This is a genomic window from Pilimelia terevasa (assembly GCF_014647915.1).
GTDB classification, from domain to species: domain Bacteria; phylum Actinomycetota; class Actinomycetes; order Mycobacteriales; family Micromonosporaceae; genus Pilimelia; species Pilimelia terevasa.
Map to the genome: position 1 here is coordinate 1 of NZ_BMQC01000016.1, position 55,518 is coordinate 55,518.

Consider the following 55,518-nt stretch of genomic DNA (forward strand, 5'->3'; position numbering starts at 1 on the left):
GCCGCGGGCGACCCGCACGACGTCGTCACGGAACTCTCGGGGGTAGGGCTTGGGCACGGTGGCATCCTTCCAGCCCGCCTCAACGGCAAGCCAGCTCAGGTGTCACCAGTTGGTGCAGCAGACCCTTCCGATGTCCCTGGGCAAGGGTTTCATGCTGTGCGGCTAGCGCCAGAACAACGGCAAAGCCGGTTCAGGGTCAAACATCTGAATGGCGGCACACCTGCCGTACGCCTCGAAGTAGTCGACGGCGGTGACCCTGCGCGCAGACGACCAGATCGGGATACGCGCGCGGTCGAAGTGGCTGACCTTTCAGGACTGGTAGTCCTCCGAGGTGGCCGGGCCGCACGCGCCGACGGTGCGGGAGCTCCGGTTGTCGTGCACCGGGTGGTCCTGCCGGTTGGTGAGCGCGGCCGGCAGCTCGGCTCCCGGACTGCTGGACATGGCCCCCCTCGACCGCGCGGCACCGCCGGGCGCGCACCCGCCCGAACGCCGCCGACTACCCCCGATGCGGCTAGGGAAACCCGACGAAGTCGGCGAAACCGACGCGGGGCGTCACGGCGTCAGGTGGGGCTGCAACCACGGCGCGACCCAGCCGCCCTCGGGCAGGCTGACCCGGTACAGGTCGCTCGCGTGGTCGGTGCACGCCCGCACGTCGGCCCGACCGGCCGGCGGCGTGAAGCCGGGCGGCAGCTCCGCCTCGGCGAGCGCGAAGGTACCCGGACGCCAGCAGTCAGGATTGACGCAGGGCGGGCGGGTCGGGGCGATAGTCGTCTCGGCCATGTCCACAGAATCCCCGCCCTCGGTTGCAGGAAACGCGAATTCGCCCGAATTCGCACGATACTCCGATCCACTCGTCGCCGAACGTCGTCCGGCCGGCGCCCGAATGCGGGGTCGTCGCGCCCGCAGTCCGTTTTCCGGCGCGGGCTACGGCAGCTCGACGAGCTGCTGGAGGGGCTCGGCGCCGGCCGCCGGGGTGGGGGCGGGGACCACCGTCGTGGCGGTGGGCACCACGCTCGCGGCGACCGTCGGCGCGGCGGTGGCCGTCCGGGTGGGGCTGGCCGAGGGCGCGGGCGGGAGCCGGGTGGGCAGGACGGCCGGCGCCATCCACTTCTGCCGGTCGACGACGGAGGCGTAGTTCCACTCGGTGTCGGTGTCGCTGTTGCGGCTGTTCACGCAGGAGTCCATGCGGATCTTCCAGTTCCAGTTGGCCTGGTTCCAGAAGAAGTTGGCGTCCACGCCGTTGCGGTGGTCGTTGGGGTGGGTCATGCAGCGGCCGGACGCGTCGAGGACCCGGTACATCGAGTAGGAGTTGCCGGTGTTGGCGTACACCGTGAACCGCTGGTCGGCCCGCGCGGACCGGGGGGTGCACGACTGCAGGGTCGGCATGTCGGTCGAGGACGGCGAGGTCAGGCAGTACGTGGCCCCCGAGCCGTTGACCGCCACCAGCGGCCCGGTCACCCCCGCGGTCCCGTCGGCCGGGGTCGGCACCCGCCAGAGCTGGGTCCAGCGGATGTCGTCCGGGTCGGGGTCCTGGACGCACTCCATGTTCGCCATGAAGCTGGAGTACCGGTCCAGGCAGCGGGACGGGTTGGCGAAGTTGACGACCTGCCGCAGGGTGCACGCGTACCCGGCCTCGTCCGTGCAGTCCGACCTGCGGGAGTAGGACCGGCCCGGGCCGGTCTTGGTGCTGAAGCTGAACGTCTGCCGGGTGTCGTAGGCGCTGCTGTGGCAGGAGGTGCCCAGCACCAGCCGGGAGCCGGGGTCGCCCGGGGAGTGGACGTTGAGGCAGAGGCCGGTGACGGCCGTCCCGGCGGCGTTGCCGAGCTCGAAGTTGGCGGTGCTGGTGTAGAACCACCGCTGCCGGGCCGTCGGCGGGCTGAGGCAGGGCTGCATCGTCGGGTCCTGGCCGGCCGCGGGGGTGGCCCCGGCGTCCAGGCACATCGGCTGGCTGGACAGCAGGGAGCCGACCGTGGCCAGCGTCAGGTCCTCCCGGTAGTACCAGAACTGCTTGTAGCCCGCGGTCTCGTGGTCGAGGCCGTCGCACACCTGGAAGCGGGGCCGGCTGTTGGCCGCGGGGCGCGACGCGCCCGCGTCCACGCACAGGTCGGTGCTGTTGGCGGCCGGCGACCACGCCCAGATCATCCGCGGCTGGATGGAGATGTCGTTGTGCGGGCCGTAGGTCGTGGTCGGGGCGGGGGCCGCGGTGGCGCTCGCGGTGGGGGTGGGGGCCGCCGCGGCGGCGGCGCTGACCCGCAGCGGGTAGACGCCGCGCAGCCGGCGGGTGGCCGCGGACCGGCCGGTGGTGGCGCCGACCGCGGTGAGCAGCGCGTAGCGGGGCACCCCGGGGCCGCCGCGCGCCGCCGCGCAGGACATCGCCGCCGCGCCGGCCGTGCCCGGCGCCACGGCGTAGTAGGCGATGGTGAGGGTGTAGGTCGACAGCGCCTCGGCGCCGCCGCTGCCCCGGACGTCGTCGCAGGGCAGGGCGCCGCGGGCCCCCGAGGTGGCGCTGCCGCTGTACGCCGACCGGATGCCGGCCACGCCCACGTCGAGGCCGGTCTGCGCCGCGTGCAGGGCGCGCATCCGCTGGAGCGACTCCTGGGTCGAGTCGACCTGGCCGATGACCACCGGCGCCAGGACCCCGGTCAGGGACACGCACACGAGCGTGAGCAGCATCGCCACCGGCATCGACCCGGCGTCGTCCGCGCCGGGCCGCCACCGGGGCGGACGGGGTCCCGTTGGTGGCCTCACCGCTGCATTGTCCGATCTTCCCGCCCACCCACGCGGGGTTACCGGCCGGTAGCGCGGTGCCCAGGGCGAACCGGCGCCGATAGTGGGAAGATGGAGGTCGTCCGCGCGCCGCGTCCGCCCCGGCCCCGGGGGTCGCCGGAGGCCGGCTTCTCCCTGGTGGAGCTGGTGGTGGCGCTGGGCGTGATCTCGTTGGTCGCCGCGTCCACGCTGAGCCTGTTCGTCTCCTCGCACGGCGTCACCGACAGCCAGGCCAACCGCCAGATCGCCACGCAACTGCTGACGCAGATGGTCGACCAGGCGCGGCAGACCGGCGGCACGGAGCTGGCCCGCCACGAGCCGGCGGCGGCGCCCACGACCGTCGGCAGCGTCGTGTACACCCGGGAGTGGGACGTCAGCGCCTGCGCGCAGGCCACCGTCGGCGGCTCCTGCACCGCGGCGGCCGGCGGTCCCGGCGTGGCGGTGCTCACCCGGGTGGTCGCCACCGTGCGCTGGACCGACCGCGGCCGCCCCCAGTCCGTCCAGACCGCCGCGCTGGTCAACGCGATGCCGGTCGACCCCACCTTCACCGGATGACCGGACGGCGCCCCCGACCGCCCGCACCGCCGGGCGCCGCGCCGCCCCGCCCCGCGCCCGCGGGGGACGCCGGGGTCACCCTGGTCGAGACCGTGGTCGCCATGAGCCTGCTGGCGGTCGTCCTGGCGATCGTCACCAGCGCGGTGGTCACGGCGCAGCGGGCGTACCGGCAGACCGCCGCGGTCGCCGAGTCCGAGTCCCAGGTGGCGACGGTCTTCCTGCGGCTGGACACCTCGCTGCGGTACGCGGCGGCCATGCAGCCGGAGACCGTCGAGGGCGGGCCGGGACTGCGGTACCTGGTCACCGCCGGCACCGCCCGCTGCCACCAGCTCTGGCTCGACGGCGACCGGCTGCGCACCCGGTCGTGGCGCCGGGGTCCGCGCGGCCGGCCGGCGCGGTGCTGGCCAGCGGCGTGCGCGCACCCGCCGGCGCGGCGCCGTTCGCCGTGACCGGCGCCGCGGCCGGCGATGCCGACGCGACCGCGAGCCCGGCGCGGCAGATCCGCGTCAACCTCGTGACCGCCGACGCCGGCCGGGAGCTGTCGGCGACCTTCACGGCCCCGAACGCCGTGGCCGGGCCGGAGAACTACGACCTCGGCGACTGCGACTGACCCACCCGATCGGGCGTCGTGCGCGGACGGGTGTCAGCACCGGCTCACGGCCGGCGGAGCACGAAGCCGTCCTCGACGCCGTTGGTGTCGCCGGCCACCAGGTTGGCGGCGACGGACACCACGGCGACGTGGCGGCTGTCGGCGCTGACCGACGGGCCGTAGCTGTACCCGTCCGCCGACGTCCCGCCGCCGAGGTCGGTGAGCCGCCGCGTCGTGCCCGCCCACACGTCGCGCAGGAACAGCTCCGGGTGGTCGACCGCGTCGCCCGGCACGAGGTTGCCGGCCAGCGAGGTGAACGCGACGTACCGCCCGCTGGCGCCGACGGCCAGGCCGTAGCTCTCGTGGTCCGCCTGCTGCCCCGCGCCGGACACGCTCACGCGCACCACGGCCGCCGTCCGGCGGTCGCGCAGGAACACGTCGTCCATCCCGTTGGTGTCCCCGCCCGGGGCCAGGTTCGTCGCCCGCGACCGCAGCCCGACGTACCGGCCGGTCGCGCTGAGCACCACCTCGGCGGTGCGGTCGTCGGCCTGCGCGCCGGCCGCCGACACGCTCAGGCGCCGGGTGGTGCCCGTGCGGCGGTCGCGGAGGAAGGCGTCCGCCGCGCCGTTGGTGTCCCCCAACACCAGGTCCGGGGCCTCGGAGACGAAGGCGACGTACCGGCCGTCGTCGCTGATCGCCGCGCCGGACGACGCCCCCGCGCCCTGCCCGCCGGAGCCGGAGACGCTCAGCCGCCGGGTCGTGCCGGTCCACCGGTCGCGGACGAAGACGTCCTCGGCACCGTTGGTGTCGCCGGACACCAGGTTGCCGGCCGCCGAGCTGAACGCGACATACCGGCCGTCGGCGCTGACCCGCCCGGTGGCCACGGCGCTCGCGCCGTCGCCCTGCGCGCCCGCGCCGGACACGCTGACCCGCGCGGTGGCGCCGGTGCGGCGGTCGTGGAGGAACACGTCGGCGACGCCGTTGGTGTCGCCCGGCACCAGGTTGGTCGCCTCGGAGGTGAACGCGACGTACCGCCCGTCCCGGCTCAGCGCCACGTTGCGGCTGGCGCCGTCGGCCTGGCCGCCGGTGCCGGAGACGCTGACCCGCCGGGTGGTGCCGGTGCGGCGGTCGCGGACGAAGGCGTCCTGGTGGCCGTTGGTGTCGCCCGGGACCAGGTTGGCGGCCTCCGCGGTGAACGCGACGAGGCGTCCGGTGCCCGCCAGCGCCACCTCGTCGGTGCGCCCGTCGGCCTGCGCCCCGGCGCCGGACACGCTCACCCGGGCGAAGCCGCCCGGGGCGGCCGCCGCCGCGGCCGGCAGCCCGACCGCGAGCACGGACGCCGCCGCGGCGGCCGGCAGTCTGCGCAGATTCAGCACGGCAGTCCCCGTTTCGCTGTGCTCCAGGGCCGGCGCGACGACGCACCGGCGTCGGATTCCGACTGTACGCCCGGCCGGAGCGCGGGGGGCGGCGTTGTCCCGCCGTCCTCCCGCCGGAGGACGGCGGCCGCCGACCGGCCCGTGACGTGGGCATCGATGGCTAGCATGGGTGGATCGTGATACCCCTGGATCCGTTCCTCGCGTCGCCCTGGGCGTACGTGCTGATCGCGGTGTCCATCGCCGGCTCGGCGGTGTTCCCGCCGCTGCCCAGCGAGGCGATGCTCGTCACCGCCATGGGCCTGGCCGCCGCCGGGGAGCTGCACCTGGCGGCGGTGTGCGCGACGTGCGCCGGCGGCGCGGTCCTCGGCGACAGCGCGGCCTACGCGCTGGGGCGCACCCTGACGGGCCGCCGGGGCGGCACCGGGCGGGCCGCGAGCGCCCTGCGGTGGCTGCGCGAGCGGCAGCCCTCGTGGGGGCCGGGGCTGATCGTCGGCGGGCGTTTCGTGCCCGGCGGCACCATGGCCGTCGGGATCTCGGCGGGTCTGCTGCGCTATCCGCTGCGCCGCTACCTGCCCTACTCCGCGCTCGGCGCGCTGGTATGGGCGGTCTACGGGGTGGGACTCGGCTTCCTGGGCCACGCCTTCTTCCCCGGACGGCCGTGGGCCGGCGTCGCCCTGGCCCTCGCCGTCAGCGCCTCGGTGGGCCTCACCGCCCATCTGGTGCACAAACGCCGCAAGTGCCGCGAGTCGAAACAGCCCTAAAAATAACTCTGCGTAATGGGCGGGCCACCCCCTGCGCGACCCCGCGGCCGACACCCCGCCGACCCCCTTCACATGGGGGACGACCTGGAGAAACAGCGCCGTGGCCGGTCTGTCCGGTCTGACGTCGCCCACCGCGCCGGTCCTCCACGGCGTCCGGTTAGCACCCCTTGCTGTCACCCTCTGTGATCTCTAGCGTCTTTCTCACGGCCTTCGGGTTGGCACCTGCCGCCCGCCGCAACGGGGCCGTACGGGACATCTGGGGGGCAGCATGTCGGCGACACACACCTGGCTGCTGGTGGTGGCGGGGCACGCCGTCATGCTGGCCTGGCCGGTGTTCACCGTCGCGCTGGCGAGCTTCGCGGCGCGGTACACCGCCGCCCGCAGCGTGCGCTCGCTGCCCGCCGCCGGTACCGCCGAGGCGCTGCCGACCGACTTCTGGATCGTCGTCCCCGCCCTCAACGAGCAGGTCGTCGTGGGTAACACCGTCGCCGCGGCGCTGTCGCTGGTCAGCCCGGTCGGCACCCTCTCCCGCGTCCTCGTCGTCGACGACGGGTCCGACGACAACACCCCGCACATCCTCGCCGGGATCAGCCACCCGCGGCTGCACGTGCTGCGGCGCGACCTGCCCGACGCCCGCCGGGGCAAGGGCGAGGCGCTCAACGCCGCGTACCGCTGGATCACCGCCCGCGCCGTCGCCGAGGGCGTCGACCCGGACCGAGTGGTCCTCGGCATCATCGACGGCGACGGCCAGGGCAGCCGCAACATCCTCATCGAGGTCAGCCGCAAGCTGCGCGACGCCCGCGTCGGCGCCGTCCAGTGCCAGGTGCGGATCAGGAACCGGCACGAGATGCTGGGCACCGTCCAGGACCTGGAGTTCGGCGCCATCGTCAGCGCCTTCCAGACCATGCGCGACCGGCTCGGGACCGTCGGGCTCGGCGGCAACGGCCAGTTCACCCGGCTCAGCGCGCTGCAGACCCTCGGCGACGCGCCGTGGTCCGCCTGCCTGGTCGAGGACCTGGAGCTGGGGCTGCGGCTGCACCTGTCCGGGCACAGCATCCGGTACACCTCGCGGGCCGCCGTGACCCAGCAGGCCGTCGTGGACGTGCGGCGCCTGGTCCGGCAGCGGACCCGCTGGGCCCAGGGCAACATCCAGTGCGCGCGGTACCTGGGCCGCCTGTGCACCGCCCGCCGCCTGTCGCCGGCCGCCCGGGCCGAGATGCTGCACTACCTGCTCTCGCCCTGGCTGAACGCCCTGATGATGCTCGTGATGCTGGTCCTCGCCGGGGCCGGGACGGTCGGCCTGTGCGTCGGCGAGCCCCTGCCGTACCTGCGCACGTGGGCGGACCTGGCCACGACCGCGGCCCTGTGGCTCGGCGCGACCTACCTGCCCGGCGTCATCTGGTCGCTCGTCCACCGGCGCCGGCTCGGCGACCAGCCGCTGTGGCTGCTGCTCTCGTCCGCCGCCGCCTACCCCGCCTTCCTGCTGATGTGCCTGGTCGCCACGTACCGGGCGGTGTTCCGCCAGGCCACCGGCCGCCAGACCTGGGCCAAGACCGAACGGCTCAGCGAAGACCCCGTGGCGGACGTTTTCACGTTCGCCGCCGCGCCCGCAACCGCACAGGCACCCGCAACGGCACCGGTCCCGGTGCCCGCCTGACCCGCTCCACCCTCCCTCCCCGACGAACCCCCGCCCGCACCCGCAGGCGAGAAAGGCACCCTCCGATGGCGCTTCCCGAGATCCACCTGATCGGCGGTACCCGCCCCGAGGCCGTCAAGCTCGCGCCGGTGGCCGCCGCGCTGCGGCAGGCGGGACTGCTCGACGCGGTCCTCGTCGGCAGTGGACAGCACCCCGCGATGGTCGGGCAGGCGCTGGCCGCGTTCGGCATGACCGCCGACGTCACCCTCAGCGTGCCGCGGACGACCGGCAGCCAGGCCGAGCTGCTGACCGCGCTGGTCCAGCAGCTCGACGCGCTGTTCGCGCAGCGGCCGCCGGCCGCCGTGGTGGTGCAGGGCGACACGACGACGAGCCTGGCCGGGGCGCTGGCGGCGTTCTGGCGGCGGATTCCCGTCGTCCACCTGGAGGCGGGCCTGCGCTCCGGCGACCTGGACTCCCCGTTCCCGGAGGAGGCCAACCGCCGGCTCGTCGCCCAGATCGCCGCGCTGCACCTGGCGCCGACGCCGCTGGCCGCGACCAACCTGCACGACGAGGGCACGCCCGCCGCGGACGTCCTGGTCACCGGCAACACCGTCGTGGACGCCACGCTCACCGTCGCCGGTCACCGCCGGCCGTTCGAGAACCCCGACGTCGCCGCCGCCCGGGCGGACGCCGACGGGCGCCGGCTGGTCCTGGTCACCGCGCACCGGCGGGAGTCCTGGGGCGCGCCGCTGGAGCGGATCCTCGCCGCGGTGCGGACGCTGGTGGCCCGGTACCCCGACATCGACGTGGTGTTCCCCAGCCACCCGAACCCCGCCGTCCGCGCCCAGGTCGACGCCGGCCTGGCCGGCACCGGCCGGGTCACGGTCACCGACCCGCTGTCCTACCCGGACCTGGCCCGCCTGCTGTCGGAGGCGTACCTGGTGCTCACCGACTCCGGCGGCATCCAGGAGGAGGCGCCGTCCTTCGGCGTCCCGGCGCTGGTCCTGCGGGACGTGACCGAGCGGGTCGAGTCCCTGCACGCCGGCTGCGCCCGGCTCGTCGGCGCCGACGAGGACCTCATCGTCAAGGAGGCCGCGGCGCTGCTCGACGACCGGGGCCGCCGCGACGCGATGACCGCCGGCGGCAACCCGTACGGCGACGGCCTGGCCGGCCACCGCACCGCGCAGGCGGTCGCCGCCCTGCTCGGCCTGACGACCCGCCCCGCCCCGATGCCTCAGCGCGCCGGGATTCCCACCCAACGCCGCGGCGTGTCGCGCCCGGTCTCCGCCCACACCACGAACGAGGGAGCCTTCGCGTGAGTCGCCGTCTACTGTTCAGCCGCCGTACCGCCTTCGTGGCCAACCTGGCCGTCGTGGCCCTCGCCAGCGCCGCGCTGGTCGTGCTGCCCGCGGCCCGCGGCCCGCTGGCCGACATGATCCACGCGCTCACCGAGCACGGCGAGGTCTCGCCGGTACCCGCACCGCCGACCCCGGGCCGGCTCCAGCCGGCGCAGCGGGTGATGGGGGCGCAGGCCAACCCCGCCACCCGGCGCGTCGCCGTGACCACGCCGACGGTCAAGACCGGCAAGGCCGCGCCGGGCGGCGGCACCGCCAAGACGCTCGTGCTGTACGACAGCACCGGGCCGTTCGGCTGGCTCGGCGAGGCGTACGCCACGCAGACGGCGAACCTGGCCTCGCACTTCGGCTCCTGGGCCGCCAGCCCGGTCGCCCACTACAAGGCCGGCGACCTGAACGCCTACACGGCCGTCATCTACGTCGGCTCGACCTACGACGAGCCGCTGCCGACCGCGTTCCTCGACGACGTGACCGCCACGACCAAGCCGGTCACCTGGATGTACGACAACATCTGGCAGCTCACCGCCCGCGACCCGAAGTTCGTGGAGTCGCACGGCTTCACCTACAAGTCCTTCGACCTGGCCGATGTCGCCCAGGTCCAGTACAAGGGGCGCACGCTCTCCCGCGACACGATCAACAAGTCCGGCATCATGGACCTGGCCGTCAGCGACCCCACGAAGTCGACGGTCCTGGCCTCGGCCGTGCGGCCCGACGGCAGCACCTTCCCGTGGGCGATCCGCTCCGGCAACCTGACCTACGTCGGCGAGATCCCGTTCGCCTACGTCTCCCACGACGACCGGTACCTGGCGTTCGCCGACCTGCTGTACGACGTCCTGGACCCCGACGCCGCCGAGCGGCACCGCGCGCTGGTGCGGATCGAGGACGTCGGCCCCGACGCCGACCCGGCGCAGCTACGGGCCATCACCGACTACCTGTACGCCCAGAAGGTGCCGTTCAGCGCCGCCGTCTACACCCGGTACCGCGACCCCAAGGGCGCCCACAACGGCGGCCGCGCGGAGGACTACACCCTGCTCCAGCGCCCGCAGGTCGTCTCGGCCCTGAAGTACATGCAGTCGCGCGGCGGCACCCTGGTCATGCACGGCTACACCCACCAGTTCAGCAACGTCGCCAACCCGTACGACGGCTCCAGCGGCAACGACTTCGAGTTCTACCGCGCCCACGTCGACGCCAACGACTCCGTCATCTACGACGGGCCGGTCTCCGGCGACTCGACGAGCTTCATCAACGGCCGGGTGCTGTCGGCGAAGCTGCTGTTCACCCTCAGCGGGCTGAAGCAGCCCACGATGTTCGAGTTCCCGCACTACGCCGGCAGCGTGGCCAACTACGCCGCGATCAACAGCGAGTTCGGCAAGCGGTACGAGCGGTCGCTGTACTTCCCCGGCTCGCTGACCGGAGCCAAGCCCGACTACACGCGGCCGGTGGGCCAGTTCTTCCCCTACACCGTCCGCGACGTCTACGGCTCGGTGGTCGTGCCGGAGAACATCGGCAACGTCGAGCCGCAGGCGTTCAACAACCACCCGGCCCGGCTGCCCTCGGACCTGATCGCCTCGGCGGACCGGAACCTGGTGATCCGCGACGGCGTGGCCAGCTTCTTCTACCACCCGTACCTCGGCCTCAGCCACCTCCAGGAGCTGGTGCCCGGGATCAAGGCCAAGGGGTACACGTTCGTCACCCCGGACACCATGGCCGCCGGCTGATCCCACGCCCCCGGGTGGGGGCAATCCGTCCCGGGACGCGGGAGGTCGGTGACCTCCCGCGTCCCCGCGGTCGTCGGCGGCCCCGGCGCGGCGGGGCTCAGGTCACGCAGAACTCGTTGCCCTCGGGGTCGACCAGCGTCACCCAGGCGAACGGCCCCTGCCGGCCCTCGTGCAGGCGCAGGGCCCCGCGGGCCACGAGGGCGTCGCACACCGCCGCCCGGCGCTCGGCGCCGACCCGCACGTCGAGGTGGAGCCGGTTCTTCACCGTCTTGGCCTCCGGGACCTCCTGGAACAGGACCCGCCGGTCCGGGAGGCCGGGGTGCCGGATCGCGGCGCCGACCTTCCAGACCAGGGCGCCGCGGTGGGTGGTGGTCTGGTCCTCGGTCGCGTGGCCCTCGGCCACCATGCGGCGGACGAAGTCCGCGTCCGTCGGCTCCACCTCCCAGCCGAGCGTCTCGGCCCACCAGTCGGCGAGCGCGTGCGGGCCCGCGGCGTCCACGGTCACCTGGAAGTCGTAGGTCGGGGTGTCGTCAGCCATGGCCCGACCCTACGGCGCCGCGGCGGCCCGGAGCTGGCGGATCCCCGGGCCGGCCGGCCTGTCGGCGGGCCCGCCTCAGTGGCGGCGCAGGACGACGACCGCGACGTCGTCGTCGACCGCGGTGGTGCACATCTCGGCGAGCACCCGGTCGCAGAACGCCTCGGGGTCCGCCTCGGCGCGCGCGGCGACCGCCGCCAGCCGGTCGAAACCCTCGTCGATCACGGCGTCCCGCCGCTCCACCAGCCCGTCGGTGTACAGCAGCAGGCCCGCGCCGGGCGGCAGCACGAACTCCGCGTCGGCGGGCCGCGGGGCGTCCACGCCGAGCAGCACCCCGCGCTGGACGACGTAGCGCGGCGGACCGTCGGCGGGCAGCAGCAGCGGCGGCATGTGGCCGGCGTTGGCCAGCCGGACCCGCCCGGTGGCCGGGTCGTACGTGAGCAGGCACAGGGTGGCCGTCTCTGCGGGCAGCAGCAGCCGCAGCAGGCGGTTCAGCCGGTCCAGTACGGCGCCCGGGGGGTGGCCGTCCACGGCGTAGGCGCGCAGCGCGTGCCGCACCTCCCCCATCACCGTGGCGGCGTGCAGGGAGTGGCCGGCCACGTCGCCGATCGCGGCGACCAACTGGTCCTCCACCATGGCCAGCTCGTAGAAGTCGCCGCCCACCTCGGTGTCGGAGTCCGCCGGCAGGTAGCGCACGGCCAGGTCCACGCCGGCCGGGCGGGGCAGACTGCGCGGCAGCAGGCTGCGCTGCAGGGTGATGGCGATGCGGTGCTCCTCGTCGTAGGAGCGCTGCGCCTCCGCCGCGGCCGCCACCGTCTGGGTGAGCTGCTGGAGTACCGAGCCGGGCGTGGCGGCCGCCGTGGGTACCAGGATGTGGGTGGCGGAGCGGTCCGCGCGCAGCCGGGCGCTGGCGGCGGTGAACGTGTCGCCCGCGGGCCACCCCAGCTCCGGCCACACGTCGGCCGGGTAGGTGGCGACCGTCAGCCCGGTCGGGCGGGTCGTCCGCGGCGGCGGCACCGGGGGGTGCTGCGGCGGCGCGCCGGGGCCGGCCACGCTGGCGGCCGTGCGCGCGCCGTCGGGCGACTCCACCACCGCCGCCGCCGGACTGCCGAAGATCAGCGCGGCGCCCTCGGCCGCCACGGTGACCAGCTCCGACACGCTGGCCGCGGCGGTCAGGTCGAGGGTCACCCGCGCGAGCGCGCCGAGCCGGTCGGCCAGCAGCTCGGCCCGGCGGCGGGCGCGGTAGTAGCGCAGGACCGAGTGGACGGAGGCGACCAGCTCGCCCGGGTCAATCGGCTCCACCAGGTAGCCGTCCGCGCCGCGGTTCAGGCCCTGGGTGCGGTCGGCGACGTCCACGGCGTGGGCGGAGACGTGGATCACCGGCGTGGGCGCCAGGGACGGGTCCGACTTGATCGCCTCGCAGACGGCGAAGCCGCTCATGTCGGGCAGCCGGACGTCGAGGATCACCACCTCGGGGACGTCCGCGCGGATGATCCGCAGCGCCTCGCCGCCGGTACCGGCCTCGGTCACCGCGAAGCCGGCCCGGCGCAGCCAGTTCACCAGCAGGTACCGCTTGGGCGGGCTGTCGTCGACGACCAGGATCCGCCCGCCGGCGCGGTCGCAGTCGCTCACGGCACGGCCGCGGCCGCGGCCGGTCGGCGCGGAAGCGCGACGGTGAAGGTGCTGCCCACCCCCGGCTCGCTGGCGACGCGGAGGGTGCCGCCGAGGATGCCGGTGAGCCGGCGGGCGTACGGCAGCCCCAGGCCCGTGCCGGTGACGCTCGCCTGGAGCTGCCCGCGCACCTGGTAGAAGTCCTCGAAGATCCTGTCGAGCTGCTCGGGTGCGATGCCGATGCCGGTGTCGGTGACGGTGAACTCCACGCACTGCGCGCCCTCGGCGCGGCAGCGGAGCCGGACCTCGCCGTGCTCGGTGAACTTCATGCCGTTGGTGAGCAGGTTGCGCAGCACCTGGGCGAGCAGGGCCTCGTCGCTGCGCAGGGTCACGTCGGCGGGCGCGTCCTCGATGACGAGCGCGACGCCGGGGCGCGGGCCGATCGCGTGCAGGGTGCCGCTGAGCTGGCGCAGTACCAGCGGCAGGTCGACGTCGTCCCAGGTCGGTTCGATGTGGCCGGCCTCGGCCTTGGCCAGGTCCAGCAGGTCGTTGACGAGCACGAGCAGGCCGCGGGCGGAGTCGTGGATCAGCGCCACCTGGGTGGCCTGGTCGGCGGTCACCGGGTCCGAGGACGGGTCGGCGAGCATCCGGGACAGTCCGATGACCGCGGTCAGCGGCGCCCGCAGCTCGTGGCTGATGTTGGCCAGGAACCGGCTCTTGGCCTCGCTGGCCGCGTGGAGCTGGGCGCTCTTGTCGTCGATCTCCGCGTACAGCGCCACGACGCCGCGGTTGGTCTCCTCCAGCTCCTCGGAGAGCTGCGCGTACAGCGCCAGCACCCCCTGGTTGGTCTCCTGGAGCTCGGCGTTGAGCCGGGTGAGGTCGTTGCGCTGCCGGCTGACCTCCTCCAGCGCGGCGATCAGCGACTGGTTCTGCGCCGCCAGCTCCTCCAGCGGAGTCGCCGGCACCAGCGCGGCGGCCTCGGCGCTGAGCCGGCTCAGCACGTCGGCCGGTAAGGCGCCGCCGGCCAGCCGGCGGGTCAGCCGCACCCGGGTCGCGCCGCCCTCGTCGGTGACCGCCAGGTCGTCGACCAGCCGGGCGGCGGCCTGCCGGGCCGGCGTACGGCCGGCCCCGTCGAGCCGGCCGCGGCTGTACAGGTCGACGACGAGCCGGGCCGGGTCCTCGGCCACCGCGAACACGACGTCCGCGCCGCCGACGCCGAGCACCTCGCGGCCCATCTCGCTGAGGGCGGTGGCGACCCGGACCTGGTCCTGCCCGTCCAGGCCCACCAGCGCGGCGACCTCCCGCCCGCACTGGCGCAGCACGAAGATGTCCCGCTCGACCCGCAGCACGCCGCGCAGGATCTCCGTCACGACAGCTCCGTCACGACGCCGCCGCCACCAGGACGCAGGCGTCGTCGCGGCGGACCCCGGCGTCGCGCAGGACCGTGGCGGCGACCACCGGCGGCGGGTGATCCAGCAGGCCGGGGTAGTCGTCGAGCTGCCAGCGGTCGCTGACGCCGTCGGAGTGCAGCAGCACCAGCGCGGCGGGCGGCAGCGGGTACCGGTACTCCCGCACCGTGCGGCGCTGGTGCCCGGCGATGCCCGGCAGGGAGACCATGCCGCGCCGGCCGCGGTCGTCCAGGACGGCCCCGGCGATGTTGCCCAGCCCGCTGTACCGGACCTCGCCGGCGGCCGGGTCGAGCTCGGCCACCGCCACCGCCGCGCCCCGGGTGCCCGACAGCGCGCGGTGCAGGCGTTCGACCAGGGCGGCCGGGGGTTCCACGGGCGCGGCGCGGAAGGCGGCCGTGGCCGCCTGCGCGGCGACCGCGGCCAGCGGGCCGTGCCCGAGCCCGTCGACGGCCAGGAGCTGGGTCCGCCCGTCGGCGTCCCGGACCGCGTAGCCGTCGCCGCACGGGGACTCCCAGTCCATCGCGCGCAGCACGCCGCAGCTCGCCGGCGGCGGCACGGGGACGTCGGGGGGCCAGACCTGCACGGCGACGACGGTTCCCCGTCCGGGCTCGGAGTACACGTCGTGGGTCGAGGACATCCGGGCGATCGCGCCCAGCCCCACCCCGAGCGTGCCCGCGGTGGAGTGGCCGTCGCGCGCGGAGACCCGCAGGTCGAGGATGCCGGGGCCGGAGTCGACGGCGAACAGCTCCACCCCGGCGTGCCGGCCGGCGCGCACGGGCCGCACCAGCAGGGTTCCCCCCACGGCGTGCTTGACCAGGTTGCTGGTCAGCTCGGCGGCGACCACCGCCACGTCGCCGACCCGGCCCGGCGGGAAGCCGAGCTGCCCGGCGAGCCGCTCGGCGGCGCGGCGGGCGCCGCCGCCGGCCCCGGCGCCGTCCACCCGGAACCAGAGGCCGTTCTCGGCGACCTCGTCCGTGGCCGGCGGGGCGGCCGTCACCGGGCCCACTTCACGATGCTGATCCGGGTACCCCGCCCCGGCGCCGTGTCGATCTCGAACTCGTCCACCAGCCGCCGGGCGCCGGACAGGCCGAGCCCGAGCCCCCCGCCGGTGGTGTACCCGTCGGTGAGCGCCAGCTCCAGGTCGCCGATCCCCGGGCCGTCGTCGGCCAGTTCGACGCGGACCCCGCTGCGGCGCTGCCGCACGACGCGGACCTGCACGCTGCCCCCGCCGCCGTACACCAGCGTGTTGCGGGCCAGCTCGCTCGCGGCGGTGACGACCTTGGTCTGGTCGACCAGGGACAGCTTCGCCGTCACGGCCGCGGTCCGCACCAACTGGCGGACCCGGACCACGTCCTGGTCCGAGACCACCGCCTGGGTCTGCGCCTCCTCCCCGGGGTCGCCGGTCACGGCGCGGCCGGGGCGGTGTCGTCCTCGGTGTCCAGCGGCGGGATCCAGTCGTCGTCGCGGGCCCGGGACAGGACCTCCAGGGCGCGCTCGACGTTCAGCGCGGTCTGGATGCCGTGCAGCGACAGCCCCAGCTCCACCAGCGTGATCGCCACCGCGGGCCGCATACCCACCACGACGGTCTCGGCGTCGAGCACCCGGGAGATGGCGGCGATGGTCGCCAGCATCCGGCCGACGAACGAGTCCACGATGTCCAGGGCGCTGATGTCGATGATCACACCGCGGGCGCCGGTGGCCACGATCCGCTCGGAGAGGTCCTCCTCGAGCTGGACCGTCGTCTTGTCCGCCAGGTCGACCTGGATCGACACCAGCAGCACGTCGCCCAGCTTGAGGACGGGGACGCGGTCCATCAGGCCACCGGCTCCGCGCGCCCGCCGGTGCGCGCGGCGGACCGGCGCAGCACGTGCCGCAGGGCGTCGGCCAGGGTCGCCTTCGTGGCGATGTCGCCGAACTCGATGCCGAGCGCGACGATCGTCTGGGCGATCTGCGGGCGGATGCCGGAGATGAGGCATTCGGCGCCCATCAGGCGGGCCGCGACGACCGTCTTCAGGATGTGCTGGGCGACCTGGGTGTCCACGGCGGGGACGCCGGTGATGTCGATGATCGCGTACGGCGAGCCGGTGTCCACCAGCGCCTGGAGCAGGCGCTCCATGACCACCTGGGCCCGCGCGGAGTCCAGCGTGCCGACCAGCGGTACCGCGACCACGCCCTCCCACAGCTTCACCACGGGGGTGGACAGCTCCAGCAACTGCTCGGCCTGGTCGGCGATCAGCTCCTCGCGCGCGGCGCTGTAGCTGCTGAACGTGAACAGCCCCAGCTCGTCGATGAACCGGTTGAACGACAGGAAGTCGCGCAGCTCCGCCGGGTCGGCCAGGTCGGCGCGGCCGGACAGCGCGTCCTTGAGGGTGAAGACGCTGACCGCCGTCTCGGTGGCGCTGAAGCCCTGTCGGGCGCGGCCCCGACTGAGGTCGGCCAGGACCGCGCGCAGCTCGCCGCCGGGGGCGGCGGACAGGTCCGTCATGCCCTCGTCCAGGGCGGCGACGAGGACGCCGTACAGCTCGGTGATCTGTCGGCGCAGCTCGCCCTCGCTGAGCCGGCCCGTCAGCGGCGCCCCGGCCTTGGCCACCCAGGTGGCCACCAGGTCCGCGCTGTCGGTGCGCAACCGGTCGGCCATGCGCCGACTCTCATCCGTGCTGAGCGCCATTCCCGCCTCCACGTTGGGACCTCTCGGAACGACCCCTGCCGCCCGCAGAACTGCACAGTACGGGCCGCTACCCGCCCGGGGTCGGGTGCCACCATACTTGTCATAGAGCAAATGAGCAGCCGGCCACCCTGCGCGACCGTACGGCAACGCCGCGGCCGGGAAATATCGGTCACCGGGTCGACCAGTGCCCGGGGCCGGCGCCCGGTCCGACGTGCGGCCGGCGCCGCGGGGCGGGGCGGCCCTCCGGCCGCCCCGCCCGTGATCATCCTCAGTTGGTGACGGCGACGGCCGCCGTCGTGGTGCCGCCCGTGGTCGACACCAGCGTGACCGTCCGCAGCGCCCCCGGCGCCGGGGTGGCCGTGCGGATCGCGAACGCGCCCGCCGCGTCCACCGACGCCGTGCCGATCACCCGGCCCGTGGCGTTGGGCCCGAGGACCGCCGTCACCCGCTGCCCGGCCACGAGGCTGCTGGTACCGCCGATCCGCCACTCGCCCCGGTTGCGGTACCGCGCCGTCACCCCGGTCAGGGCCTCCGCCTGCGGTGTCACCGTCACCTGGTCGGTGGCGGTGCCGCCCGGCCCGGTGGCCGTCAGCGCGAACACCAGCGGCGACCGGTCGACCGCGTAGGCCGGGTTCGGGCCGGGGGCGGCCGGCAGCGGGACCAGCGGCACCGTGAACGTCGGCCGGGCCGTGTCGGCGCCGGTCAGCGTCACCGCCGGACCGGACACCTGCCGCCAGCCCAGCGTGTCCACGTTGGCCGTGGCGCGGGCGTCCAGGGTGGCCGGCAGGCCGCGCCGGACCACCTGGTCCGGGCCCGCGTTGGCCGCCGTCGGCGGGACGGTCGCGCTGATCGCCACCGTGACCGGTACCGCGGCACTGGTCCCGCCCGGTCCGGCGACGGTCAGGGTGAACGTGTACCGGCCGCCCGCCGTCGGCGTGAACTGCGCCCTGGCGGTCGTGCCGCCGGTGAGCGCGGTGGCCGGGCCGTCAGTCTGCCGCCACGCGTACGACGTGATCTCCCCGCGCGAGCCCGAGCCGTCGAGGGTGATCCGCTGGCCGGCGACGCCGCCGGTCGGCGCGGTGGCCACGGCGGTCGGCGCGAGCGGGCTGAAGGCCGCGCCGCTGCCGACGATCGGCACCGTGGCGGTGCCCCCGGCCGAGGAGGTGACCGTCACCGCGGCCGGCGGCGCGGCGACGTCGGCGAAGGGGGCGCCGGTCAGCGGGCCGAACCCGGCGACCGTCAGGGTGGGCGGCGTGGCGTCGGTGTCGCTGGAGGTCGCCGCCACGGTCAGCGTCCGGGCGTCCGCGTCGTACGCGGCCCGGCTCACGCTGACCACGTCCACGAGCCGGCGGCTGCGGACGGCCACCGGGGTGTCGCCCGCGTTGGCGACCTGGACGGCCGCACCGGCGGGCAGCGGGCCGGTGACCGGGAAGCGGCCGTAGTACCGCGACCCCTGGCCGCGCAGGCCCGTGGTGTGCAGCCCGAGCGCCGGGTCGGCCTGGAGCTGGATGGCCTGGTTCGGCTCGGAGTGCGCGTACACCTCGACGACGCCGCTGCCGTTGGCGCCGACGCTGTACGTGGCCTGGTCGATCTCCACCCCGGAGTTGCGGGCGTACCGGCCCTGGACGCTGAACTCGTCGGTGCGGCCGAGCTGCGCGAGCACCGCGCCGGCCCCGTCGATCCGGTCGATCCGGACGAAGTTCGTCTGGTACGGGCTGCCGACCACGCGGTGCTCCACCCCGGGGTCGCCGGTGTACCCGGCCGGGGCCGCGGGCGCCACCGCCGGGTCCCAGCGCAGGAACGGCCCGATCCGGCTGGTCATGGCCAGGCCGAACGCGCCCGGCGTGGTGCCGATGTCCTCGGTCATGTTCACGCCGCGGTCGGTGGCGACGATCTCGTCCACGCCGTACGGGTGGGTGATCCGGTACCGCTCACCCGCGGGGGCGTCGAAGCGGATGCGGACCCGGCCGAAGACCATCTGGTCGCCGTCGCGGACCTCCTCGGCCGCCCACGCGCCCTCCAGGTCCATGCCGACGGTCGCCTCGACGCCGTTGGACAGCGTCAGCGCGGCGCCCGCGAGCTGGTAGAAGAACTCGCCCGGGAAGTTGTCCGGGTAGGACACCGGCACGTCCGGGTTCGGGATCTCGTCGGCCAGCGCCGGGCACAGCGGGTCCGCCAGGCTGACGCACGCCTCCAGCCGCAGGCCGGTGCTGTCGCGGTACCACGACGGGAAGCCGTGCTCGGCGACCGGGCCGACCTCGGTCAGGCTGCCCGCGCGCGGGGTGCCTGGGGTGACCGGCACGGCGGACACCGCCCCCGCGCTGCCGAGCAGGACGACCGCCGTGACGTACGCCGAGGCCGCGACCCGGCGCGACCGCGTGCGGCGCCGTCGCGTGGTTGCCCTGCCGATTGCCCACCCGAGTGCCATGCTGCCCCTTTTGCTCTGTGCCGCGATGCGGGGTGCCGCGGCGCCGGAGCCTGGAATCTATGCAGGTCACAGAGGGCGCGTTGCCGGCCAGCCAGGTACCAGAATGGGCCGGCCGACGTGAACGGGGTGGCCGGCCGGCCGGTCCGCGGGTGGTCCCGCGGGGCGCGCGTGCGCGCGGCGGTGCGCTCAGTCGAGGAACTGCTCCAGCAGCCCGGCGAGCCGGACCGGGGCCTCGAACATGCCGTAGTGCCCGGCGTCGGTCAGGACCGCCGAGGCCGCCTGCGGGTAGTGCTGGCACCAGGTGTCCGCGATCCACGCCGGCCCCAGGGCCGGGTCGTGCTCCCCCGCCACGGCCAGCGCCGGCACCGCGGCGCCCTTGATCTCGTCGGCGAAGTCGGTGCGGCCCCAGGCGGTGAGGTACGCGCCGAACGCGGCCGGGTCGCTGGTCCGGGTGGAGGACTCGACCATCTGGTCGAGCCAGTAGTCGCTGAGCCGGCCGCCGGTGGTCAGGTCGATGATCTGGCGGCGCTTGGCGGGGTCGGCGGCGGCGCCGTCGAACAGCGCCCAGCCGTCCTCGTCGAACGGGAAGCCGCTGGCGGACACCGGGCTGATCCCGACGAGCCGGTCGACCCGGTCGGGCGCGTCGGCGTACACCCGCTGCACCGCCATGCCGCCCATCGAGTGGCCGACGAGGCTGAACCGGGGCCAGTCCAGCGCGTCGGCGAGGGCCAGCGCGTCGGCCGAGATCTCGGCCATCGTGTACGCCCCGGTCTCGGTCCGGCGGGAGCCGTACCCCCGGCAGTCGAGGAACGCGTAGCTGAACCGCGCCGGGTCGATCAGGTCGGCGAACGGACCCCACTGGTCGGCGGCCCCGAACCAGCCGTGCAGGGCGATCACCCGCCGCGGGCCGGTACCGACGCGGACGTGGCCGACAGCCATGCGCACTCCTCACGAACGGAAAGACGGCGCCACTTTGGCGGCATCACAAAGCTCACATTATTTCATTTGGCCGCCCAAACGGGAAGACGACAGTCGGACATCTGACATCGACCGTGACGCAAAGCACTCAGGCGCTCACCATTGAAGTCCGGTGAGCAGAGGAGTCGCATGACACCACACGATGCGGAACCCCGACTGTCCGCCTCCGGCTGGTGCGCCACCATGGCCGTCCACCGGCACCTGCTCGACAGCGACCCGGTGTACGCCCAGACCCGCGCCGACATCGAGAGCTTCACCTTCGGCCGCCGCGGATGGGCGCGCGGCCGGCCGCGCGGGGTCGTCACCATCCCGGTGGTCGTCCACATCCTCTGGAACGCGGCGGCACAGAACATCGAGGACGCGCAGATCCACCGCCAGCTCGACGTCCTCAACGCCGACTTCCGCGCGCGCAACGCCGACCTCCGGCTCGTCCCCGCCGTCTGGCAGGACCGGGTCGGCGACGCGCGGATCGAGTTCGCGCTCGCCACCGCCGACCCGACCGGCTCCCCCACCACCGGGATCACCCGGACCAGGACCGGCGTGCGCAGCTTCGGCGCCAACGACGCCGTGAAGTCCGCCCGCGGCGGCGGCGCCGACGCCTGGCCGGCCGACCGGTACCTCAACATCTGGGTCTGCCAGCTCGGCGGCGGCCTGCTCGGCTACGCCCAGTTCCCCGGCGGCCCGCCCGAGACCGACGGCGTCGTCCTGCTGCACTCGGCCACCGGGCTCGGCGGTACAGCGACATCCCCGTTCGACCTGGGCCGCACGGCGACCCACGAGGTCGGGCACTGGCTGAACCTGCGCCACATCTGGGGCGACGACGGCGAGGGGTGCAGCGGCAGCGACTTCGTGGCCGACACGCCCAACCAGGCCGGCCCCAACACCGGCCGGCCCGGGTGGCCGCTGCTGTCCTGCGGCAACGGCCCCGACGGGGACATGTTCATGAACTACATGGACTACACCGACGACGCGGCGATGTGCCTGTACACGAAGGGCCAGGTGGAGCGCATGGACGCCTGCCTGGCCGGCCCGCGCTCCACTCTCCTCAACCTCCCCCTCGGCGACTGACCTTCCGCAGGCTCAGGCCGTCACCCATCGACTCCAGCGACGTGACCACTGACGAGGGGAATCGAGATGAGACATGATGGCTGGTCCATCGCCGGGGTCGTCGGGCTGACGGTACTCGGTGCGGCGTCACCAGCCCCAGCAGCGGTGGGGGCACCGGAGGCTCAGTTCGTCGCGGGCGCGGCGGTTGTCGGCGACTGCAGGCACCGCACCGTCGTGACCGCCCCCAGCGACGGACAGCGGCTCCTGGTCAACTTCCGGGACCTGGCGGTGGCGACCGACGACTCCACCGCCAGCGCGGGCGCCCTCTGCATTGTCGAGTTTCGAGTGGAGCGTCCCGCCGGTTGGGCCTTCACCATCCCGGGCTGGGGTTTCGACGGCGCCCTGCGCCTGCGCGAGGACGCCGTCGGACAACTCACCAGCTCGTACTACTTCCGGGAAGGAACGCCGCGATGGAGGTGCAGCAGTTCCCGCCCTCCTCGCCGACCGACTGGCACCACTGGCAGGTCTACCGCCACCCGGCCCGGGCGGCGTGCGAGCAGTCGTCGCTGGTCAAACTTCATCTGAACATCCTCGCCAAGCGGCGCACCGACACCGCGTCCGCCGCGTTCGAGGTGAGTGCTGCCGAACTGGCGATGTCGGATCTGCAGTGGCATGCGTGTGGCCAGGAGCACCGCAGGTGAGCCGGCCGGCTCACCACCGTCCTTTGCAGGGTCCGACGGGTGGCTGTCAGGTCGGGCTGATGGCGAAGGTGGTGCTGGTGCCGGAGCTGCCGGCGTAGACGACACCGGTGCGGCCGGAGACGACTCTGGGCGTCGTCTCGGTGGCGGTGCCGCCGTGGCCGAGTTGACCGTCGGCGTTGGCGCCCCAGCAGTAGACGACCCGGTTGTAGTTGTTGGCGCACGTGGAGGTGTTGCTCGGGGTCACCCGCATCCAGTCGGTGGCCGCCGCGATCTGGACCGGCGAGGTCTGTGGGGAGGTGGTGTGGCCCAGGCCCAGCTCGTAGCTGGTGTTGAGTCCCCAGCACCACAGGGCGCCGGACTGCAGGCCGCAGGTGTGGTCGCGGCCGGCGGCGATGGCGGTCCAGGTAGTCAGGGCACCGACCTGGGCGGGGGTCTGCGCGGTGGTGGTGTTGCCGCGGCCCTGCTGCCCGTTGGCGCTGCTGCCCCAGCACCACAGCGTGCCGGCGCTGCGCAGCGCGCAGGCGTGCTGGCGGCCGACCGTGATCTGGGTGTGGGTGGTGTTGCTGCTGGTCGTGACCGGGCTGCTCTGCTCGGCGGTCGAGTTGTTGCCCAGCTTGTAGTTGACGCCCTCGCCCCAGCAGTAGACCGCCCCGCCGCGGATGCCGCAGTTCTGCACGTTGCCGGCGGCGATCTCGGTCCAGTTGGTGCCGGAGCCGACCTGCTGCGGGGAGGTGAACGCCAGGGTCGCCGAGCCGATGCCGACCTGGCCGTAGTCGTTCTGCCCCCAGCACCACAGCGTGCCGGTGGTCCTGATGCCGCAGGTGTGCATACCGCCCAGCGCCACCTTGCTCCAGCTACCCGTGACCTGGACCGGGGTGTAGGAGTCGGTGTAGTTGCCGCGGCCGAGCTGGCCGTTGGTGTTGCGCCCCCAGCACCACAGCGTGTCGTTCTTCTGCAGGGCGCAGGTGTGACCGCTGTCACTGTCCAGGGCGGGCTGGTTCCTCGTCTCCACGAACGTCCAGGTCGCCAGCGCGCCCACCTTCACCGGGCTCAGCCGCGGGCCGGTGTTGTTGCCCAGACCCAGTTGGCCGGTGCTGTTGTCACCCCACCCGTACAACTCGCCCGCCACGAACTCCGAGGCCAGCGTCAACAGGTTGCCCGTGTTCGCGCTGCTGCGGCTGAAGGCGCCGGAAGCGTACTGCGCAACGGCCAGGCTCGTCATCAGACCAGCGGCGAGGAGCGCGCCCCACACCCGGTTCCCGCGCACGTCCGCCTCACCCCTTCTCGTTGACGCATGGACTTTCGGCCGCCGGACGCGCGACCTGAGCGTTGCCGCCGCATCTGGGACGATGCGACGCGGCTCACCGCGTACCGTCCGCCGGATGGTCGGCGGCGACCGACGCGCCCGGCGGGGGCGGCGACGGATGACGACGGACCGGCAGCGGGGCGGGCCGCCCGGGCGCGGTACGACCCAAGGCGTACCCACCGGGCCGGGCCAGCCGCTACGGTGAGGGGCGCCGCGGCGGACCTGCGCCGCCCGGCACCCGATCCGCTGCCTGGTCACGGAGGTGCGTCGTGAGTGTGATGAGTCCGCCGCCGGAGCTGTTCCAGCGCTGGGTGCACGTCCACGAGGAGGACGAGGCCGGCGTCCGCGTCTACCGTCCCGCGGACGCGCCCCTGCCACCCGCCCGGGGCCGCGACGGCATCGAGTTCCACCCCGACGGCAGCCTGTGCCAGTACTCCCCCGGCCCCGCCGACGCGCCGATCGGCCGCGACGGCGCGTGGCGGGTGGCCGCCGAGGACACGCTGGAGATCACGTCGTCGCGGGGCGAGGACCAGTTCCAGATCGTCAGCATCGAGCCCGACGAGCTGCGGCTGCGCCCGCGCCACCCGGACCCGGTGCCCTCCTCGCGGCGGTAGCCGCCGACCTCAGGCCAGCCCGGCCCGGCGCAGGGCGTCGGCCATCGGCCCGTCCGGCGCCGGCTTGGCGCCCCGCCGGTCGGCACCGGGGCGCTGGCCCGCCTCGGCCCGCCTGCCCGCGTCCGACCGCTCGCCGCGCTCAGGCCGCCTGCCGTCCGCCGGCCGCTTGCCGACGTCGGGGCGCTTGCCGGGGTCAGCGCGCCTGCCGTCCTCCGGGCGCCTGCCGGCGTCGGGGCGCCGGTCGGCGGCGGGGCGGGCGTCGTCGCGCGGGCGCGGCGGGCGGGCCTGGTCGGTCAGGCGCATGGTCAGCGAGATGCGCTTGCGGACCGCATCCACCTCCAGCACCTTCACCTTGACGATGTCGCCGGACTTCACCACGTCCCGGGGGTCGGCGACATACCGGTCGGCGAGCGCCGAGATGTGCACGAGCCCGTCCTGGTGCACGCCGACGTCCACGAAGGCGCCGAAGGCGGCGACGTTGGTGACGACCCCTTCCAGCACCTGGCCCGGTACCAGGTCGGCGAGCTTCTCCACGCCCTCGGCGAACACGGCGGTGCGGAAGGCCGGGCGGGGGTCCCGGCCGGGCTTCTCCAGCTCGGCGAGGATGTCGGTGACCGTCGGCAGCCCGAAGGTGTCGTCGACGAACTCCTGCGGCCGCAGGGTGCGCAGGGTGCCGACGTTGCCGACCAGGCCCGCCACGTCGGTACCGGCGGCGGCGACGATGCGGCGCACCAGCGGGTACGCCTCGGGGTGCACGCTGGAGGAGTCCAGCGGGTCGGTGCCGCCGTTGATCCGCAGGAAGCCGGCGCACTGCTCGAACGCCTTGGGCCCGAGCCGCGGCACGTCGCGCAGGGCGCTGCGCGCGCGGAACGGCCCGTGCGCCTCGCGGTGCGAGACGATGTTCTCGGCCAGCGTCGCGGTGACGCCGGACACGCGGGTGAGCAGCGGGACGGACGCGGTGTTGAGATCCACCCCGACGCCGTTGACACAGTCCTCGACGACGGCGTCCAGGGACCGGGCCAGCCGGCTGCCGGTGACGTCGTGCTGGTACTGACCCACGCCGATCGACTTCGGTTCGATCTTGACCAGCTCGGCGAGCGGGTCCTGGAGCCGGCGGGCGATGGAGGCCGCGCCGCGCAGCGACACGTCCAGGTCGGGCAGCTCCTGCGAGGCGTACGCCGAGGCCGAGTACACCGACGCGCCCGCCTCGGACACCATCACCTTGGTGAGCCCGAGCTGCGGGTTCGCGGCGATGAGGTCGGCGGCGAGCCGGTCGGTCTCGCGGGAGGCGGTGCCGTTGCCGATCGCCACGAGTTCGATGCGGTGGGCCGCGCACAGGGCGGCGAGCGTGGCCAGCGAGGCGTCCCACTGCCGGCGCGGCTCGTGCGGGTAGATCGTCGCGGTCTCCGCGACGCGGCCGGTGGCGTCCACCACCGCGACCTTCACGCCGGTGCGCAGGCCCGGGTCCAGGCCGAGGGTCGGGCGGGGGCCGGCCGGGGCCGCCAGCAGCAGGTCGCGCAGGTTCCCGGCGAACACCCGGACGGCCTCGTCCTCGGCGGCCTGCCACAGCCGCGCCCGCAGGTCGATGGCGAGGTGGACCAGGATCCGGGTGCGCCAGGACCAGCGGACCGTGTCGAGCAGCCAGCGGTCGCCGGGCCGGCCGGCGTCGGCGATCCCGGCGCGGGCGGCGATCCGCGCCTCGTACACCGTGCGCTCCCCCGGGGCCGGCGGGGTCTCCTGCGGTTCGAGGCTGACGTCGAGCACGCCCTCCTTCTCCCCCCGGAACAGGGCCAGGACCCGGTGCGCCGGGAGACTGGTGAACGCCTCGGCGAAGTCGAAGTAGTCGGCGAACTTCGCCCCCTCGGTCTCCTTGCCGGCGCGCACCCGGGAGGTCAGCCGGCCCTGGCGCCACATCTGTTCGCGCAGCTCGCCGATGAGGTCGGCGTCCTCGGCGCACTGCTCGACCAGGATCGCCCGGGCGCCCTCCAGCGCCGCGGCGGCGTCGGTGACGGCGGCGTCGGGGTTGACGTACCCGGCGGCCACGGTCAGCGGGTCCCCGGTGGGGTCGGCGAGCAGGCGCGCGGCCAGCGGCGCGAGCCCCGCCTCGCGGGCGATCTGGGCCTTGGTCCGGCGCCGCGGCTTGTACGGCAGGTAGATGTCCTCCAGCCGGGCCTTGGAGTCGGCGGCGGCGATCTGCGCGGCGAGCGCGTCGTCCAGCTTGCCCTGCGCCGCGACCGACTCCAGGACGGCGGCCCGCCGGTCCTCCAGCTCCCGCAGGTACCGCAGCCGCTCCTCCAGCGCGCGTAGCTGCGCGTCGTCCAGCGAGTCGGTGGCCTCCTTGCGGTACCGCGCCACGAACGGGACCGTCGCCCCGCCGTCGAGCAGCCCGACGGCGGCGCTTACCTGTGCGGGCCGGACGCCGAGCTCGCCCGCGATCCGCTCCTCGATCATCTGTGTCACGGGGTGCATTCTGCCCCGCGGCCGCGCGCCTGTCGCGCCACCGGCCCCCGCGGCGCGGGTCAGAGCTCGAACAACGCGCGCAGGGCCGCGTGCAGGCGGACCATGCTCGAACCGGTGATCATGCCGATCCGCTCGGCCCCGGCGTGGGCGGGCAGCCGGCGCAGCCGGTTGAGGACCACGATGCCGGTGATCGGGTCCTGCTCGGCCAGCGGCACGGCGTGCGGCGGGAGGTCCTCGGCGCCGCGCAGGCGGACGATCGGGGCACACAGCGGCGCCGCGTTGGCCCGGTCGTTGTAGTTGTCGCCGGTGAGGACGAGCACCCGGTAGCGCAGGTCGCTGCGGTCGCCGACGGTCCAGACCTCGCCCTGGCGCATCCGGGCGGCGGCGGCCTCGGGCACGGCCGCGGTGAAGTCGGCAGGCGCGGGGACGCCCGGCGCCCCGTCGGCGCCGGAGTCGTGCGGAGGGGTCGCGCGCATCCGGGGAGCCTACCGCCGATCACCGGGTTTGCCGCCGTGCCGCGCGCACGGGGTCGACGCGGAGTCCACTGAGGACCTATGGTCGGCCCCGTGCGGGCGCGTGGGGGTGCGCGCCGGGCGGGACTGCGGGGGTACCGGGGTGAGTGACGTGCTCGCCGTCGCGCTGGGGGTGCTGATCGGGGCGCTGCTGGGAGGACTCGGCGGCGGCGGGGCGGTGCTGACCGTGCCGACGCTGTTCTTCCTGGCCGGCCAGTCGCCGCACGCGGCGGCGACCGGGAGCCTGGTGGTGGTCGGCGTCAGCGCCTCGGCGGCGCTGGTGGTGCAGGGCCGGGCCGGGCGGGTCTGCTGGCGCACCGGCGGGCTGACGGCCGCCTCCGGCATCGGTACCGCGGCGGCCGGCGCCGCGCTCAGCCCACTGCTGCCCGCCCGGGTGGAGCTGCTGTCGCTGGCGCTGGTGATGACGGTGTGCGGGGTGCTGCTCCTGCTGCGGGGCCGGTACGGCGAGGGCGGCGGCCGGCCGGTGCCGCACGCCGGGCGGCGGACCGCGCTGGTGGGCGGCACCGTCGGCCTGCTCACCGGCCTGCTCGGCGTCGGCGGCGGCTTCCTCGTCGTCCCGGCGCTCGTCCTGGCCCTGCGGATGCCGGTCCGCACCGCCACCGGTACGGCCGTCCTGGTCACCGCGGTCAACTGCGCGGCGGCGCTGCCGTGCCGGCTGCCCGCCGAGGACCTCGACTGGCGGACGGTCGTGCCGCTGACCGGCGCGGCGCTGGCCGGTGCCCTGCTCGGCAGCCGCCTCAGCGGCCGGATCCCCGCCCGCACCCTGAGCCGGGCCTTCGCCACGGTGGTACTCGCCGTCGCCACCCTCACCGCCGTCCACACCCTCGCCACCTGAGCCTTCCTCCCGCACCGCGGGACCACCGGACCGGCCGGGGGCCGGCGCCAGGGAGCACCCCGGCGCCGGCCCGCCCACCCGAGGCGGGGGCGGCGGCACCCCACCGCGTCGCCGCCCCCGCCGGTCCGCTGGGTCAGCGACTGATCCGCAGGTCGTCGATGCCCGCCTCGACCAGGTTGGCGGTACCGCCGTCGCTGGCCTCCACCAGCAGCCGGACCTGCCTGCCGGCGTAGTCGTGCAGGCTGGCCGTAGCCTCGCTCCACCGGCCCTCGCTCTGCCGGGCCCGCGGCCGCGGGCTCTCCTCCCGCGGGGTCGCGCCGCGCTCCAGCAGCGGGTGGGTGCCGGCGGCGGAGATCACGCTCACCCGCAGCCGGTCGGCCGGGTCCCAGGCCCCGCTGTGGGCCAGGTACCAGGACAGGGTCAGGTGCGGGCGGCCGCCTTCCGGGACCAGGACGACCGGCGAAAGGAGGCTGGTGACGCCGCCGTCCACGTCGGAGTCCTCGGCGGCTCCGCCGCGCAGGTCGGTGACGTAGGCGCGGGTGCCGCTGGCGGCCGCGCCGACCTGCATGACCGCGCCCTCCAGCATGGTGCGCGCCGGCCGGCCGCGCTCCCAGCGGCCGGCGACGGCGTCGTCGGTGCCGTGGGTGTCGGTCCGCCAGCCGGACTCGGTCTCGAAGTCGTCGGCCCACACCACGGCCGGGGCGGCCGCCTCCGGCTCGCCGTAGAGCAGGCGGTTCGGGCTGCCGAGCGGCTGGCCGACGACGCCGGGCGTGGCGGCCGCCAGCAGCCTGCCCTTGAGCTCCTGCGGCAGGAGCCGGGCGGCGGTGTCGCCCAGGGTACGGGCCATCCAGCCGGTGACGTGCGCCGCGGCGAAGGAGGTGCCGGACCAGCCGAGCGCGTACGACTGCGGCGTCAGGTGCGACAGCGAGTTGATCCGCACGCCGGGGGCGAACAGGTCCAGGCAGCGGCCGAAGCCGGAGAACGGCGCCCGCACGTCCCGCTGGTCGCTGGCCCCCACGACGACCCCGGCGGGCGTGGCCGGCGAGTCGGCGCAGGCATCCGCGCCGCGGGTGTTGGCGCCGAAGACGACCGGCATCCCCCGGTCGACGAGCCGGCGGGCGGCGTCGCGGACGGCGTGGCCGTAGCCCTGCAGGCCGATGTTGACGACCGACCGGCCGGTCGGCACGCCGCCGAGCCAGTCCAGCGCTTCCAGGAGCTGGGCGTCGGTGCCGCGGCCGTCGCAGCCGACGACGCGGACGATGTGCAGCTCCGCCTTCTTGGCCACGCCGAACGCCCGGCCGCCGACGACTCCGGCGACCGCGGTGCCGTGGCCGTGGCAGTCGGCGACCCCGCGCCCGTCCCGGACGGCGTCGTACCGGCCGTGGACCCGGCCCCGCAGGTCGGCGTGGTCGGCCCGGATGCCGGAGTCGACGACGTACACGTCCGCCCCGGCGCCGTCGGCCGCGTACCGGTAGCGGCGGTCCAGCGGCAGGCGCCGCTGGTCGAGGCGGTCCAGGCCCCACGAGGGCGGGTCGAGCTGCGCGCCGGCGGCGCGGACCGCCGGCGCGGGGCCGGTCGTGTCGGCGACCCGGACGAGGGAGACCGGCGCGACGTAGGCCACGGCGGCGTCGCCCCGGATTGCGGCCAGCGCGGCGGCGGGCAGGGTCGCGGTGAACCCGTGCACGAGCCGGCCGTACCGGTGGTGCACGGCCCCGCCGCCGGCTTCGGCGCGGCGGGCCAGCCGCGCGGTCGTCCCCGACCGGGCGGCGGTGTCGCGGAGGATCACGGTGTACTGGTCGTTGACGGTCTGTCCCACGGCTTCGCGCAACGGTGCCGGACCGGCGGCGCTCGCGGGTGTCGCAGGCGGGAGTACCCCCGCACCGATCACCGCGAGGGCGGCCACACCGATCCCTGCTGTCCTACGCACGTCAGCTCCTTCAGACGATGGATCACGACAACATCGAGGTACGTAAATGACTGTCCGCAATCGATTGACTGCGGCGCGTCACCACGAGGGACCCTCGCACAGCCGCGTACCACTTCTGGATGGGCCGAACGGACAGCCGAAACTGGCTGATCAGCTATTCGCCATCGGTCGAACGGTGGAAAATGCACTGCCAACGCGGGTCAGGCGGCCTCCGTGACGTGAGGAAGCGCACCCGGGCGGACAGCCGCAAATTTTCCGGCCGGAACGACAGACTTGGCCGCCGCCCCGACGCCGGGGGCGTTACGCCCGGCGGCCCACCGCGGTGATGATCACGCCGGCCACCCGGTCGGGGAACACCGGGTCGGCCGGGTCCGGCCGCCACTGCGCGGCCGTGGTCAGTCCCGGCTCCACCAGGTCCCAGCCGGCCATCAGCTCGCGCACCTCGGCGCGCGAGCGCAGGATGATCGGCTGCGTCGACCGGCTGTACGCGCGCTTGGCCTCGTCGGCCACGTCCTCGTAGCCCTCGCTGCTGGCGTGGGACAGCACCAGGTAGCTGCCCGGCGCCACCGCCTCCCGGTACCGGTCCAGCGCCCGCTGGAGGACCTCGGTGTGGGCGACGAAGTGGGCCGCCGCCACGAGCAGGACGCAGACGGGCCGGGCGAGGTCGAGCACCCCGCGCACCATCTCGTCGCCCAGGACCCGCTCGGCGTCGGTCAGGTCGGCGTGGACGACGGCGGCGGCCGGGTCGTCGCCGAGGATCGCCCGGCTGTGGGTGACCGCGCCCGGCTCGATGTCGACGTACACGACCCGGGCGCCGGGCACCACCTGCCGGGCCACCTCGTGGACGTTGCCCTCGGTGGGGATGCCGGAGCCGAGGTCGAGGAACTGGTGGATGCCGGCACCGACCACCATCCGCACGGCCCGCCGCAGATAGGCCCGGTTGGCGCGGGCCACGTCCGGCATGTCGGGGACGATTCTGGTGATCTCCGCCGAGGCCGCCCGGTCGGACGCGAAGTGGTGCGAACCGCCCAGCCAGAAGTCCCACACCCGGGAGGCACTGGGGCGCTGCGGGTCGACGGTCTCCAGGTCCTGCTGCCGGGTCTGCACGCGCGCCTCCCCCTGTGGCGCGCCCCGGCCGGCCTGCCGCGGACCGGGCACCCACTCGCTGGTTAGTCCAGTAAACTTGAGTATTACTCGGTAATGTCGGGTTTATCGACAAACTCCGCGGAGAGCCAGGCCGATGAGCGACCCGATCGACGCCGACGTGGCGGCGGCAATCGTGCGGTCGGCGCACGACGCTGTCGTGGCCACGGACAACCACCTGCGGGTCGTGGCGTTCAACGCCGCCGCCGAGCGGATGCTCGGCTACCCGGCCGATGAGGTCCTCGGCCGCTGCGTCGACGACCTGCTTCCCGAGCCGCGGCGCACCGACTACCGCGAGCTCATGGCGATCATCGCGGCCGGCGGTGCCGTGGAGCGCTACCAGACCGAGCGGCGGCACCGCGACGGCCACCTCGTACCGGTGTGGATGACGGTGTCGCCGCTGCGCGACGGCGGCGGCGCCCTGGTCGGGATGACGACCATCGCCCGCCGGGTCAGCGAGCGCGAACGCGCCGAGGCCTCCCTCCAGGCCATGCTGGAGGCCGCGCCCGACGCCATGATCGGCGTCGACGCCGCCGGCCGGGTCGTCCTGGCCAACACGCAGGCCGAGGTGCTGTTCGCGCTCACCCGGCACAAGCTGATCGGCGCCGCGATCGGCGACCTGCTCTCCGACGACCTCCCGTCGCCGGGCAGCCCGGCCGGCCCGGACGCCCACCACCCCGAGGGCGAGCCGACGTTCGCCGTCGGCATCGAGGGCCGCCGGATCCCCGTCGAGATCACCGTCAGCGTGCTGACCAGCGACCTCGGCCCGGTCCGCTGCGCCGTGATCCGCGACATCACCGACCGGCTGCGCGCGCGGGCGGCGTTCCTGCGGCTGCGCGCGGAGTCCGAGCGCGCCCGGATGGAGGCCGCCCTGCAGCGCACCCAGCGGCTGGAGAGCCTGGGCCAGCTCGCGGGCGGCGTCGCGCACGACTTCAACAACCTCATCGCGGTGATCGCCAGCTACGCGGACTTCATCGTCGAGGAGGCCACCGCGGTCGGGCTCGCCTCCGCCGCGCGCGACGCCGACCAGATCCGCCGGGCCGCCCGCCGGGGCGCGGACCTCACCCGGCAGCTACTGGCCTTCGCGCGGCGGGAGGTCGTCCGGCCGCGGGTCCTCGACCTCAACGAGGTGATCGCCGAGGTCGAGCACATGCTGCGCCGCTCGATCGGCGAGCACATCGCCCTCGTGACCCGGCCCGCACCCGGGATCCCGCCGGTGACCGCCGACGCGGGCCAACTCCAGCAGGTGCTGGTCAACCTCGCCGTCAACGCCCGCGACGCGATGCCCGGCGGCGGCTCGCTGATCATCGAGACGTCGGCCACCGCGCTGGAGACCGCCGACATCGGCGGCCGCCCCCACCTGCGGCCCGGCCGCTTCGCACGGCTGCGGGTCAGCGACACCGGCGCGGGGATGCCGCCCGAGGTGATCCAGCGCGCCTTCGAGCCGTTCTACACGACCAAACCCAGCGGCGAGGGCACCGGCCTGGGCCTGGCGATGGTGTACGGCATCCTGACCTCCGGCGGCGGCGACGTGACGCTGTACTCCGAGCTGGGGATGGGGACGACCGTCACGATGCTGCTGCCGGCCAGCGACGGCACCCCCGAGCCGCCCGAGACGCCCGCGTCGGCCGCCGACCTGCAGGGGCACGGCGAGACGGTCCTGGTCGTCGAGGACGAGGGGGCCCTGCGCGAGGTCCTCGAACGCACCCTCGGCACCGCCGGCTACAAGGTGCTGGTCGCCGAGAACGGCGCCGCCGCCCTCGACCTGTCCGACCGCTACCCCGAGCACATCGACCTGCTGCTCACCGACGTGGTGATGCCCAAGATGCCCGGGCGCGAGCTGGCCGGCCGGGTGACCACCGCCCGGCCGGCGACCCTGGTGCTGTACACGTCCGGGTACGCCCAACCGGTCCTGCACGCGCACCAGACGTTGGAGCCGGGCGTCGTCCTGCTGGAGAAGCCGTTCACCAAGGCCGAGCTGCTGACGGCGGTGCGCCGCCGGCTGGCCTCGGCGCCCCGGGCCGGCGGCGGGCGGCCCGGGGGCGCCGCCGGTTGACCCGCCTTCCGCGGGCCGGCTACCGTCACGGCGAACCCGCCGCGGCGGCGTGGGGAAACCGGTGGGAGTCCGGTACGGTCGCGCCACTGTGACCCTGGTCGAAGGCCGGGGAAGTCAGGTCTGCCGCCCGCCGCGACAACGCCAACCGGGACGCGTCATCCCCCAGGAGGTCACACCATGTCCGGTACCACCGCCACCACCCAGGCCGCCGCCGTACCCGCGCGCGTGTTCTGGACGGCCCTCGCCGTCGTCGGCGCGCTGCTGCTGCTGACCTACCTGGTCGCCTTCGACAACGGCGCCGTCTCGCAGTCCGGGATGCTCCTGCACGAGCTGATGCACGACGGTCGGCACCTGCTCGGCGTCCCCTGCCACTGACCCCGGGCCGGTTCATGCAGTCGTTCATCCAGATCCTGCTGCGCGGCCTGCTGGCCGGGCTCGTCGGCGGCCTGCTCGCCGGCTCCTTCGCCTACACCGTCGGCGAGCCGTGGCTCGACCGGGCCATCGCCGTCGAGGAGGCCCAGGCCGCGGCCGCGCCGCCGGAGCCCGACGGGCACAGCCACGAGGAGGCGCTGGTCAGCCGCTCGGGCCAGAAGGCGGGGCTCTTCCTCGCCACGGCCCTGTTCGGCGTCGCCATGGGCGGCCTGCTCGCCACCGCCTTCGCGCTGCTGCGGCGGCGCCCGCGGGCGCCGGGCGGGGTGCGGAGCGCGCTGGGGCTCGCCGCCGCCGGCCTGGTCGCCGTAGTGCTGGTGCCCGCCCTCAAGTACCCGCCGAACCCGCCCGGTGTGGGCGACCCGGGCACCGTGACGGCGCGCACCGTGTCCTGGCTGCTCCTGGTCGTCCTCGGCCTGCTGGCCGGGTGGGCCGCCGTCGCCGCCCACCGCGCGCTGCGCACGGCCGGGGAGGCGCCGCGCGCGGCCGCGGCCGCGGGGGCCTTCCTGGCCACCGTCGGGGCGGCGTACGCGGTGCTGCCGACGTTCCAGGAGGTGCCCGGCGGCTTCCCCGCCACGCTGCTGTGGTCCTTCCGCCTCGCCACCCTGGGCACCCAGTTCGCGCTGTGGGTCGGCGTGGGGCTCGTGTTCGCGGTCCTCGTGGAGCGGCTCGGCCGGTCCGCGGCCGCGCCGACGGCCACCCCGGTCGCCGTCGGCGCGTGAGCACGCTGCGGCTGGTGGCGCACGCCGCCACCGCAGCGCTGCGCGCCGCCCGGTGCGGAGCGGGCGAACAGGACCTGGACGAAGGCGGCCGGGCGGCCGTGGCCGCGCTCGCGGCTGGTCCGCGCGACCCGCTGGGCCGCCCGGCGGCGGTGTGGTCGAGTCCGGCCGCCGCCGCCCGCCAGACCGCCGCCGGCCTCGGGCACGCCGCCGCGGCCGCCGCGCCCGCGCTGGCCGACCGCGGCTGGGGCCGGTGGGCCGGGTGGTCCCCGGCCGACCTGCTGACGCGCGACCTCGACGCCGCCCGACGCTGGCTGGCCGCACCCGAGCTGGCGCCGCCCGGCGGGGAGAGCGTCGCCGCGCTGCGCCGCCGCGTCGGCGGCTGGCTCGCCGACCGGGCGGCCGAGGACCGGGGCAGTGCCGCGGTCACCCATCCGGCCGTCGTCCGCGCGGCGTTCCTCGTGGCGCTCGGCCTGCCTGACGGGGCGTACGCGCAGATCGACGTCGCGCCCCTGTCGGTGACCACCCTGCGGTACCGCGGCGGGCGGTGGGCGCTGCACGTGCCCGCCGCGCATTGACCGGGGGCGACCGGTGTAGTAGACCCACTTCGACCGCACGCGCGTGCGGCCGGATCCTGGGGAGGACGTCATGCGGGTGACTCAGCGGAGGATGCGCCGGTACGGGGCTGCGGGCGCGGCGGCGGCACTGGCGGTCACGGGCCTCGCCGCGGCGGCCCCCGCGGCGGCGGCGCCGGCCGGGGTGTGCGGGTTCGTCAAAGTGGACGAGGCGCCGGCCCGCCCGGTGACGATCCCCGACGACACCGACCTGCCGCAGACCGGTACGGCCACGGTCGCCGTGACGACGCCGCACGGCCCGATGACCCTCACCCTGGACCGCGCCAAGGCGCCGTGCGCCGCGCTGAACTTCGCGCACCTGGTCACGGCGAAGTACTTCGACGACACGAGCTGCCACCGGCTCACCAGCTACCCGACCCTGAGCGTGCTCCAGTGCGGCGACCCGACCGGCACCGGCGAGGGCGGCCCCGGCTACGCGTTCCGGGACGAGCTGCCCACGGACCTGCCGGGCCAGCCCGGGGACCCGACGGGCAAGCGGCGGCTGTACGCGCGGGGGGTGCTCGCCATGGCCAACGCCGGCCCGGACACCAACGGCGCGCAGTTCTTCCTGGTCTACAAGGACTCCTACCTCCAGCCCCACTACACGATCTTCGGGACGGTCGGCGCCGACGGGCTGGCGGTCGTGGACCGGGTGGCGGCCGGCGGCGTCGCCGGCGGCGGCACCGACGGCCGCCCGCAGATCCCGGCCGCGCTGACCACACTCACCGTCGGCTGACCCGCCGCTGGGCGGCGGCCGCACCACGCGGCCGCCGCGGCGGGACCCGCGCCGCGGCGCCGGGCCGGTACCCGTGCGGTAGAGTCGACGGGCTCTCGATCAGCCGGCCGCGAAGGGGTCCCCGCGTGAGTTCGACCATCCTGGTGACCGGCGGCGCCGGTTTCGTGGGCAGCAACCTGATCCGGCACCTCGTGGCCGAAGCGCCGGACACCGCGGTCATCTCGCTGGACAACTACTTCACCGGCACCCCGGACAACCACCTCGACCACCCGCAGGTGACCTACCTCGACGCGTGCACGATCGACATCGACAAGGTCTGGCAGGACCGCGGGCTCCCCTCGCCCGAGACCGTCTACCACCTGGGCGAGTACTCCCGGATCGTGCAGTCGTTCGACGAGGGCGACCTGACCTGGGAGTTCAACCTGCGCGGCACCAAGGAGGTCGTCCACTTCGCCCAGCGGCACGGGGCGAAGCTGGTGTACGCCGGGTCGAGTTCGAAGTTCGGCAACGAGGGCGCCGACGAGCACCTCAACCCGTACGCGTGGACCAAAGCCAAGAACGTCGAGTACATCCGCAACTACGCCACCTGGTACGGCCTGGACTACGCGATCACGTACTTCTACAACGTGTACGGGCCGCGGCAGATCACCGAGGGCAAGTACGCGACCGTGATCGGCATCTTCGAGCGCCAGTACCTGGCCGGCGAGGCGCTCACGGTCGTGTCGCCGGGCACCCAGACGCGGGACTTCACCCACATCGACGACATCGTCGCCGGGGTCGTGCGGTGCGCGCGGGAGGGCCGGGGTGACGGGTACATGCTGGGCACCGGCCGGGAGTGGCCGATCATCGAGGTCGCGCAGATGTTCGGCGCGCCCTACGCGCTGGTACCGGCCCTGCCCGGCGAGCGCACCCGCGGGCGCGCGGACACCAGCCAGGCCCGCGGACTGGGCTGGGCGCCGGCACGGGACCTGCCGAAGTACATCCGCGAGTTCCGCGCCGCCCATCCCCGCGACTGAGCCGACCAGCTCGGACTGCTCAACTCTGCCTTGGTCGCGGCGTCTCTCCCGGGCTCAGAGGCACACTCGTAGCTGGACCGGATACTTCGCCGTCAGCTACCGGGATCAGGAACAGGAACACAGCGGCGACGCCCGTCACGACCACCCCGCAAAAAAAAATGGCCGCCGCAATCAACGAGGCGCGCAAGAACACGATCATCCTCCCCAAGGACGGCAGTTTACCTGGACGCGGCAGCACGATTACGGGCGTGTGGGATCGACGCAGACCTGATCTCGATGAACCGAACTTCATCGGGACCGCATTGCGCACCTGGCTGCACTTGACCTTGCCGCCTTCGTCGGTAGGGAGATCACCTACGGCGATGATCGCGCTCCGGGCGAAGGTACACGGTGGAGCCCCCACAGGACGGACACCATCGGTTTCTGATCTTGGTAAACAGGAAGCCAAGCAGGAAACCGACCCCTGCCCCGATCACCACTAGCCACCGCATGCGGATGACCGTAGAGATACCGTGACCAGCAGAGCCAGGATGTTGCAGGATGTTTATGGTTGACTCTGCCCGCCCACACCCTCCACCATAGGGACTAGAACTGTGCCGCCCAGCATCTGACGAAGCTTGGAAGATCTCGATCCCACACGATGAGTTCACCGTATTGCGCCATCGAGGACTCCCGTAGGGAGCTTGGGGTCCGCCTACGTACAATCAGGAAGTCGTCTGGTCTCACGGGGCGGACCCTAGCGAGGCTCACAGGGATTCACTTCACCAAGGTAAGCCGCATCGAGAACGGTACTCAAGCCCCCACGGAGCAGAACATTGCTCACTGGTGTCACCACTGCGGAGCGGATGACCAGCTTCCTGACCTGATCGCCACTCTTCGCGCCGTAGATTCGGCGTACGTGGAGTGGAAGACCCGCGCCAAGGCGGGGATGAAGCGCACAGGTGGCCCTGGCTCGATGGCGCTCTACAAGAACACCAAGATCTTCAGAATCCATGAGCCCTTGATGCTGCCTGGCATTTTCCAGACTGAGCCGTACATGCGTGGAGTACTGAAATTCTGGTATGAATTTCTCGATGCACCCTGGGACATGGATGAGACCGTGAGCTTCCGTCAGTCGCGCGCTCACGTGGCCCTAGACCCGTCCAAGCGGCTGGCCGTGGTCCTTTACGAAGAAGCGATACACGCGAGATACACGGACCAGCTCGGCGACCACGAGCAGCAGCTAACCCACCTGCTTTGGATCATGCGCCTGCCGTTCGTCCGACTAGGGATCATCCCCGCCGGTCAACCGAAGTTCGGCGTGGATGCGGTGGGCTTCTGGATACATGATTCCGACTGTGTGATCATCGCTACTCCCTCAGCCGAGCTGAAGGTGGTCCGCCCGCAGGAGATAGCGCAGTACGAGCGGCTGTTTGAGTTGCTCCAGGAGTCCGCTGTCCACGGACCTGAGGCCAAGGCGATCGTCCTGCGTGCCATCGAGCGACTTTGAGCAGCGCGAGAAGATCTGGTCCGTCTCAGCCTTCTCCGCAGCAGCTTCGGACGCGAATCCCCGTCACTTGTGCTGCCGCCGCTTGCCGTCCCACCCACCGGCAGATCGATCACGAAGCGCCAGGTGCCGCGTGCTTCGTGATCTTCACAGTCATAGGGTCTACACAGATGGTGGGCGATACTGGGTTCGAACCAGTGACCTCTCCGGTGTGAACGGAGCGCTCTCCCACTGAGCTAATCGCCCGTGGCGGCCCGGTAGGCCGCAACGGGACCAGACTGTACCCGATCGGCCGCACCGCCTGCGGCACCGGGGTCAGTGCGTCGTGATGTACCGCCAGCCGTCGGCGATCACGTCGATGCCCAGCCCGTAGCGCAGCGAGAGCAGGGCCACGGTACCCACGAACAGCAGGCCGGCCGCGCCGAGCAGCAGCCGCACCGGCAGCGACCGACTGGTGGCCCACCCGGTCCAGAGCTGGACGCGGTGCCGGGTGTAGCGCAGCAGATGCTTGGCCCATACGAACTCGACCGCCCAGATGGCCAGGCCCAGCAGCACCAGCGCCCAGCCCGGCCCGGGCAGGGGGATGAGGACGAGGCCGAGGCCCACGACGAGGGCGCCCAGGACCGCGACCGCCACCTTGAACGCCACCCGTCCGGTGGGGTGGGCGCGGATGGCGGCCAGCGTGCCGTCGATCCGCGCGCGGAGGCGGTGGAACCGCCGCACTTCCGCGTTAACTCCATGTAACTGTGCCTTAGCGGACAAAGTCACCCAATACGGTTACTCTGTGTGTGGTCACCAATTCGCCTCGCAGTCGCATTCGGCCCGTCACTAACCATGACGGCCGCACGTTACCGGAGTGAGTCGACGTACGGGCCCAGCCCGACGCCGGGACAACTCTGCCTGGGACGGCAGAACAGCGCAGTATATCGGTAAATAGGGTGTTCCGCGGCAACACAATGTCTGCCTTCCCCCTACCGGGTGAGATCGGGGCATGGCTGAGCGTAACGACAGCCTTCACCTGAGTATGGGAATCGCGGGGTTGAGCTGCCCCGCCGCGGTGCCGGGGGGAGTTCGTCCATGAGTGCCATTCGACCCACAACCGTTGAGGTGGAGACATCGCTTCGGCTGGTCGCGCCTGACGCCACCGCCCTGCCGGTGCGCGCCAGTCTCCGCTACGACCCAGCCGATCCGTACGCGGTCCACGTCCTGTTCCACGCGGAGTCAGCCGGCGGCGAGGCCGTGAGCTGGTCCTTCGCCCGGGAGCTGCTGATGACGGGGCTCGACGAGCCCGCCGGCATCGGCGATGTCCGCGTGTGGCCCTGGGCCACGCCCCGCGGCGACTTCGTCGCGCTGGCGCTGTCGTCGCCGGACGGCAACGCCCTGTTCGAGGTACCGCGCAGCGTGCTCGTGCGCTTCCTGCGCCGGACCCACGTGGTCGTCGCCCGCGGCCGCGAGACCGACCACCTGGACGTCGACGCCGCGGTGAACCGGCTCCTCGCCGGGCGCTGAGCCGCCGACCCCCACACCCCGGACCGCACCGGGCCCGCGACGACGCGTGGGCCCGGTTTTCGGCTGTCCGGGCGCCTCTGTGGACAGTGCTGCCCACCGGCACGCCACCCGCCCCGCCCCGCGCCGCGGAAACCGGCATGATGGACAGGTGCAGATCTCAGCGCGCGGCGACTACGCGGTCCGGGCGGCCCTGAGTCTCGCCGCCGCCCACCCCGGCCTCCTGCCCGCCCACGCGATCGCCCACGAACAGGACCTGCCGTACAAGTTCCTGGAGGCGGTGCTGGCCGACCTGCGCCGCGCGGGGCTCGTGCGGTCCCAGCGCGGCGCGGACGGCGGGTACGCCCTCGCGGCGGCGCCGGCCGACGTGACGGTGGGGCAGCTCCTGCGGGCCGTCGACGGCCCGCTGGCCGAGGTCCGCGGGGTCCGGCCCGAGCAGACCAGCTACGACGGCAGCGCCGCCCACCTGCCGACGCTGTGGGTGGCGGTCCGCGCCGCCGTCCGGGACGTCGTCGACCACGTGTCCCTCGCGCAGCTCATCTCCGGGCGGATGCCGGCCAAGGTCCGCCGGCTCACCACCCAGCCCGACGCGTGGCAGCCGCGCTGAGCCGCGGGGCTTGAACCGACCGTCCACCACCGACCACTATGGGTCGATGACTGGGGACACGCCCGCCGGCCCGCCCGCGGACGGGCCGGCGGCACTCGCCGAAGCCGACACGCTGGTCGCCGCCGGTGACGCCGACGGCGCCCGCGTCGTCCTGGAGCGGCTGCTCGCCGAGGCCTCGACGCCTGCGGACGCGCTGGTGGAGGCCGCCGACCGGTACGCCCACCTGCTCGTGTCCGCCGGTCAGCCGAGCTTCGCGTGCGCGTGGGCGCGCTACGCCGGGGAGCTGGCGGCCGAACGCGGCGGGCCGGCCGACCCCCGCCGCCTGCGCGCCGCCGAGACGCTGGCCGCCGCGCTGCACGCCGACGGCCGGCACGAGGCGGCCGCCCGCCAGTACCGCGCCGTCGTGGCCGCCCACCTCGCCGCCGACGGGCCGGACGCCCCGCGGACCCGGGCCGCGCACGCCCGCCTCGCGGCGGTCCTGGCCGAGGCCCCGGCGGCGGACGACGCGCCGTTCGCCGGCGGGTTCGGGCCGCTCGCGGCCTCCGCGGGCGCCCCCGTCGAGTACCGGCGCCCCGGCCCCCGCCTCGGCCGCCCCGGCCGGGCGGGAGTGGTGTACGCCGCGGCGGCGCTCGCGGCCGTCGGCGTCGGCGCGGCCGCCTGGCACCTGCGCCCCGCACCCGACAGACCCGCACCCGACAGCCGCGCTCCCGACAGCCGCGCGGCCGGGAGCGCGGCCCCGACGCCGACATCCGCCGGAGCCGGAGCCGCGGGAACCGCCGGGGCCGGGGCCGGGGAAACCGGTGCCGGTCGCCCCGCGCCGCCGCCGCCTTCCGCCGTCCGGCTCGTCGACCGCGCCGACAGCATCCTGCTGACCTGGTCGTACCCGCCGGGGGCGCAGGGGCCGGTCCTGCTCACCGGCGGCCGGCGGGGGCAGCCTCCGGCGTCGCTGGGCGTCCTGTCACCCGGCGCGGACCGGTACGTGGTGCACGGACTGCGGCCGGCGCTGGCCTACTGCTTCACCGTCGCCGTCGTCTACTCCGCCGAGGACATCGCCGCCGCCCCGCGCGCCTGCACCACCCGCCGCGCGCGGTAGCGGACGGCTTGGGCCGACTCGCCCCGGGCGGCCGGCCCGCTGGCTAGGCTCGGCAGATGACCGATGACGCCACCCCGTCCGCGGCCGGCGACGAGCGCAGCGCTCCCCCGGCCGTCCTCGTCATCTTCGGCGCCTCCGGCGACCTGACCCGGCGCAAGCTCGTCCCCGCCGTACTGAGCCTGGCCCGGCACAAGCGACTCGGCGAGCGCTTCGCCGTCGTCGGGGTGGCCCGCTCGCCGCTGGACGACGAGTCGTTCACGGCCGGCGCCTTCGGCGGTACGGACCTGTCGGCGCTGCCGGCCCTGGCCGGCGGCGTGCGCTACGTCAGCGGCGGCTACGACGACCCGGCCACGTACCGGCGGCTGGCGGCCGTGCTCTCCGAACTAGACGCCCGGCGCGGCACGGCCGGCAGTCGACTGTTCTACCTGGCCACGCCGCCCCAGGCGTTCCCGAAGATCGTCTCCGGGCTCGCGGCGGCCGGGCTGAACCGGCCGGCCGGCGACGCGTTCTCCCGGGTGGTGATCGAGAAGCCGTACGGCCACCACGAGGCCAGCGCACGCCAGCTCGACGCCACCGTGCACGCGGCGTTCGACGAGTCGCAGGTGTTCCGCATCGACCACTACCTGGGCAAGAACACGGTGCAGAACGTCCTGGCACTGCGCTTCGCCAACGCGATCTTCCAGCCGATCTGGAACCGCACCTGGGTCGACCACGTGCAGATCACCGTCGCCGAGACGCTCGGGGTCGGCACCCGCGGCAGCTTCTACGAGCACGCCGGGGCGATGCGCGACATCGTCCAGAACCACGTCCTGCAGGTCCTGGCCCTGGCGCTGATGGAGCCGCCGGCCTCCTTCTCCGCCGAGGCGGTCCGCAACGAGAAGGTCAAGCTGCTGGAGTCGATCCGGCTGTCCGGGTCGCGGGCCACCGAGGACATCGCGGTGCGCGGCCAGTACACCCGCGGGGGCAGCCGGTTCGAGCTGATGCCCGGGTACCGCGAGGAGGACGGCGTCGACCCGCTGTCGCGCACCGAGACGTACGCGGCCATGCGGCTGGACGTCGACAACTGGCGGTGGGCCGGGGTGCCGTTCTACGTCCGCACGGGCAAGCGCCTGCCCAGCCGGGTGACCGAGGTGGCGCTCCAGTTCCAGCGGCCGCCGCACCTGCCCATCGCCGCCGCCCAGGTGCAGGAGATGGAGCCCGACGCGCTGATCCTGCGGATCCAGCCGGACGAGGGCATCACGCTGCGCTTCGGGGCGAAGGTGCCGGGGCACGCGTTCAAGGTGCGGTCGGCGTCGATGGACTTCTCGTACGGCGACACGTTCCGGGAGGAGTCGCCCGAGGCGTACGAGCGGCTGCTGCTGGACGCGCTGGTCGGCGACGCGACGTTGTTCATCCGCGCGGACGAGGTGGCGCAGTGCTGGCGGATCGTCGACCCGATCATCTCCCGGTGGGCCGACGACGAGCGGCCGATCCCGACGTACGAGGCGGCGTCCTGGGGGCCGACCGACGCCGACCGGCTGATCGGCCGCGACGGCCGCGCCTGGCGTAACCCGACCTGATTCCGCCCGTTCACCGCGGATGTCCCCGCCACCGCGGCAGCCCGGGCCTGCGAGCCAGCGCACACCGCGGCCGGTGCTATATCGATTCCATTCGCTGACATCGTGGCCATCGCCGCGGAGCGTGTCCACTGCGGATTCCTCCAACGTCTTCTCCGGCCGGCCGATCCGACGGGTCGCCGGCCGGGAAAATGCGTCGGCGGAATGGAACTCCGGCGCCCCGCCGCGGGCGCGCAGGCCGCCACGGTGCTGGAGCGGGTCGCCCTCGGCTCGTTTCGACTCACCCACCGGGGCCGAGGCCGTCGGCCGCTCGGGCCGGGCGTCGGACCAGCGGGTCCGCGTCCCGGGTTCCGGCGGCGCGGCGGACGGCCTCGGCCAGCGCCTCAGCCCCGCGGGCGACCCTCGCGGTCCCGTCGTCGGCGACGATGATCGGGCGCTGGATCAGCTCCGGGTGGGCGGCCATCGCGGCGAGCCACCGCGGCACGTCCGCCGGGGTCCGCCCCCAGTCGGCGAGCCCGAGCGCCGCCGCGGCCGGCTCGCCCAGCCGGCAGATCTCCCACGGCCCGGCGCCGAGGCGGGCCAGCACGTCCGCCAGCTCGGCCGCGGTCGGCGGGCTCGTCAGGTAGGCCCGCAGGTGTACCGGCACCCCGGCCGCCGCCAGCGCCTCCCGGGCGGTGGCGCACTTGGCGCACGCCGGGTTGTCCCACATCGTCACCACGGGGTCATCCTGCCAGGCGGCACCCGGCGCGGCGTGGTGGCGCACCCCGCCCCGGGGCGCGCGCGTCAGCGGCCGGCGGGTAGCTGCCACCAGCGGGCGGTCGTGTCCCGCAGCGAGTTGGTCGCGCAGTGCACCTCGCCCTGCCCGACGTGGTACGTCGTGTAGTCGTCGACGAACTCCACCGACAGCCCCACCGCCTGGTAGGCCTGGGTGACCGCCTCGGCCAGCAGGTCGCGTCCGCCGACGACCGGGCCCCACTGCCTGGCCACGATCATCCGGCCGGGCGCGGCCACGATCGAGTTGATCGCCGCCGGCAGCAGCGCGCCCATGGCGCCCCGGCGCAGTGCCCGGTCCCGCTGCGCCGGGGTGGCACCGGCCAGCCGCTCGCGCAGGCCCGGCGTCGAGGCCAGCAGCCGGCCGCGGGCGGCGACCTGGCCCGGGCCGCGGGCCGCGCCGCCGCCCTCCGTCTGGTACAGCGTGGGGATCCGCACGATCTCGGCGTCGGCCAGGCCGACCTCGGCCTTCACCCGGGCCAGGGCGGCGTCGATCTTCTTCGCCGCCGTCTCCTGGTCGGCCGCCAGCCGCTTGTCGGCGAGGAACGCGGAGATCGTCATTCGGCGGAAGTCGCGGTGCGAGGACAGGGGCGTGCCGCCGCTGCCGGTCTCGGCCGCCCGGCGCAGCAGCGCCACGGCGCCCCGCGGGTCGGCGACCGCGAACCGCCAGCCCCGGCCGGAGGTCGCCGGCAGGAACTGGAGGAACTCGTCCACGTGGCCGACCTGGAGCCAGCCGCTGTCCAGGTACAGGGGCTCCTGCGCGCCCTGGGCGGCCAGCACCCGGCGCTGGAGTGCCGAGGGCCCCTGACCGCCCGGGTCCTCCCCCATCACCATCCGGCCGGCCGGGAACTCCTTGCCGCCGTTGCGGTACGGCGGGATCGTCTCCAGGTTGCCGAAGGAGTTGAACGTGTCCGGCCGGTACAGGGCGGCGGCCGGGTCGCGGCGCCCGGCACCGCTGAGCCGGACCACGCCGACCCCGGCGCCGCGCAGCGCGTAGAGCTGGTTCTGCGCCTCCCGGGCCTGGTCGGAGCGCATCAGCAGGCGGATCTGCTGGGTACCGCCGCCGGCCGGCATCGAGACGTACGTGGGCTCGAACCAGTCCTGCGCCCAGATGTCGCCCCCGCCGAAGAAGTGCACGGGCCGGGGCAGCTTGGCGTTGCTGGAGGCGGCCTCCAGGTCCCGGCGGAAGGCGCCGAAGTCCCCGCCGGAGCCGGGCGCGGCGGTGAGCTGCTGGTTGGTCTGGGTGTGCGCGTGGGTCAGCATCGGCGCGACCCGCAGCAGGACGCTGTCGGCGGCGCCGTCGACCGCCAGGGTGACTCTGGCGGTGCCGTCCCACTTGGCGGGGTCGCGGACGATGTCGCGGCCCTCCAGGCCGAGGACGAGGCCCCGGCGCAGGTCGTCCGCGGTGAAGGTGGTGGACCGGGTGACCTCGGTCCAGGCCGTGCCCCGCTGGGCGAACAGCCGCGTGTAGTTGGCGGCCGCCCCCTCGACGACCACGGTGGCCGAGGCGTCGGCGGCGACGGCGGTCGGGACGGTGCGCAGCGGCGCGAGGTCCCTGGCGTCCTCGTCGCCGTTGACCACGGCGTCGGCGGCGTCCGCGCACGCCTGGTCCCGGCTGGCGCAGCGCTTGGCGTCGTCGTCCAGGTTCGGCAGGAACAGGGCGCCGCGGGTGGCGGTGGCGACGCCCTTGGCCTCCTCGTCGGTCGCGCCGGTGAGGTCGACGGCGCCGTCGCGGTTGCTGTCGGCCCGGATGGTCACGCCCGCGGGGCCCGCGGCGGACGCGGCGGCGGGCGGGGCGACCGCGGCCAGGCAGGCCACTGCGGCCCAGGTCGACACCTGCTGGCGGGCACGGGGCATGGGGACTCCTGTCCGGGACACCGGTCGGGCGCGGCACCGTGGGACGCCCGGCGCGTGGGGGTGTCGGGCGCGGCGAAACGGATCGAGGAGAATGATATGGACCGGGGCACCCGGTTGTCCATTGATCTAGTTCGATTCGCCCGAGGTGGGGAGTGCCGATGACCAGGTGGCAGGAGTTGGCCGGTGGAGACCGCGGCCGGCAGTACGCCGAGCGGATCGCGGCGCTGGCGGCCACCGGCGCCGCCGTGCACGGCGAGGCGGCGTTCTGCGCGGCGCTGGCGCCGGCCGGCGCGCGGGTCCTGGACGCCGGGTGCGGCACCGGGCGGGTGGCGGTCCGCCTCGCGGAGCTGGGCTACGACGTCACGGGCGTGGACGCCGACGCCTCCATGCTCGCGGAGGCGCGCCGGTCCGCGCCGGAGCTGGCGTGGATCGAGGCGGACCTGGCCGACCTCGACCTGCCGGCGGCCGGGGCCGCCGCGCCGTTCGACCTCGTGCTCACCGCGGGCAACGTGATCCCGCTGCTGGCGGCCGGCACCGAGGCGCGGGCGGTCCGGCGGCTGGCCGCGCACCTGGCGCCGACCGGCCTGCTCGTCTCCGGGTTCGGGCTGGCGCCCGCCGAGCTGCCGCTGGACGAGGCGCCGATCGACCTGGCGACGTACGACGCGCACTGCGCCGCCGCCGGGCTGGTGCTGGAGCAGCGGTGCGCGACCTGGGACGGCGACCCGTACGCCGACGGTCCGTACGCGGTCAGCGTGCACCGGTGGCGGTCCGCCGCGCCGCCCGCAGCGCCCCGCTGACCTCGGCGTCGGTCACCGGCCGGAAGTCCAGGTACGCGGCGCCGACCGCCGGCATCCGCGGCTCGTGCCGCACGCACCGCACCGCGTCGGCGACGGCGGCCAGGACGCGGGCGGCGTCGGCGAGGGCGACGGGGGCGGCGAAGCCCAGCCACCGCGGCCGCCGGCCGCGCAGCCAGCGCAGCGCCGCGTACGCCGTCACGCCGGTGGCCAGGCCGTCGTCGACCACGAGCACGCGGCGGCCCGCCACGGCCGGCGCCGCCCGGCCCCCGCGGTACGCGGCGGCGCGGCGGCGCAGCTCGGCCACCTCGCGGGCCACCGTGTCGGCCAGGTCGCCCGGCGTCGCGCCGAGCCCGGCCAGGGCCTCGCGGTCGAACTGCGGCCGCTCGTCCTCGGCCACGGCGCCGACGCCCCACTCGGGCCGCCCGGGCGCGCCGATCTTGCGGACGAGGGCGATGTCCAGGTCGGCGCCCAGCGCCGCGGCGACGGGGACGGCCACCACCACGCCGCCGCGCGGCAGGCCGAGCACGACATCGACGGCGGACCCGCCCAGCGCGGCGGCCAACCGGTGCCCCGCGTCGGTACGGTCGACAAAAACGTCCGGTGCTGGCGCCATCGCGCACCTCCCACGGTCGACTCCGGGTACCCGCCCGGCGCCAGGGCACCCGTCCCGCCGGTAACTCCCAGCGAATCAACAGGCACGATGCAGCATTTCCGCAGGTCAGAGGGGCATCCTGTGATGCTGGGGGTACCGGCCCACTCGTACTGCGGAGGAAAAATGTCCGATCAATCCCAGGAACCGACGCCGTCCGCGGCCCCGTCCGACACCCCGCCGCCCGCGGCGGCGCCGGCCGCCCCGGAGCGCGCCGAGGCGCCGGCCCGCACCGAGGTCCGCGCCGAGGCCGCCGCCCGGCGGGCCGACCGGCGCGAGAACTGGCTGACGGTGCCGACGGTGCTGGCATTCCTGCTCGGCGTCCTGCTCACCGGGCTGCTGTGCGGCGCCGGGGCGGTCGCCGGGGCCATCGTGTCCTACCACCACGGTCCCGGCGCATACCACGGCGACCGCTACGACCGCGGCGAGCGCCCGATGCGGCGCTGGCGCGGCGAGGACGGCCGGCCGGGAATGCGGCACCGGCCGGGCTACGACGGCCCGATGCGCCCGCAGGTGCCCGTGCCGGTACCGCCGCCGGGCACGCCGCAGGCACCGGGCGGCACCGTCGCGCCCGCGCCGACACCGGGCGGCTGACGCCCGCCGCGCCGACGCCCCGCCCGCCGACGGCGCTCCCCGTCCGGGCGGCGTGCCGCGTGTGACCATTTTGGATAGGGTCGCACCGCCGCACCGCCGCGCATCGGGGATAGGGGACGTCGCCGTGTTGATCGATGATCGGATCGAGGACCTGGTCCGACAGGCCCTGAACGCCGTGATCCGCCGCAGCCTGCCCCTGCTGGAGCAGGCGATCCACGTCTTCGGCGACGACCCGAGCCGGACCGAGGGCAGCCGCCTGGCCTGCGCCATCGCCTCCTTCGCCGCCCATGAGCGGCACGGCCGCACGCCGACGCCGGCCGAGATCGACGCGTTCGCCACCGACGTGAGCGACCGCGAGCGCTGGTCCGGGGTCACCGCGGTCGAGGTCCGGGCGCTGCTCACGGTGGTGACCGGCCACGCCGGGCGGGACGGGATCAACCAGCTCCTGCCGCCGCACCGGGTCGCGCTGGTCTGCTACGTGACGGCCGGCAGCCTGCTGGTCGACGCCCGCGACGGCGACGAGGCGTGGTGGGAGGCGCTGGACCGGGTCGAGGCGGGCATCGAGGCGATGATGTGAACCCGCGGGCGCTCAGCGGCGGGCGGCGCCGACGTCGCCCGCGGCGTTGATGTCGCGCGTCCGCAGCACGTCGGTCGGCCAGCCGGCGGCCGCCACCGCGATCATCGCCCGGCCGACGGTGTCCGAGGCCGTCACCGCGCCGGGCGCCAGCCGCCGCAACGCCGGGTACAGGGGGCCGGCGGCCCGGTACGCGAGCCGGTACCACCGGGTCCTGGACAGCACCCCGCCGCGCGGCTGGATGTAGGCGGGGCGGAACAGGTACACCCGCAGGCGCAGCGTGCGCAGGGCGTTCTCCGTGGCACCCCGGACCCGCGCCCACATGCGGCTGCCGGCGGGGTCGGTACCGGCGCCGGAGACGTAGACGAGGACCGCGTCCGGCGAGCCGGCGGCCAGCAGGCGGGCGACGTGCATCGTGAGGTCGTAGGTGACCCGCCGGTACGCCCGCTCGCTCAGGCCCAGCGAGGTCACGCCGAGGCAGAAGAAGCAGGCGTCGCACCCGGCCAGGTCGTCGGCGACGGCGGTCAGGTCGGCGAGGTCCGGGACCACGCGCTGGCGCAGCTTCGGGTGCTCCCGGGGCACCGGGGTGCGGCCGACCGCGAGGACGGCGGTCACCCGCGGGTCGGCGAGGCACTCGTGCAGCACCCCCTGGCCGACCATGCCCGTGGCGCCGAACAGGACCACCCGCATCCGCCAGCTCCCGTCCCCCGCCCGGCCGCGGCGTCCGGACTGCCGCCCGGGGCGCGCCGGCTCCGGCCGTAGGATCGCACAGCCGGCGGCGCCGCGTGCCCGGTTCCGGCGCCCCGCCGCGGCCGCGCGCCGCCCGAGTCCAGGAGTCCGCCATGGCCTTCGCCTACACGGTCCGCGCCGAGTTCGACGACCCGGACCGCCGGGCGGCGTACCTGGCCTGGCTGGCCGGGGGCCACGCCGCCGCTGTCGTGGCCGCCGGGGCGCGGTCGGCGCAGGTGGTCGCGCGCGACGACGGCGCCGTCGAGGTCCGCTACGTGTTCGCCTCCGCCCGGGACTACGCCGCGTACGAGGCCGGCCCGGCGGTGGCGCTGCGTGCCGAGGGCGCCGCCCGGTTCGGGGCGCCGGGCGTCCGGTTCCGCCGCGGCACCGGCGACATCGTCACGCAGATTCCCGGCTGACCACCGGCCACGGGCCCCGGTCGCCCGTGAAACTTCTGCTCCGATCGCGCGCTGCAGGACCCGCGGCTTCCGTGCCAGACTCCAGGCGACATCGCCGACGGCCGATGCTGTCGGCGGTGTGGGGAGGCGTCACGGTGGCCCCCGCCCGCAACGCGGCGCCCACCGTGCGCGAGACATGAACAGAGAGGCGCACCCACGTGCATTCGACAAAGTTTCCGGTCGCGGTCCCGCCGCGCCGGGGCGCGGTAGCGGCGGCCGCCGCGGCGCTGCTGGCCACACCGCTGCTGGCCGCACCCGCGAGCGCCGCGCCGGGCGACTCGGCGAGCCTGCGGCGGGCGGTCACCGTACAGAACATCGTCAACCGGCTCAAGACCCTGGACGGCATCGCGAAGGCCAACGGCAACACGCGGGCGGCCGGGTCGCGGGGGTACGACGTGTCGGTGCGGTACGCCGAACTCGCCTTCAAGCAGGCCGGTTACCAGGTCAGCCGGCAGGTCCTGCCGTTTCGCCGGTACACCGAGAAGAGCCCGTCGGTCCTGCGCCAGGAGAGCCCCGAGCCGGCCGCGGCGATCCCGCACCACCTGCTCAGCTACTCGGGCAGCGGCGACGTCCACGCGCCGGCGACCGTGCCGGCCGGGGCGCCGCTGGGCTGCGCCGCCGCGGACTTCTCCGCCGCCAACAAGGGCTCCGTCGTCGTGGTCGGGCGCGGCGAGTGCACGTTCGCGGTGAAGGCGACCCACGCGCTGGCCGCGGGCGCGCTCGGCGTCGTGCTCTACAACAACGTCCCCGGCGAGATGTCGGGCACGCTGGGCAACGGCTTCCTGGGCGACGCCCCGGTCGCCGGGGTCACGCAGGAGGTCGGCGCGCGGCTCGTCGCCGCCGTACCCCGGGGTCTCCGGCTGCACCTGAAGGCCGAGACGGTGCGGACGGACGGCACCACCACCAACGTGGTCGCCGAGACCCCGGGCGGCAACCCGGACAACGTGGTCATGGTCGGCGCGCACCTGGACTCGGTCGAGGCCGGTCCGGGCATCAACGACAACGGCAGCGGGTCGGCGACGCTCCTGGAGGTGGCCCACCAGATGCGGGCCGCGACACCGAAGAACAAGGTCCGGTTCGCGCTGTGGGCGGCCGAGGAGGCCGGCCTCGTCGGCTCGACCCACTACGTGGCGCAGCTTCCGGCGGCGGAGCGCAGGAAGATCGCGCTGTACCTGAACTTCGACATGATCGGTTCGCCGAACTACGTGCGGTTCGTGTACGACGGCGACAACTCCGCCTTCCCGCCGGGCACCGGCTCCGCGCCCGGCCCGAAGGGCTCCGGCGCCATCGAGAAGATGTTCCACGACTACTTCGCCGCGCAGAAGCTGGCCTCGGCCGAGACGCCGTTCTCCGGCCGCAGCGACTACGGGCCGTTCATCGCCGAGGGCGTCGGCATCCCGTCCGGCGGCCTGGCCACCGGCGCCGAGGGCATCAAGACCGCCGAGGAGGCCGAGGTCTACGGCGGGCGGGCCGGCGAGGCGTACGACAAGTGCTACCACCAGGCCTGCGACGGCCTGGCCAACATCAACCGCCGGGGCCTGAAGGAGATGGCCGGCGCGGTCGCCCACGCGGTGATCACCTACGCCGCCGACACCTCCGGCGTCGGGCGGCCGCTGACCGCCCCGGCGTCGGGGACGACGACGCCGTCATCGGATGCCGGCGGCCTGCACGACCACCACGCCGCCTCGTGAGCAGCGGGGCGGGGGCGCCGCGCAGGCGCCCCCGCCCCGTCGCCCCGCCCGGGCGCCTCAGTCCTGGAGCCGGCGCAGGGAGTACGTCACGCTGAACAGCCGGTGCGGCTCGTGGGGCAGGTAGGACACCGTCCGGTCGTAGGCCTGCCAGCCCTCGGCGCCGGCCCGGTTGAGGTGGGCCAGGTCGTTGAACCGCTCGTCGGTACCCCAGCGCGCGACGCCCTCCGGGTGGTGCAGCGTCGCCGTCCAGTCCATGAACTTGTCGGTACCCAGCGTGCCGGCGGCGCGGTATTCGAGTCGCGCGTACTCCCACCTCGTCATGGCACCGATTGTCCCGCGCCGCGGGCGCGGCGGCCAGCGCGGGGTCATCCACTCCCGACAGCCGGCACGCCGCGGGCGCGGTCGAGTGCCGCCCGCACCGCGCCGGGCGTCGGCGCCGCCAGCGTGGCGGCCAGGTGCCCGTCGGGCCGCACCACCCACGCCTCGCCCGGCCGCATCCCCCAGGCGGCGGCGACCCGCCCCCGCGGGTCGGCCCGGGACAGCTGCACGACCCGGACGGGCGCCGGTACGCCCGCCAGCGCCGCGGCCACCTCGGGCGCCCCGTCGGCGCACAGGACCAGCAGCCCGTCGCGCACCCGCTCGCGCAGCCAGCCCCGCCCCAGCGGCACGTCGGGGACCAGGATGCCGGGGGCGGGGGCCGGGCAGTGGCCGCGCGGGGGCCGGCCCGGGAACGGGCGGCCGGGGTCCGGTGTGGTCAGCGGCGAGTCCACGTACCAGTACGGCTCGGCGAAGCGGCCCGAGTCGATCGATGCCCGCGCCCCCGGGTCGTGGACCGCCCGCTCCAGCAGGTCCCGGCGGCGGGCGGTCTCGGCCGGTCCGTGGGGGACCAGGAAGCGCATGGTCTCGGCGGTGACGTCGAGGTTCTCCCCCGCGGCGGCGTGCCGCTCGGCGTGGTACGACTCCAGCAGCTCCGGCGGCGCCCAGCCGCGCAGGACGAAGGCGAGCTTCCAGGCGGCGTTCTCGGCGTCGGGTACGCCGGAGTTGAGACCGCGGGCGCCGAACGGCGCGACCAGGTGCGCGCAGTCGCCGGCCAGCAGGACCCGGTCGACGCGCATCCGGTCGGCGCGGCGGGCGTGGAACCGGTAGACGGTCTGCCAGCGGATCTCGTAGGGGACGCGGCCGACGACCGCGCGGACGCGGGCGTCCAGGCCGCCCGAGGCCGCCTCCGCCGCCAGGGCGAAGCCGGCCGGTACCTGCCAGTCGACGCGGAACGTGCGCCCGGGGCACGGGTGCACGAGCACCTGGCGGCCGGGGTTGCCGGGCGGGTCGAAGAAGAAGCGGCGCTCGCGTTCCCAGTCGGGCAGGTCGGCGCGGATGTCGCAGATGAGGAACCGGTCGTCGTAGGAGCGGCCGTCGAAGCGGACCCCCAGGCGCGCGCGCAGGTCCCGGCAGCGGGCGCCCGCGGCGAGCACCACGTACGGCGTGCGCAGGGTCGCCGGGCCGGCGGGCGTCGCGCAGTGCACCGTCACGCCGTCGGCGTCCTGCCGCAGGTCGGTGACCTCGTGCGACCAGCGCTGCGCGACCAGCGGCGCGGCGGCCAGCCGCGCGGCCAGGATCTGCTCGGTGCGCGCCTGGGAGATGTTGACCATCGGCGGCAGCGGCGAGGCGGCGCGGTCGACGAACGACCACGCGGACAGTTCGTGGTCGCGGTAGAACGTGCGGGCCGTGCGCCAGGTGACGCCCTCGTCGGCGATCTGCCGCCCGGCGCCGACCGCCGCCCAGATGTCGAGGACGTCGCGCGCCTGGCAGATGGACCGGGAGCCGGCCGCGTCCCGCGCCGGCCGGGCGTCGAGCAGGACGACCCCCACACCCCACCGGGCGAGCAGCAGCGCGGCGGTCTGGCCGACGGGGCCGCTGCCCACCACGACGACCGGCGGACCCCCGTACGGCGCGGTCATCGCTGGAGCTGGTCCCAGACCTCGCGGTCGCGCGCGGCCGTCCAGATCCGCGGCCAGTCGACGCCGTCCAGTTCGTCCCAGAGCCGCTGCACGTTGAAGGGCAGGCAGTGCTCGAAGATCGGCCAGGTGCCGTAGGCCGGCGCGAGCGCGGCGTGCGCGGCGGCGAACGCCGCGGCCAGGGTGCCGCCGCGGCCGTGCACCGCGCCGACCTGTTCGCGCAGGACCCGCAGGAAGTCGCGGGTCTGGCCGATGGCGGCGGCCACGGCGTCCGGCCCGCGGGTGACCGCGCCGCGGCCGCCGACGAGGGTGTGCGCGCCCAGCGCCGCCACGGCGTCGAGGGTGCCGGTGGCCCAGTCGGCGTGGAACGCGTCGCCGGTGTACAGGGCGGCCCGCGCCTCGACCAGGTCCCCGGCGAACAGGATCCGCTCGCGCGGCAGCCAGGCCACGATGTCCCCGGCGGTGTGGCCGCGCCCGCACCAGCGCAGCTCCAGCGGCCCGCGGTCGCCGCCGAGGTCGATGGCGAGCCGGTCGGTGAACGTGACGTCGGGCCAGGTCAGGCCGGGGATCCCGGCCGGCTCCCGGAACAGCCGGGGCATCCGGGCGTACTCGCTGTCCCAGTCCTGCCGGCCGCGCTCGGCGATCAGCCGGCGGGTCTGCGCGTGGGCGATCACCACGTCGGCGTCGAAGGCGCTGGCGCCGAGCACCCGGACCGCGTGGTAGTGCGACAGCACGAGGTACCGCACGGGCTTGTCGGTGTGCCGGCGCAGCAGGCCCAGCCAGTCCCGGGCGGCGGCGGGGGTGGCGCGGGCCTCGAAGGCGACGACGAAGTCCTCGCCCTCGACCGCGCCGACGTTGGGGTCGCCCTCGGCGGTCAGGGCGTACACCCCCTCGGCCAGGACCTCCAGCGTCTCCGCCTTCGCCGACAGATCCGCCGACGACGCGAACGGCTTGACCACGTGACCTCCCACCGCGACCGACTGCGGCCAGTCTGCCGACCCGCGGGCCGACTGGCCAGCCGGCCGGCGGCGCGGGGCTGCGGGCACCGGCGCGGCCGGACCAGGCAATCCGTCGCGGCACGACGAAGACTCTCCTGGCACAGACCCTTTCAGCCGGAGAATTTTCCGTCACATCGTTGAGTTAAAGGCGAATCTACCGGAGGATGGGCGTTACCCGGCAATGCGAGGAGGCCCGTGCTGTGACTGCCCGGTTTCGCGTCACCTATGCCACGTTGTCGGCGGACAACGAGGAGCTGCACGCGGCGTACGAGAGCGGCGTCGACACCGCCCGCACCTGGCTCGGCGCCCGGCTGGCGCCGGTGGTCGACGGCGCGCCCCGCGACGGCGGCCCCGCCCGCGAGCTGACCAGCCCGACCGACGTCACCCTGAGCCTGGGCACCGTCGTCGAGGCGACCGCCGCCGACGTGGCCGACGCCGTCGCCGCCGCCCGCGCCGCCGCGCCCGCCTGGTCGGGCACCCCGTGGCCGGAGCGCGTCGCGCTGCTGCGCCGCGCCGCCGACCTGGTCAGCGCCCGCTCCAACGCGCTGGCCGCGCTGATGAGCCTGGAGGTCGGCAAGAACAGGCTGGAGGCGCTCGGCGACGTCGAGGAGTCCGCCGACCTCATCCGGTACTACTGCGACCAGATGGCGGCCGCCGACGGGTTCGACCGTCCGATGGCGACCATCGCCGCCCGCGAGTCCACCCGCAGCGTGCTGCGCCCGCACGGGGTGTGGGCCGTGATCAGCCCGTTCAACTTCCCGATGGCGCTCGCCGCCGGCCCGGTCGGCGCCGCGCTCGTGGCCGGCAACACCGTGCTGCTCAAGCCCAGCCTGCAGGGCAGCTTCAGCGCCGCGCGGTTCTTCGACTGCCTGCGCGACGCGGGCCTGCCGGCGGGCGCGGCCCACCTGCTCACCGGCGGCGACGACCCGGGCCGGGCGCTGGTCGCGCACGACGGCGTGGACGGGCTGACGTTCACCGGCTCGCACGAGACGGGGATGGCGGTGCTGCGGGAGTTCACCCGCGCGTACCCGAAGCCGGTGATCTGCGAGATGGGCGGCAAGAACGCCACCGTCGTCTCGGCGAAGGCCGACCTCGACGCGGCGGCGCTCGGGGTGGCCCGCTCGGCGTTCGGCCTCACCGGCCAGAAGTGCTCGGCCTGCTCGCGGGTCTACGTCCAGCGGCCGGTACACGACGAGTTCCTCTCCCGGCTGGCGGCCCAGGCCGCGAAGCTGGTCGTCGGCGACCCGACCCGGCGCGAGACCTACGTCGGCCCGGTCATCGACGCCGCCGCCGTCGACCGGTACGCGGCGGCCGTCGCGCACGCGGCGAAGGCCGGGACGGTGGTGACCGGCGGGCGGGTCCTCGGCGGCGGCGACGGCCGCCCCGACGGCTACTACGTCGCCCCGACCGTGGTCGCCGGGCTGCCCACCGACGACCGGCTGTTCGCCGAGGAGCTGTTCGTGCCGCTGGTCGCCGTCGCCGCCGTCGACTCCGTCGACGAGGGCGTCGCGCTGGCCAACGCGGTACCGCTCGGGCTCACCGCCGGCTTCTTCTCCGCCGACGACGCCGAGGTCGACCGGTTCCTCGACCGGATCGAGGCCGGCGTCGTCTACGTCAACCGGCCGGCCGGGGCCACCACGGGCGCGTGGCCGGGCGTCCAGCCCTTCGGCGGCTGG

56 protein-coding genes, 1 tRNA gene and 1 pseudogene (1 of these 58 only partly in view) are annotated in these 55,518 nt (G+C 74.9%); 31 read left to right on the forward strand and 27 right to left on the reverse strand.

Annotated features, from left to right (window positions below):
* Positions 1 to 309: 309 nt before the first annotated feature.
* The 3 genes from IEY75_RS21330 to IEY75_RS17570 all read right to left on the reverse strand — a co-directional run bounded on the left by IEY75_RS21330 (position 310) and on the right by IEY75_RS17570 (position 2,748).
* Entirely contained in the window at positions 310 to 441 is a 132-nt protein-coding gene (locus IEY75_RS21330; protein WP_268244364.1) for a hypothetical protein, read from the reverse strand.
* Positions 442 to 552: 111 nt separating this feature from the next.
* Positions 553 to 780, reverse strand: a complete 228-nt coding sequence (locus tag IEY75_RS17565; RefSeq protein ID WP_189115472.1) for a hypothetical protein — start codon at positions 778 to 780, stop codon at positions 553 to 555.
* Between the two features lie 144 nt (positions 781 to 924).
* Entirely contained in the window at positions 925 to 2,748 is a 1,824-nt protein-coding gene (locus IEY75_RS17570) for a ricin-type beta-trefoil lectin domain protein (RefSeq protein ID WP_189115473.1), read from the reverse strand.
* Positions 2,749 to 2,838: 90 nt separating this feature from the next.
* Between IEY75_RS17570 and IEY75_RS17575 the strand changes: the two genes are divergently transcribed.
* The 3 genes from IEY75_RS17575 to IEY75_RS17585 are packed head-to-tail and all read left to right on the forward strand — an operon-like array spanning position 2,839 to position 3,931.
* Positions 2,839 to 3,321, forward strand: a complete 483-nt coding sequence (locus IEY75_RS17575) for a type IV pilus modification PilV family protein (RefSeq protein WP_189115474.1) — start codon at positions 2,839 to 2,841, stop codon at positions 3,319 to 3,321.
* Complete coding sequence (locus tag IEY75_RS17580) at positions 3,318 to 3,770, forward strand: PulJ/GspJ family protein (protein ID WP_189115475.1); 453 nt, start codon at positions 3,318 to 3,320, stop codon at positions 3,768 to 3,770. The genes IEY75_RS17575 and IEY75_RS17580 overlap by 4 nt, the downstream gene beginning before the upstream one ends.
* Positions 3,734 to 3,931, forward strand: coding sequence for a hypothetical protein (locus IEY75_RS17585; protein WP_189115476.1), 198 nt, complete (start codon positions 3,734 to 3,736; stop codon positions 3,929 to 3,931). The genes IEY75_RS17580 and IEY75_RS17585 overlap by 37 nt, the downstream gene beginning before the upstream one ends.
* 44 nt (positions 3,932 to 3,975) lie before the next feature.
* Here IEY75_RS17585 and IEY75_RS17590 read toward each other — a convergent pair whose 3' ends face one another.
* On the reverse strand, positions 3,976 to 5,286 hold the full coding sequence (locus IEY75_RS17590; protein ID WP_189115477.1) for a TolB-like translocation protein: 1,311 nt from the start codon (positions 5,284 to 5,286) through the stop codon (positions 3,976 to 3,978).
* A 176-nt stretch (positions 5,287 to 5,462) separates the two neighbouring features.
* Between IEY75_RS17590 and IEY75_RS17595 the strand changes: the two genes are divergently transcribed.
* The 4 genes from IEY75_RS17595 to IEY75_RS17610 all read left to right on the forward strand — a co-directional run bounded on the left by IEY75_RS17595 (position 5,463) and on the right by IEY75_RS17610 (position 10,756).
* Positions 5,463 to 6,047 carry a DedA family protein gene (locus IEY75_RS17595; protein WP_189115478.1) on the forward strand — a complete coding sequence of 195 codons (585 nt, stop codon included), beginning with the start codon at positions 5,463 to 5,465 and terminating at the stop codon, positions 6,045 to 6,047.
* Positions 6,048 to 6,315: 268 nt separating this feature from the next.
* The gene (locus IEY75_RS17600) at positions 6,316 to 7,704 is read left to right on the forward strand and encodes a glycosyltransferase family 2 protein (RefSeq protein WP_189115479.1); all 1,389 of its coding nucleotides are present in this window, start codon (positions 6,316 to 6,318) and stop codon (positions 7,702 to 7,704) included.
* Positions 7,705 to 7,769: 65 nt separating this feature from the next.
* Positions 7,770 to 9,002 carry a non-hydrolyzing UDP-N-acetylglucosamine 2-epimerase gene (gene wecB, locus IEY75_RS17605; RefSeq protein WP_189115480.1) on the forward strand — a complete coding sequence of 411 codons (1,233 nt, stop codon included), beginning with the start codon at positions 7,770 to 7,772 and terminating at the stop codon, positions 9,000 to 9,002.
* On the forward strand, positions 8,999 to 10,756 hold the full coding sequence (locus tag IEY75_RS17610) for a DUF2334 domain-containing protein (protein WP_229789842.1): 1,758 nt from the start codon (positions 8,999 to 9,001) through the stop codon (positions 10,754 to 10,756). The genes wecB and IEY75_RS17610 overlap by 4 nt, the downstream gene beginning before the upstream one ends.
* Before the next feature lie 97 nt (positions 10,757 to 10,853).
* Here the strand turns inward: IEY75_RS17610 and IEY75_RS17615 are convergent, their stop codons facing one another.
* The 9 genes from IEY75_RS17615 to IEY75_RS17655 all read right to left on the reverse strand — a co-directional run bounded on the left by IEY75_RS17615 (position 10,854) and on the right by IEY75_RS17655 (position 20,346).
* The gene (locus IEY75_RS17615; RefSeq protein WP_189115481.1) at positions 10,854 to 11,294 is read right to left on the reverse strand and encodes a VOC family protein; all 441 of its coding nucleotides are present in this window, start codon (positions 11,292 to 11,294) and stop codon (positions 10,854 to 10,856) included.
* A gap of 75 nt (positions 11,295 to 11,369) precedes the next feature.
* Positions 11,370 to 12,923, reverse strand: a complete 1,554-nt coding sequence (locus IEY75_RS17620) for a SpoIIE family protein phosphatase (RefSeq protein WP_229789844.1) — start codon at positions 12,921 to 12,923, stop codon at positions 11,370 to 11,372.
* Positions 12,920 to 14,272 carry a sensor histidine kinase gene (locus tag IEY75_RS17625; RefSeq protein WP_189115482.1) on the reverse strand — a complete coding sequence of 451 codons (1,353 nt, stop codon included), beginning with the start codon at positions 14,270 to 14,272 and terminating at the stop codon, positions 12,920 to 12,922. Before IEY75_RS17625 ends, IEY75_RS17620 begins: the two co-directional genes overlap by 4 nt.
* Positions 14,273 to 14,282: 10 nt before the next feature.
* Positions 14,283 to 15,317, reverse strand: coding sequence for a SpoIIE family protein phosphatase (locus IEY75_RS17630; protein ID WP_229789846.1), 1,035 nt, complete (start codon positions 15,315 to 15,317; stop codon positions 14,283 to 14,285).
* Positions 15,305 to 15,718 (reverse strand): ATP-binding protein, encoded by a 414-nt coding sequence (locus IEY75_RS17635; RefSeq protein ID WP_189115483.1) that lies wholly within the window; start codon positions 15,716 to 15,718, stop codon positions 15,305 to 15,307. The genes IEY75_RS17630 and IEY75_RS17635 overlap by 13 nt, the downstream gene beginning before the upstream one ends.
* On the reverse strand, positions 15,715 to 16,125 hold the full coding sequence (locus tag IEY75_RS17640; protein ID WP_189115484.1) for an STAS domain-containing protein: 411 nt from the start codon (positions 16,123 to 16,125) through the stop codon (positions 15,715 to 15,717). Before IEY75_RS17640 ends, IEY75_RS17635 begins: the two co-directional genes overlap by 4 nt.
* Positions 16,125 to 16,979, reverse strand: coding sequence for an STAS domain-containing protein (locus tag IEY75_RS17645; RefSeq protein ID WP_189115485.1), 855 nt, complete (start codon positions 16,977 to 16,979; stop codon positions 16,125 to 16,127). Before IEY75_RS17645 ends, IEY75_RS17640 begins: the two co-directional genes overlap by 1 nt.
* A 268-nt stretch (positions 16,980 to 17,247) precedes the next feature.
* Complete coding sequence (locus tag IEY75_RS17650) at positions 17,248 to 19,407, reverse strand: PKD domain-containing protein (RefSeq protein ID WP_189115486.1); 2,160 nt, start codon at positions 19,405 to 19,407, stop codon at positions 17,248 to 17,250.
* A 186-nt stretch (positions 19,408 to 19,593) separates the two neighbouring features.
* Positions 19,594 to 20,346 (reverse strand): alpha/beta fold hydrolase, encoded by a 753-nt coding sequence (locus IEY75_RS17655; RefSeq protein ID WP_189115487.1) that lies wholly within the window; start codon positions 20,344 to 20,346, stop codon positions 19,594 to 19,596.
* A gap of 168 nt (positions 20,347 to 20,514) precedes the next feature.
* Here IEY75_RS17655 and IEY75_RS17660 point away from each other — a divergent pair, with 168 nt between their 5' ends.
* The 3 genes from IEY75_RS17660 to IEY75_RS17670 all read left to right on the forward strand — a co-directional run bounded on the left by IEY75_RS17660 (position 20,515) and on the right by IEY75_RS17670 (position 22,133).
* Positions 20,515 to 21,453, forward strand: coding sequence for a zinc metalloprotease (locus tag IEY75_RS17660; protein ID WP_229789848.1), 939 nt, complete (start codon positions 20,515 to 20,517; stop codon positions 21,451 to 21,453).
* A gap of 66 nt (positions 21,454 to 21,519) precedes the next feature.
* A complete protein-coding gene (locus IEY75_RS21490) occupies positions 21,520 to 22,017 on the forward strand; it encodes a DUF4360 domain-containing protein (RefSeq protein WP_189115488.1) in 498 nt (165 codons plus the stop codon).
* Positions 21,903 to 22,133, forward strand: a complete 231-nt coding sequence (locus tag IEY75_RS17670; protein WP_189115540.1) for a hypothetical protein — start codon at positions 21,903 to 21,905, stop codon at positions 22,131 to 22,133. The genes IEY75_RS21490 and IEY75_RS17670 overlap by 115 nt, the downstream gene beginning before the upstream one ends.
* A gap of 46 nt (positions 22,134 to 22,179) precedes the next feature.
* Here IEY75_RS17670 and IEY75_RS17675 read toward each other — a convergent pair whose 3' ends face one another.
* Positions 22,180 to 23,400 (reverse strand): RCC1 domain-containing protein, encoded by a 1,221-nt coding sequence (locus tag IEY75_RS17675; protein ID WP_189115489.1) that lies wholly within the window; start codon positions 23,398 to 23,400, stop codon positions 22,180 to 22,182.
* A gap of 308 nt (positions 23,401 to 23,708) precedes the next feature.
* On the opposite strand from IEY75_RS17675, the gene IEY75_RS17680 reads away from it, so the two are divergent.
* A complete protein-coding gene (locus IEY75_RS17680) occupies positions 23,709 to 24,053 on the forward strand; it encodes a hypothetical protein (protein ID WP_189115490.1) in 345 nt (114 codons plus the stop codon).
* A 9-nt stretch (positions 24,054 to 24,062) separates the two neighbouring features.
* On the opposite strand, the gene IEY75_RS17685 is transcribed toward IEY75_RS17680, so the two are convergent.
* Entirely contained in the window at positions 24,063 to 26,513 is a 2,451-nt protein-coding gene (locus IEY75_RS17685; protein WP_308425715.1) for a Tex family protein, read from the reverse strand.
* A 59-nt stretch (positions 26,514 to 26,572) separates the two neighbouring features.
* Positions 26,573 to 26,989 carry a type II toxin-antitoxin system PemK/MazF family toxin gene (locus IEY75_RS17690; protein WP_229789850.1) on the reverse strand — a complete coding sequence of 139 codons (417 nt, stop codon included), beginning with the start codon at positions 26,987 to 26,989 and terminating at the stop codon, positions 26,573 to 26,575.
* 139 nt (positions 26,990 to 27,128) lie between these two features.
* On the opposite strand from IEY75_RS17690, the gene IEY75_RS17695 reads away from it, so the two are divergent.
* Entirely contained in the window at positions 27,129 to 27,881 is a 753-nt protein-coding gene (locus IEY75_RS17695; RefSeq protein WP_189115492.1) for a sulfite exporter TauE/SafE family protein, read from the forward strand.
* Between the two features lie 133 nt (positions 27,882 to 28,014).
* On the opposite strand, the gene IEY75_RS17700 is transcribed toward IEY75_RS17695, so the two are convergent.
* Both IEY75_RS17700 and IEY75_RS17705 read right to left on the reverse strand, forming a co-directional pair.
* A complete protein-coding gene (locus IEY75_RS17700) occupies positions 28,015 to 29,697 on the reverse strand; it encodes a S8 family peptidase (RefSeq protein ID WP_189115493.1) in 1,683 nt (560 codons plus the stop codon).
* Positions 29,698 to 30,108: 411 nt separating this feature from the next.
* Entirely contained in the window at positions 30,109 to 30,915 is an 807-nt protein-coding gene (locus IEY75_RS17705; RefSeq protein WP_189115494.1) for an SAM-dependent methyltransferase, read from the reverse strand.
* 133 nt (positions 30,916 to 31,048) lie between these two features.
* Between IEY75_RS17705 and IEY75_RS17710 the strand changes: the two genes are divergently transcribed.
* The 9 genes and pseudogenes from IEY75_RS17710 to IEY75_RS17745 all read left to right on the forward strand — a co-directional run bounded on the left by IEY75_RS17710 (position 31,049) and on the right by IEY75_RS17745 (position 38,010).
* On the forward strand, positions 31,049 to 33,007 hold the full coding sequence (locus tag IEY75_RS17710; RefSeq protein WP_189115495.1) for a hybrid sensor histidine kinase/response regulator: 1,959 nt from the start codon (positions 31,049 to 31,051) through the stop codon (positions 33,005 to 33,007).
* Positions 33,008 to 33,184: 177 nt separating this feature from the next.
* Positions 33,185 to 33,382: a CbtB domain-containing protein gene (locus IEY75_RS17715; protein WP_189115496.1), complete on the forward strand. Its 198-nt coding sequence runs from the start codon at positions 33,185 to 33,187 to the stop codon at positions 33,380 to 33,382.
* 14 nt (positions 33,383 to 33,396) lie between these two features.
* Positions 33,397 to 34,158, forward strand: a complete 762-nt coding sequence (locus IEY75_RS17720; protein ID WP_189115497.1) for a CbtA family protein — start codon at positions 33,397 to 33,399, stop codon at positions 34,156 to 34,158.
* Positions 34,155 to 34,733, forward strand: a complete 579-nt coding sequence (locus IEY75_RS17725) for a histidine phosphatase family protein (protein ID WP_189115498.1) — start codon at positions 34,155 to 34,157, stop codon at positions 34,731 to 34,733. Before IEY75_RS17720 ends, IEY75_RS17725 begins: the two co-directional genes overlap by 4 nt.
* 70 nt (positions 34,734 to 34,803) lie before the next feature.
* Complete coding sequence (locus IEY75_RS17730) at positions 34,804 to 35,505, forward strand: peptidylprolyl isomerase (RefSeq protein WP_229789852.1); 702 nt, start codon at positions 34,804 to 34,806, stop codon at positions 35,503 to 35,505.
* Positions 35,506 to 35,630: 125 nt separating this feature from the next.
* Positions 35,631 to 36,521 (forward strand): NAD-dependent epimerase/dehydratase family protein, encoded by an 891-nt coding sequence (locus IEY75_RS17735; protein WP_189115499.1) that lies wholly within the window; start codon positions 35,631 to 35,633, stop codon positions 36,519 to 36,521.
* A 158-nt stretch (positions 36,522 to 36,679) separates the two neighbouring features.
* A complete protein-coding gene (locus IEY75_RS17740; protein WP_189115500.1) occupies positions 36,680 to 37,003 on the forward strand; it encodes a hypothetical protein in 324 nt (107 codons plus the stop codon).
* A 158-nt stretch (positions 37,004 to 37,161) separates the two neighbouring features.
* Positions 37,162 to 37,365 (forward strand): annotated as a pseudogene (locus tag IEY75_RS21495) (helix-turn-helix domain-containing protein); the annotation flags it as partial.
* A gap of 54 nt (positions 37,366 to 37,419) precedes the next feature.
* Positions 37,420 to 38,010: a Scr1 family TA system antitoxin-like transcriptional regulator gene (locus IEY75_RS17745; protein ID WP_229789854.1), complete on the forward strand. Its 591-nt coding sequence runs from the start codon at positions 37,420 to 37,422 to the stop codon at positions 38,008 to 38,010.
* Between the two features lie 168 nt (positions 38,011 to 38,178).
* On the opposite strand, the gene IEY75_RS17750 is transcribed toward IEY75_RS17745, so the two are convergent.
* Both IEY75_RS17750 and IEY75_RS17755 read right to left on the reverse strand, forming a co-directional pair.
* Positions 38,179 to 38,253, reverse strand: a tRNA-Val gene (locus IEY75_RS17750).
* Between the two features lie 69 nt (positions 38,254 to 38,322).
* Positions 38,323 to 38,730: a TIGR02611 family protein gene (locus IEY75_RS17755; RefSeq protein WP_229789856.1), complete on the reverse strand. Its 408-nt coding sequence runs from the start codon at positions 38,728 to 38,730 to the stop codon at positions 38,323 to 38,325.
* Between the two features lie 354 nt (positions 38,731 to 39,084).
* Here IEY75_RS17755 and IEY75_RS17760 point away from each other — a divergent pair, with 354 nt between their 5' ends.
* From IEY75_RS17760 to zwf, 4 genes are all read left to right on the forward strand, one after another.
* Complete coding sequence (locus tag IEY75_RS17760) at positions 39,085 to 39,516, forward strand: SsgA family sporulation/cell division regulator (protein ID WP_189115502.1); 432 nt, start codon at positions 39,085 to 39,087, stop codon at positions 39,514 to 39,516.
* 148 nt (positions 39,517 to 39,664) lie between these two features.
* Entirely contained in the window at positions 39,665 to 40,120 is a 456-nt protein-coding gene (locus tag IEY75_RS17765; RefSeq protein WP_189115503.1) for an RrF2 family transcriptional regulator, read from the forward strand.
* Positions 40,121 to 40,166: 46 nt separating this feature from the next.
* Positions 40,167 to 41,213, forward strand: coding sequence for a fibronectin type III domain-containing protein (locus IEY75_RS17770; protein WP_189115504.1), 1,047 nt, complete (start codon positions 40,167 to 40,169; stop codon positions 41,211 to 41,213).
* A 56-nt stretch (positions 41,214 to 41,269) separates the two neighbouring features.
* Positions 41,270 to 42,772 (forward strand): glucose-6-phosphate dehydrogenase, encoded by a 1,503-nt coding sequence (zwf, locus tag IEY75_RS17775; protein WP_189115505.1) that lies wholly within the window; start codon positions 41,270 to 41,272, stop codon positions 42,770 to 42,772.
* Between the two features lie 277 nt (positions 42,773 to 43,049).
* Here zwf and IEY75_RS17780 read toward each other — a convergent pair whose 3' ends face one another.
* Both IEY75_RS17780 and IEY75_RS17785 read right to left on the reverse strand, forming a co-directional pair.
* Positions 43,050 to 43,577: an ArsC/Spx/MgsR family protein gene (locus IEY75_RS17780; protein WP_229789858.1), complete on the reverse strand. Its 528-nt coding sequence runs from the start codon at positions 43,575 to 43,577 to the stop codon at positions 43,050 to 43,052.
* The gene (locus IEY75_RS17785) at positions 43,553 to 45,397 is read right to left on the reverse strand and encodes a protein-arginine deiminase family protein (RefSeq protein ID WP_189115506.1); all 1,845 of its coding nucleotides are present in this window, start codon (positions 45,395 to 45,397) and stop codon (positions 43,553 to 43,555) included. Before IEY75_RS17785 ends, IEY75_RS17780 begins: the two co-directional genes overlap by 25 nt.
* A gap of 158 nt (positions 45,398 to 45,555) precedes the next feature.
* Here IEY75_RS17785 and IEY75_RS17790 point away from each other — a divergent pair, with 158 nt between their 5' ends.
* Complete coding sequence (locus tag IEY75_RS17790) at positions 45,556 to 46,194, forward strand: class I SAM-dependent methyltransferase (protein WP_189115507.1); 639 nt, start codon at positions 45,556 to 45,558, stop codon at positions 46,192 to 46,194.
* Here IEY75_RS17790 and IEY75_RS17795 read toward each other — a convergent pair.
* Entirely contained in the window at positions 46,145 to 46,807 is a 663-nt protein-coding gene (locus IEY75_RS17795) for a phosphoribosyltransferase family protein (RefSeq protein WP_189115508.1), read from the reverse strand. The two genes, IEY75_RS17790 and IEY75_RS17795, sit on opposite strands and share 50 nt — an antisense overlap.
* Before the next feature lie 162 nt (positions 46,808 to 46,969).
* Here IEY75_RS17795 and IEY75_RS17800 point away from each other — a divergent pair, with 162 nt between their 5' ends.
* Together IEY75_RS17800 and IEY75_RS17805 are read left to right on the forward strand one after the other, a co-directional pair.
* Positions 46,970 to 47,437 carry a hypothetical protein gene (locus IEY75_RS17800; protein ID WP_189115509.1) on the forward strand — a complete coding sequence of 156 codons (468 nt, stop codon included), beginning with the start codon at positions 46,970 to 46,972 and terminating at the stop codon, positions 47,435 to 47,437.
* Between the two features lie 124 nt (positions 47,438 to 47,561).
* Complete coding sequence (locus IEY75_RS17805; RefSeq protein WP_189115510.1) at positions 47,562 to 48,014, forward strand: hypothetical protein; 453 nt, start codon at positions 47,562 to 47,564, stop codon at positions 48,012 to 48,014.
* A 12-nt stretch (positions 48,015 to 48,026) separates the two neighbouring features.
* Here IEY75_RS17805 and IEY75_RS17810 read toward each other — a convergent pair whose 3' ends face one another.
* Positions 48,027 to 48,701 carry a Rossmann-fold NAD(P)-binding domain-containing protein gene (locus IEY75_RS17810; RefSeq protein WP_189115511.1) on the reverse strand — a complete coding sequence of 225 codons (675 nt, stop codon included), beginning with the start codon at positions 48,699 to 48,701 and terminating at the stop codon, positions 48,027 to 48,029.
* A 152-nt stretch (positions 48,702 to 48,853) separates the two neighbouring features.
* On the opposite strand from IEY75_RS17810, the gene IEY75_RS17815 reads away from it, so the two are divergent.
* Positions 48,854 to 49,159, forward strand: a complete 306-nt coding sequence (locus IEY75_RS17815; protein WP_189115512.1) for a DUF4286 domain-containing protein — start codon at positions 48,854 to 48,856, stop codon at positions 49,157 to 49,159.
* 197 nt (positions 49,160 to 49,356) lie between these two features.
* Entirely contained in the window at positions 49,357 to 50,889 is a 1,533-nt protein-coding gene (locus IEY75_RS17820; protein ID WP_189115513.1) for a M28 family metallopeptidase, read from the forward strand.
* 57 nt (positions 50,890 to 50,946) lie between these two features.
* Here IEY75_RS17820 and IEY75_RS17825 read toward each other — a convergent pair whose 3' ends face one another.
* Genes IEY75_RS17825 through IEY75_RS17835 form a run of 3 tightly spaced genes read right to left on the reverse strand, consistent with a single transcriptional unit; the run spans position 50,947 to position 53,803 of the window.
* Positions 50,947 to 51,210 carry a hypothetical protein gene (locus IEY75_RS17825; RefSeq protein ID WP_189115514.1) on the reverse strand — a complete coding sequence of 88 codons (264 nt, stop codon included), beginning with the start codon at positions 51,208 to 51,210 and terminating at the stop codon, positions 50,947 to 50,949.
* Positions 51,211 to 51,254: 44 nt separating this feature from the next.
* Positions 51,255 to 52,847, reverse strand: a complete 1,593-nt coding sequence (locus IEY75_RS17830) for an FAD-dependent monooxygenase (protein WP_189115515.1) — start codon at positions 52,845 to 52,847, stop codon at positions 51,255 to 51,257.
* Positions 52,844 to 53,803 (reverse strand): MBL fold metallo-hydrolase, encoded by a 960-nt coding sequence (locus IEY75_RS17835; protein WP_189115516.1) that lies wholly within the window; start codon positions 53,801 to 53,803, stop codon positions 52,844 to 52,846. Before IEY75_RS17835 ends, IEY75_RS17830 begins: the two co-directional genes overlap by 4 nt.
* A 239-nt stretch (positions 53,804 to 54,042) precedes the next feature.
* On the opposite strand from IEY75_RS17835, the gene IEY75_RS17840 reads away from it, so the two are divergent.
* On the forward strand, positions 54,043 to 55,518 hold the 5' portion of the coding sequence (locus IEY75_RS17840; RefSeq protein ID WP_229789860.1) for an aldehyde dehydrogenase family protein. It continues 90 nt past the right edge of the window; the window shows 1,476 of its 1,566 coding nt (coding positions 1-1,476); the start codon lies at positions 54,043 to 54,045; its stop codon lies off the right edge, out of view.

Coding starts and splice junctions, on each gene's coding strand:
- IEY75_RS17770 (WP_189115504.1), top strand. CDS start 40,167: ATGACTGGGGACACGCCCGCCGGCCCGCCCGCGGACGGGCCGGCGGCA.
- IEY75_RS17825 (WP_189115514.1), bottom strand. CDS start 51,210: ATGACGAGGTGGGAGTACGCGCGACTCGAATACCGCGCCGCCGGCACG.
- IEY75_RS17580 (WP_189115475.1), top strand. CDS start 3,318: ATGACCGGACGGCGCCCCCGACCGCCCGCACCGCCGGGCGCCGCGCCG.
- IEY75_RS17565 (WP_189115472.1), bottom strand. CDS start 780: ATGGCCGAGACGACTATCGCCCCGACCCGCCCGCCCTGCGTCAATCCT.
- IEY75_RS17660 (WP_229789848.1), top strand. CDS start 20,515: ATGACACCACACGATGCGGAACCCCGACTGTCCGCCTCCGGCTGGTGC.
- IEY75_RS17640 (WP_189115484.1), bottom strand. CDS start 16,125: ATGGACCGCGTCCCCGTCCTCAAGCTGGGCGACGTGCTGCTGGTGTCG.
- IEY75_RS17600 (WP_189115479.1), top strand. CDS start 6,316: ATGTCGGCGACACACACCTGGCTGCTGGTGGTGGCGGGGCACGCCGTC.
- IEY75_RS17650 (WP_189115486.1), bottom strand. CDS start 19,407: ATGGCACTCGGGTGGGCAATCGGCAGGGCAACCACGCGACGGCGCCGC.
- IEY75_RS17645 (WP_189115485.1), bottom strand. CDS start 16,979: ATGGCGCTCAGCACGGATGAGAGTCGGCGCATGGCCGACCGGTTGCGC.
- IEY75_RS17795 (WP_189115508.1), bottom strand. CDS start 46,807: ATGGCGCCAGCACCGGACGTTTTTGTCGACCGTACCGACGCGGGGCAC.
- IEY75_RS17575 (WP_189115474.1), top strand. CDS start 2,839: ATGGAGGTCGTCCGCGCGCCGCGTCCGCCCCGGCCCCGGGGGTCGCCG.
- IEY75_RS17785 (WP_189115506.1), bottom strand. CDS start 45,397: ATGCCCCGTGCCCGCCAGCAGGTGTCGACCTGGGCCGCAGTGGCCTGC.
- IEY75_RS21330 (WP_268244364.1), bottom strand. CDS start 441: ATGTCCAGCAGTCCGGGAGCCGAGCTGCCGGCCGCGCTCACCAACCGG.
- IEY75_RS17815 (WP_189115512.1), top strand. CDS start 48,854: ATGGCCTTCGCCTACACGGTCCGCGCCGAGTTCGACGACCCGGACCGC.
- IEY75_RS17615 (WP_189115481.1), bottom strand. CDS start 11,294: ATGGCTGACGACACCCCGACCTACGACTTCCAGGTGACCGTGGACGCC.
- IEY75_RS17710 (WP_189115495.1), top strand. CDS start 31,049: ATGAGCGACCCGATCGACGCCGACGTGGCGGCGGCAATCGTGCGGTCG.
- IEY75_RS17800 (WP_189115509.1), top strand. CDS start 46,970: ATGTCCGATCAATCCCAGGAACCGACGCCGTCCGCGGCCCCGTCCGAC.
- IEY75_RS17740 (WP_189115500.1), top strand. CDS start 36,680: ATGGCCGCCGCAATCAACGAGGCGCGCAAGAACACGATCATCCTCCCC.
- IEY75_RS17730 (WP_229789852.1), top strand. CDS start 34,804: ATGCGGGTGACTCAGCGGAGGATGCGCCGGTACGGGGCTGCGGGCGCG.
- IEY75_RS17760 (WP_189115502.1), top strand. CDS start 39,085: ATGAGTGCCATTCGACCCACAACCGTTGAGGTGGAGACATCGCTTCGG.
- IEY75_RS17655 (WP_189115487.1), bottom strand. CDS start 20,346: ATGGCTGTCGGCCACGTCCGCGTCGGTACCGGCCCGCGGCGGGTGATC.
- IEY75_RS17690 (WP_229789850.1), bottom strand. CDS start 26,989: ATGCGCGCGACCCCTCCGCACGACTCCGGCGCCGACGGGGCGCCGGGC.
- IEY75_RS17670 (WP_189115540.1), top strand. CDS start 21,903: ATGGAGGTGCAGCAGTTCCCGCCCTCCTCGCCGACCGACTGGCACCAC.
- IEY75_RS17715 (WP_189115496.1), top strand. CDS start 33,185: ATGTCCGGTACCACCGCCACCACCCAGGCCGCCGCCGTACCCGCGCGC.
- IEY75_RS17720 (WP_189115497.1), top strand. CDS start 33,397: ATGCAGTCGTTCATCCAGATCCTGCTGCGCGGCCTGCTGGCCGGGCTC.
- wecB (WP_189115480.1), top strand. CDS start 7,770: ATGGCGCTTCCCGAGATCCACCTGATCGGCGGTACCCGCCCCGAGGCC.
- IEY75_RS17810 (WP_189115511.1), bottom strand. CDS start 48,701: ATGCGGGTGGTCCTGTTCGGCGCCACGGGCATGGTCGGCCAGGGGGTG.
- IEY75_RS17830 (WP_189115515.1), bottom strand. CDS start 52,847: ATGACCGCGCCGTACGGGGGTCCGCCGGTCGTCGTGGTGGGCAGCGGC.
- IEY75_RS17790 (WP_189115507.1), top strand. CDS start 45,556: ATGACCAGGTGGCAGGAGTTGGCCGGTGGAGACCGCGGCCGGCAGTAC.
- zwf (WP_189115505.1), top strand. CDS start 41,270: ATGACCGATGACGCCACCCCGTCCGCGGCCGGCGACGAGCGCAGCGCT.
- IEY75_RS21490 (WP_189115488.1), top strand. CDS start 21,520: ATGAGACATGATGGCTGGTCCATCGCCGGGGTCGTCGGGCTGACGGTA.